Source organism: Paludisphaera rhizosphaerae (assembly GCF_011065895.1).
GTDB lineage: Bacteria > Planctomycetota > Planctomycetia > Isosphaerales > Isosphaeraceae > Paludisphaera > Paludisphaera rhizosphaerae.
Genome location: NZ_JAALCR010000011.1, coordinates 173015 through 230685, shown reverse-complemented (window position 1 = coordinate 230685; position 57671 = coordinate 173015). Strand labels below are relative to the sequence as shown.

The 57671-nt window shown below is 66.2% G+C and carries 43 protein-coding genes and 2 tRNA genes (2 of these 45 running past the window's edge); 32 read left to right on the top strand and 13 right to left on the bottom strand.

The window, feature by feature from the left end; genetic code table 11:
* The 14 genes from G5C50_RS16495 to G5C50_RS16430 form a co-directional block, all read left to right on the top strand.
* Nucleotides 1-7531 carry the 3' portion of a type I polyketide synthase gene (locus G5C50_RS16495; protein WP_165071126.1) on the top strand. 1136 nt of this gene lie to the left of the window's left edge, so only the last 7531 of its 8667 coding nucleotides appear in the window; the start codon falls outside the window, past its left edge; it ends in the stop codon at nucleotides 7529-7531.
* A gap of 161 nt (nucleotides 7532-7692) precedes the next feature.
* Entirely contained in the window at nucleotides 7693-12774 is a 5082-nt protein-coding gene (locus tag G5C50_RS16490) for a type I polyketide synthase (RefSeq protein ID WP_165071125.1), read from the top strand.
* Between the two features lie 28 nt (nucleotides 12775-12802).
* Entirely contained in the window at nucleotides 12803-13105 is a 303-nt protein-coding gene (locus G5C50_RS16485; protein WP_165071123.1) for an acyl carrier protein, read from the top strand.
* Nucleotides 13102-14712, top strand: coding sequence for an alkaline phosphatase family protein (locus G5C50_RS16480; protein WP_165071122.1), 1611 nt, complete (start codon nucleotides 13102-13104; stop codon nucleotides 14710-14712). Before G5C50_RS16485 ends, G5C50_RS16480 begins: the two co-directional genes overlap by 4 nt.
* 18 nt (nucleotides 14713-14730) lie before the next feature.
* Nucleotides 14731-15609, top strand: coding sequence for an alpha/beta fold hydrolase (locus G5C50_RS16475; protein WP_165071120.1), 879 nt, complete (start codon nucleotides 14731-14733; stop codon nucleotides 15607-15609).
* An 11-nt stretch (nucleotides 15610-15620) separates the two neighbouring features.
* Nucleotides 15621-16571 carry an SDR family oxidoreductase gene (locus G5C50_RS16470; protein WP_206107732.1) on the top strand — a complete coding sequence of 317 codons (951 nt, stop codon included), beginning with the start codon at nucleotides 15621-15623 and terminating at the stop codon, nucleotides 16569-16571.
* A gap of 9 nt (nucleotides 16572-16580) precedes the next feature.
* Nucleotides 16581-17909, top strand: a complete 1329-nt coding sequence (locus G5C50_RS16465) for a glycosyltransferase (protein WP_165071118.1) — start codon at nucleotides 16581-16583, stop codon at nucleotides 17907-17909.
* A 73-nt stretch (nucleotides 17910-17982) separates the two neighbouring features.
* Nucleotides 17983-18861 carry an FkbM family methyltransferase gene (locus G5C50_RS16460; protein ID WP_165071116.1) on the top strand — a complete coding sequence of 293 codons (879 nt, stop codon included), beginning with the start codon at nucleotides 17983-17985 and terminating at the stop codon, nucleotides 18859-18861.
* Between the two features lie 349 nt (nucleotides 18862-19210).
* The gene (locus G5C50_RS16455) at nucleotides 19211-21523 is read left to right on the top strand and encodes a fibronectin type III domain-containing protein (protein WP_165071115.1); all 2313 of its coding nucleotides are present in this window, start codon (nucleotides 19211-19213) and stop codon (nucleotides 21521-21523) included.
* A gap of 80 nt (nucleotides 21524-21603) precedes the next feature.
* Entirely contained in the window at nucleotides 21604-22584 is a 981-nt protein-coding gene (locus G5C50_RS16450) for a hypothetical protein (RefSeq protein ID WP_240907117.1), read from the top strand.
* A gap of 29 nt (nucleotides 22585-22613) precedes the next feature.
* Nucleotides 22614-23897: an efflux RND transporter periplasmic adaptor subunit gene (locus G5C50_RS16445; RefSeq protein WP_165071113.1), complete on the top strand. Its 1284-nt coding sequence runs from the start codon at nucleotides 22614-22616 to the stop codon at nucleotides 23895-23897.
* Nucleotides 23894-24634 carry an ABC transporter ATP-binding protein gene (locus G5C50_RS16440; RefSeq protein ID WP_165071112.1) on the top strand — a complete coding sequence of 247 codons (741 nt, stop codon included), beginning with the start codon at nucleotides 23894-23896 and terminating at the stop codon, nucleotides 24632-24634. Before G5C50_RS16445 ends, G5C50_RS16440 begins: the two co-directional genes overlap by 4 nt.
* 18 nt (nucleotides 24635-24652) lie before the next feature.
* Complete coding sequence (locus G5C50_RS16435; protein ID WP_165071111.1) at nucleotides 24653-25867, top strand: ABC transporter permease; 1215 nt, start codon at nucleotides 24653-24655, stop codon at nucleotides 25865-25867.
* Between the two features lie 55 nt (nucleotides 25868-25922).
* Complete coding sequence (locus G5C50_RS16430) at nucleotides 25923-26831, top strand: FkbM family methyltransferase (protein WP_165071109.1); 909 nt, start codon at nucleotides 25923-25925, stop codon at nucleotides 26829-26831.
* A gap of 67 nt (nucleotides 26832-26898) precedes the next feature.
* Here the strand turns inward: G5C50_RS16430 and G5C50_RS16425 are convergent.
* From G5C50_RS16425 to G5C50_RS16400, 6 genes are all read right to left on the bottom strand, one after another.
* A tRNA-Leu gene (locus G5C50_RS16425) sits at nucleotides 26899-26983 on the bottom strand.
* 44 nt (nucleotides 26984-27027) lie between these two features.
* Nucleotides 27028-27114, bottom strand: a tRNA-Ser gene (locus tag G5C50_RS16420).
* An 18-nt stretch (nucleotides 27115-27132) separates the two neighbouring features.
* Nucleotides 27133-27516 carry a bifunctional nuclease family protein gene (locus G5C50_RS16415; protein ID WP_165071155.1) on the bottom strand — a complete coding sequence of 128 codons (384 nt, stop codon included), beginning with the start codon at nucleotides 27514-27516 and terminating at the stop codon, nucleotides 27133-27135.
* Between the two features lie 151 nt (nucleotides 27517-27667).
* Nucleotides 27668-30571: a valine--tRNA ligase gene (locus G5C50_RS16410; RefSeq protein ID WP_165071108.1), complete on the bottom strand. Its 2904-nt coding sequence runs from the start codon at nucleotides 30569-30571 to the stop codon at nucleotides 27668-27670.
* Nucleotides 30572-30675: 104 nt separating this feature from the next.
* Nucleotides 30676-32277 carry a citramalate synthase gene (cimA, locus tag G5C50_RS16405; protein ID WP_165071106.1) on the bottom strand — a complete coding sequence of 534 codons (1602 nt, stop codon included), beginning with the start codon at nucleotides 32275-32277 and terminating at the stop codon, nucleotides 30676-30678.
* Nucleotides 32278-32428: 151 nt separating this feature from the next.
* Nucleotides 32429-33193: an SDR family oxidoreductase gene (locus tag G5C50_RS16400; RefSeq protein ID WP_165071105.1), complete on the bottom strand. Its 765-nt coding sequence runs from the start codon at nucleotides 33191-33193 to the stop codon at nucleotides 32429-32431.
* Nucleotides 33194-33300: 107 nt separating this feature from the next.
* On the opposite strand from G5C50_RS16400, the gene G5C50_RS16395 reads away from it, so the two are divergent.
* The 10 genes from G5C50_RS16395 (at nucleotide 33301) to G5C50_RS16350 (ending at nucleotide 40443) form a co-directional block, all read left to right on the top strand.
* The gene (locus G5C50_RS16395) at nucleotides 33301-34242 is read left to right on the top strand and encodes a 2-hydroxyacid dehydrogenase (protein ID WP_165071104.1); all 942 of its coding nucleotides are present in this window, start codon (nucleotides 33301-33303) and stop codon (nucleotides 34240-34242) included.
* A gap of 15 nt (nucleotides 34243-34257) precedes the next feature.
* The gene (locus G5C50_RS16390; protein ID WP_165071102.1) at nucleotides 34258-34746 is read left to right on the top strand and encodes a gluconokinase; all 489 of its coding nucleotides are present in this window, start codon (nucleotides 34258-34260) and stop codon (nucleotides 34744-34746) included.
* Nucleotides 34747-34842: 96 nt separating this feature from the next.
* Complete coding sequence (locus G5C50_RS16385) at nucleotides 34843-35190, top strand: hypothetical protein (RefSeq protein WP_165071101.1); 348 nt, start codon at nucleotides 34843-34845, stop codon at nucleotides 35188-35190.
* Nucleotides 35191-35214: 24 nt separating this feature from the next.
* Complete coding sequence (locus G5C50_RS16380; RefSeq protein ID WP_165071100.1) at nucleotides 35215-35880, top strand: uracil-DNA glycosylase family protein; 666 nt, start codon at nucleotides 35215-35217, stop codon at nucleotides 35878-35880.
* A 145-nt stretch (nucleotides 35881-36025) separates the two neighbouring features.
* The gene (locus tag G5C50_RS16375; protein WP_240907115.1) at nucleotides 36026-36454 is read left to right on the top strand and encodes a BlaI/MecI/CopY family transcriptional regulator; all 429 of its coding nucleotides are present in this window, start codon (nucleotides 36026-36028) and stop codon (nucleotides 36452-36454) included.
* 213 nt (nucleotides 36455-36667) lie between these two features.
* Nucleotides 36668-38167 carry a M56 family metallopeptidase gene (locus G5C50_RS16370; protein ID WP_165071098.1) on the top strand — a complete coding sequence of 500 codons (1500 nt, stop codon included), beginning with the start codon at nucleotides 36668-36670 and terminating at the stop codon, nucleotides 38165-38167.
* 382 nt (nucleotides 38168-38549) lie between these two features.
* Nucleotides 38550-38894 (top strand): Hsp20/alpha crystallin family protein, encoded by a 345-nt coding sequence (locus G5C50_RS16365; protein WP_240907114.1) that lies wholly within the window; start codon nucleotides 38550-38552, stop codon nucleotides 38892-38894.
* Nucleotides 38891-39310, top strand: a complete 420-nt coding sequence (locus G5C50_RS16360) for an Hsp20/alpha crystallin family protein (protein ID WP_165071096.1) — start codon at nucleotides 38891-38893, stop codon at nucleotides 39308-39310. The genes G5C50_RS16365 and G5C50_RS16360 overlap by 4 nt, the downstream gene beginning before the upstream one ends.
* 30 nt (nucleotides 39311-39340) lie before the next feature.
* On the top strand, nucleotides 39341-39793 hold the full coding sequence (locus G5C50_RS16355; RefSeq protein ID WP_165071094.1) for an Hsp20/alpha crystallin family protein: 453 nt from the start codon (nucleotides 39341-39343) through the stop codon (nucleotides 39791-39793).
* Between the two features lie 467 nt (nucleotides 39794-40260).
* Entirely contained in the window at nucleotides 40261-40443 is a 183-nt protein-coding gene (locus G5C50_RS16350; protein WP_165071092.1) for a hypothetical protein, read from the top strand.
* A 38-nt stretch (nucleotides 40444-40481) separates the two neighbouring features.
* Here the strand turns inward: G5C50_RS16350 and cobA are convergent, their stop codons facing one another.
* Together cobA and G5C50_RS16340 are read right to left on the bottom strand one after the other, a co-directional pair.
* The gene (gene cobA, locus G5C50_RS16345; protein ID WP_165071090.1) at nucleotides 40482-42038 is read right to left on the bottom strand and encodes a uroporphyrinogen-III C-methyltransferase; all 1557 of its coding nucleotides are present in this window, start codon (nucleotides 42036-42038) and stop codon (nucleotides 40482-40484) included.
* A gap of 223 nt (nucleotides 42039-42261) precedes the next feature.
* Nucleotides 42262-44811 carry a U32 family peptidase gene (locus G5C50_RS16340; RefSeq protein WP_240907113.1) on the bottom strand — a complete coding sequence of 850 codons (2550 nt, stop codon included), beginning with the start codon at nucleotides 44809-44811 and terminating at the stop codon, nucleotides 42262-42264.
* 417 nt (nucleotides 44812-45228) lie between these two features.
* Between G5C50_RS16340 and G5C50_RS16335 the strand changes: the two genes are divergently transcribed.
* The 3 genes from G5C50_RS16335 (at nucleotide 45229) to G5C50_RS16325 (ending at nucleotide 48460) form a co-directional block, all read left to right on the top strand.
* The gene (locus tag G5C50_RS16335) at nucleotides 45229-46716 is read left to right on the top strand and encodes an efflux RND transporter periplasmic adaptor subunit (RefSeq protein WP_165071089.1); all 1488 of its coding nucleotides are present in this window, start codon (nucleotides 45229-45231) and stop codon (nucleotides 46714-46716) included.
* A 73-nt stretch (nucleotides 46717-46789) separates the two neighbouring features.
* Nucleotides 46790-47422: a hypothetical protein gene (locus G5C50_RS16330; protein WP_240907112.1), complete on the top strand. Its 633-nt coding sequence runs from the start codon at nucleotides 46790-46792 to the stop codon at nucleotides 47420-47422.
* A 153-nt stretch (nucleotides 47423-47575) separates the two neighbouring features.
* The gene (locus tag G5C50_RS16325) at nucleotides 47576-48460 is read left to right on the top strand and encodes a DUF4190 domain-containing protein (RefSeq protein WP_165071087.1); all 885 of its coding nucleotides are present in this window, start codon (nucleotides 47576-47578) and stop codon (nucleotides 48458-48460) included.
* 33 nt (nucleotides 48461-48493) lie between these two features.
* Here G5C50_RS16325 and G5C50_RS16320 read toward each other — a convergent pair whose 3' ends face one another.
* Nucleotides 48494-48907: a 6-pyruvoyl trahydropterin synthase family protein gene (locus tag G5C50_RS16320; RefSeq protein WP_165071085.1), complete on the bottom strand. Its 414-nt coding sequence runs from the start codon at nucleotides 48905-48907 to the stop codon at nucleotides 48494-48496.
* An 89-nt stretch (nucleotides 48908-48996) separates the two neighbouring features.
* Here G5C50_RS16320 and G5C50_RS16315 point away from each other — a divergent pair, with 89 nt between their 5' ends.
* The 3 genes from G5C50_RS16315 (at nucleotide 48997) to G5C50_RS16305 (ending at nucleotide 51352) form a co-directional block, all read left to right on the top strand.
* Nucleotides 48997-50181: a family 43 glycosylhydrolase gene (locus G5C50_RS16315; protein WP_206107731.1), complete on the top strand. Its 1185-nt coding sequence runs from the start codon at nucleotides 48997-48999 to the stop codon at nucleotides 50179-50181.
* Between the two features lie 74 nt (nucleotides 50182-50255).
* Entirely contained in the window at nucleotides 50256-50957 is a 702-nt protein-coding gene (locus G5C50_RS16310; RefSeq protein ID WP_165071084.1) for a hypothetical protein, read from the top strand.
* Between the two features lie 47 nt (nucleotides 50958-51004).
* Nucleotides 51005-51352, top strand: coding sequence for a gamma-glutamylcyclotransferase family protein (locus G5C50_RS16305; RefSeq protein ID WP_165071082.1), 348 nt, complete (start codon nucleotides 51005-51007; stop codon nucleotides 51350-51352).
* Nucleotides 51353-51448: 96 nt separating this feature from the next.
* Here G5C50_RS16305 and G5C50_RS16300 read toward each other — a convergent pair whose 3' ends face one another.
* Genes G5C50_RS16300 through rsmD form a run of 3 tightly spaced genes read right to left on the bottom strand, consistent with a single transcriptional unit; the run spans nucleotide 51449 to nucleotide 54535 of the window.
* Nucleotides 51449-52525 carry a leucine-rich repeat domain-containing protein gene (locus tag G5C50_RS16300; RefSeq protein WP_206107730.1) on the bottom strand — a complete coding sequence of 359 codons (1077 nt, stop codon included), beginning with the start codon at nucleotides 52523-52525 and terminating at the stop codon, nucleotides 51449-51451.
* Nucleotides 52526-52566: 41 nt separating this feature from the next.
* The gene (locus tag G5C50_RS16295; protein WP_165071078.1) at nucleotides 52567-53907 is read right to left on the bottom strand and encodes a CCA tRNA nucleotidyltransferase; all 1341 of its coding nucleotides are present in this window, start codon (nucleotides 53905-53907) and stop codon (nucleotides 52567-52569) included.
* The gene (gene rsmD, locus G5C50_RS16290) at nucleotides 53900-54535 is read right to left on the bottom strand and encodes a 16S rRNA (guanine(966)-N(2))-methyltransferase RsmD (RefSeq protein WP_165071076.1); all 636 of its coding nucleotides are present in this window, start codon (nucleotides 54533-54535) and stop codon (nucleotides 53900-53902) included. The genes G5C50_RS16295 and rsmD overlap by 8 nt, the downstream gene beginning before the upstream one ends.
* Before the next feature lie 130 nt (nucleotides 54536-54665).
* Here rsmD and G5C50_RS16285 point away from each other — a divergent pair, with 130 nt between their 5' ends.
* On the top strand, nucleotides 54666-55442 hold the full coding sequence (locus G5C50_RS16285; protein WP_165071074.1) for a hypothetical protein: 777 nt from the start codon (nucleotides 54666-54668) through the stop codon (nucleotides 55440-55442).
* A gap of 72 nt (nucleotides 55443-55514) precedes the next feature.
* Nucleotides 55515-56258 (top strand): hypothetical protein, encoded by a 744-nt coding sequence (locus tag G5C50_RS16280; RefSeq protein WP_165071072.1) that lies wholly within the window; start codon nucleotides 55515-55517, stop codon nucleotides 56256-56258.
* On the opposite strand, the gene G5C50_RS16275 is transcribed toward G5C50_RS16280, so the two are convergent.
* Nucleotides 56255-57671: the 3' end of a PVC-type heme-binding CxxCH protein gene (locus G5C50_RS16275; RefSeq protein ID WP_165071071.1), read on the bottom strand. Its footprint extends 1670 nt past the window's final position; only the last 1417 of its 3087 coding nucleotides appear in the window; its start codon lies off the right edge, out of view; the stop codon is at nucleotides 56255-56257. The genes G5C50_RS16280 and G5C50_RS16275 overlap by 4 nt on opposite strands.

The window sequence follows — 57671 nt, the reverse complement described above, 5'->3', positions numbered from 1 at the left end:
GACGCGCCGACTGCTCGGCGATCGACCGTGGGGCGTGGGAGTCCTCGGGTTCGTCCCGCAGGAGCTTCGGGTCGAGCAGCTCGAAGTCGTTCGGGCGTACAAGCCGCCGTTCGCCTTGATCGCCGGGGGTCGTCCCGACCAGTCGAAGATCCTGGAGCAGGAAGGGATCTCGACCTACCTTCACGTGCCGTCTCCTGGGTTGCTCCGGATGTTTCTCAAAGAGGGGGCTCGCCGCTTCGTCTTCGAGGGCCGGGAGTGCGGGGGACACGTCGGGCCAAGGACCAGCTTCGTCCTGTGGGAGAGCATGATCGAGGTCCTGTGCGAGCAGATTCCGACCGACGTCGACCCGGCCGAATATCACATCCTCTTCGCCGGCGGCGTGCACGACGGTCTCTCGGCCGCGATGGTGGCCGCTCTCGCGACGCCCTTGACCCGACGTGGGATCCGGGTCGGCGTACTCATCGGCACGGCCTATCTCTTCACACGAGAGGCCGTGTCAACCGGCGCGATCGTTGATGGCTTCCAGCGGGCGGCTCTGGAATGTGATCGCACGGTTCTCCTGGAGAGCGGACCTGGGCACGCCACTCGTTGCGTGCAGACGCCGTTCGTCGCGGACTTCGCCGGCGAGAAGAGGCGGATGATCCGGGAAGGTCTGGCGGCCGAGGAGCTTCGCCACAGTTTGGAGGCGCTCAACATCGGTCGCCTCCGAGTCGCCTCGAAGGGGCTCGACCACAATCCTCAGTATGGGCGGGATCCAGCGGCCCCCAAGCTCGCGACGCTCGGACGAGAGGAGCAGTGGGCGCGGGGGATGTACATGATCGGCCAGGTGGCCGGCCTTCGCGACGAGCTTTGCACGTTGGCGGAACTCCACAAAGAGATCTCAACCGGCGTCGAGCGGAGGCTGTCGGCGACGAGCATCGTCGCCTCGGACGCGGACGGCCACACTCCCGCACCTGCCGCGGTCGCGATCGTGGGGATGGCCTGCATCGTTCCAGGAGCCCCCGACCTGGCGACGTTCTGGTCGAACATCCTGAACAAGGTGGACGCGATCACCGAAGTTCCCGCCGACCGGTGGGATTGGCGGCAGTACTTCGACCCGTCTCGATCGGCGCGCGACAAAATCTATTCGCGCTGGGGCGGCTTCATCGGCGACGTCCCGTTCGATCCGATGACGTTCGGAATGCCGCCCAGTTCGCTCCGCTCGATCGAGCCGTTCCAGCTTCTCGCGCTGGCCGTGGTGCGATCGGCCCTTGAGGACGCGGGCTATCTGAATCGTCCATTCCCCCGCGAGCGAACCTCGGTGGTGCTTGGGGCCGGGGGCGGCGGCGCCGATCTGACCGCCGGCTACATGGTTCGTTCCACGCTTCCGTCCTTGATCAACGGCGATGCGACCGCACTGGTAGAGCGCCTCGGCGACCGCCTTCCCGAGTGGACGGAGGACTCGTTCCCGGGCGTCCTGATGAACGTCGCCGCGGGGCGGGTCGCGAATCGGTTCGATCTCGGTGGGGTGAACTATACCGTCGACGCCGCGTGCGCCTCGTCGCTGGCGGCGATGTACCTGGCGGTTCGGGATCTTGAGGCCCGGACGAGCGATGTGGCGATCGTCGGCGGCGTCGACGCCATCCAGAATCCGTTCGCCTTCATGTGTTTCAGCAAAACTCAGGCGCTCTCGCCGAACGGCCGTTGTCGGACGTTCGACGCTGAGGGGGATGGCATCGCCATCAGCGAGGGCTTCGCGGCGGTCATCCTGAAGCGGTTGGATGACGCGGAGCGGGACGGCGACCGAATTTACGCGGTCATCCGGGGAGCAGGAGGTTCGAGCGACGGCCGCGACCGGAGCATGACGGCCCCTCGCCCCGAGGGACAGGTTCGGGCGCTCCGCCGGGCCTACGCGCAGGCCGGGTACTCGCCGGCGACGGTGGGGCTGGTCGAGGCCCACGGCACGGGAACGGCGGCCGGCGACCAGGCCGAGATCAAGGCCCTCGCCACATTCTTCGGCGAGCAGGGCGCGCCGAAGCAGGGATGTGCGGTGGGCTCGATCAAATCGATGATCGGCCACACCAAGGCCACCGCGGGCGTCGCCGGCCTGATCAAGGCCGCGCTCGCCTTGAAGCATCGCGTGCTCCCCCCGACCTTGAACGTCAGCCGCCCGCACCCGAAGGCCAACTTCCCCGAGAGTCCGTTCTACGTCAACTCGGAGCCGCGCCCCTGGATCCACGGGGAATCCAAGGAGCCGCGTCGCGCCGGCGTCAGCGCGTTCGGCTTCGGCGGCACGAACTTCCACATCGCCCTCGAGGAGTACACGGGGAGCTTTCTGTCTGATCAGCCTGCAACCCGCGACCCGTGGCCGGCCGAGTTGTTCCTGTGGCGGAGCCGCTCACGGGAGGCACTCCTCGAAGGGATCGGTCGGCTCGTCGCGGCCCTTCAATCGAACTCTCCTCCCCGGCCGGCCGACCTGGCTTGCGCGCTGGCCCGCGCGGCGGAGGGGGCGCCTCCCAACGGACCGAGCCTGGCCATCGTCGCGACCACGATCGAAGACCTCGTCCAGAAGTTGGGGCTGGCTGAGGCGGTGATTCGATCCGGGGTCGAGCGAAAGCACGATTCGCGGGGAGTTCACTACGCGGAGCGGCCGCTGGCGGCCGAGGGGCGGATCGCCTTCCTTTTCCCCGGCCAGGGATCGCAGTACATCAATATGACAAGGGATCTCGCGGTGGCTTTCCCGGAGGTGCGGGAATGCTACGAGCGGGCCGACGCGGTTCTGACCGCCGAGTTGGGACGGCCGCTGAGCCGATGGATCTTCCCGCCTCCCACCTTCAGCGAAGACGAGGAGAAGCCGCTCCAGGCGGCGTTGACCGAGACCAATATCGCGCAGCCGGCGCTGGCGGCCGCTGACGTGGGGGTTCTTCGGCTTCTCGACCGGATGGGGATCAAGCCCGAGATGGCGGCGGGGCACAGCTTCGGCGAGTTCGTGGCGCTCCACGCCGCGGGCTGCTTCGGCGAGCGCGAGCTGCTGGAGATCGCCGCGGCCCGGGGACGGTTCATTCGCGAGTGCACCACGGAAGAGAGCGGCGCGATGGCGGCGATCGTCGCCTCGCCGGACGAGTTGACGCCGCTTCTGGCAGAGGTGCCGGGGCTTACTCAGGCCAACGTTAACGCCCCGAAGCAGACCGTAATCGCCGGTTCTCGGGCCGCCGTCGAAAAGGCGATCGAGTGGTGCGGCGGCCGGGGGCTCCAAGCCCGCCGACTCCCCGTCGCCTGCGCGTTCCACTCGCCTCTGATCGCCCCGGCGCAGCAAAAATTGGCCGAGTCGATCCGTCGGATGCCGATCGCCTCCGCCTGCATCCCCGTTTACTCGAATACCACAGCAGCCCCTTATTCCAACGACCCGGCCGGGGTTGCCGCCCAACTGGCGGAGCACCTGGTCCGTCCTGTCGAATTCGTCCGCGAAGTCCAGGCGATGTACGACGCCGGGGCCCGGCTGTTCGTGGAGGTGGGGCCGCGCCAGGTCCTGTCCGGACTCGTCGGCCAGATCCTCGGCGACCGCCCTCACGTCTGTGCTTCGTTCGACCGACCCAGGGAGGACGGGCTGACGGCCTTCCTTCATGGTCTTGCGGTCCTCGCGGCTGAAGGAGCTACGGTGCGGGCCGAAGGCCTTTTCCAGGGTCGCTCGATCCGCCCCGTGGATCTCTCGCGACCGTCTGGGGGGAGCGAAATCGCTCATTCCCCAACGACCTGGCTCGTCAACGGCGGTCGGGCCCGTCCGATCCCCCGCAAAACGGTCGGGGGTGAGACGAAGTCGAAGGCCCCGAAGGCGGATGCGAGAGGCGGCGTCTCGCCGACACTCCCGCCTCGGAGCGACCGGAGCGTCCCGCAGCGGCCGTCCCCGCACTCTGCAGTGTCGGCGGGAAAGGTCGAACGACAGATCCATCAAACTCCGTCGACGGATTCACCTCCGGCGACGGTCCCATCGGCGCCAACAGCGCCGCGGGGAGATGTGCCGAACGGCGACGGTGCCACCCGGAGCGGATCGGGCGGCTACGCCTCCCGCCCGGTTTCACGAAGATCAGCAGACGAAGGAGGGCCGATGAATCGACCAACCGTCCAGAGTCCGCGCTTCAATGGAACGGCGTCGCCGCCCTATCCGGCGGCCGCTCAGTCCCTGGAGCCGCCGACTGCGTCCCCGCGGGTCTCGCCTACGCCGGACGGAAACGGCCCAATCGACATGGCGCGACAATTTCAGCAGGTCATGATGCGATTCCTGCAGACGCAAGAGAACGTGATGCACGATCTGCTCACGTGCCTCGGCTCTTCGGGGACGCTCCCGGCGGCCCCGGCCGGCGCTCCGGCGCCGTGGCCAGCACCGGATGCCAACGGTGAATCGTTCGCCGCTTATGAGCCGGCGAGCGAGCCGTTGTTCGTCCCAGTTCCGCAGCCGACCGTCGCCCCACAGCCGACCGTCGCACCGCCGTCTCCCGCGTCGTTCGCGCCGATAACGCCTTCCCTTTCAACGCCGATTCCGACGGCTCCGATCGCCACGGCTGTCCTGCGTACGGAGCCCGTGCATACGAACGGCGTCGACCACGCCGCGGCGCCGAAGCCGGCCGCAGCCAGCGTCGCCGAGTGCGCACCCGACCGCGGGCGAATCACCGAACAACTCCTGGCGATCGTCAGCGAACGGACCGGCTATCCCGAGGAGATGCTGGATCTGGAAGCGGACCTGGAAGCGGACCTGGGGATCGACTCGATCAAACGAGTCGAGATCGCCGGGACGCTCGTTCGAGCCCTGGACCTTCCCGAAGGCCGGACGCCCGACATCGAAAAACTCACAGGGAGCCGCTCGCTCCGACAGGTGATCGATCACCTCGAAGCGTTCATCGGCGAATCCGGCGGTCCAGGCGAAGCCAAGGAGGATCGACGCCCTTTTGAAGATGCGCGGACCGGACATGGCGTCGGCCGGTTCGCGCTCAGGATAATTCAGGCGCCCCCCATCTCGGCCAAGGCCGATCTGGCTCCCGACGGCCTCGTCGTCATCGTCGACGACGAGGCCGGAGTCGGGAGACGTCTGGCGCGACTCCTGAGCGATCAAGGCCGTCGCGTCGTACGCATCGTTTCCAGGGTCGAATCTCAGGCCGGGGAACCTGACGCCGTCGCAGCGGACCTGACGGATCCCGTAGCGGTTGCTCAACTGGTCGATGGGCTTCGCGACCGCATGGGACCGCCCGCCGCTCTGATCCACCTTCCCGCGTTGCGAGCTGTCTCCCTCGGCAATCGTCCCGATCACCTCAAGTCCCTCTACCTGTTGGCTCGGGCCCTGGCCCCGGATCTTGAGGGCGCCGCCTCGCGGGGGGGGGCCGCGATCCTGGCGGCGTCCAGGCTGGGAGGAGCCTTCGCCGTCGGCGGCCCGGCGCTGGACATTTCACCGGAGGACGGAAGTCTCGCCGGGTTCCTGAAATCGCTCGCCCACGAATGCCCCAAGATCCGCGTCAAGGCGGTCGACCTGCCCCCGACTGATGCGAATGCCGTCGCCGGATGGCTGCTCGACGAATTGTTTGCGGACGATCGCCTGGTCGAGGTCGGTTATCGCGAGGGGCGACGGACGACTCTCGAACTCGTCCCCACGACGCTACCAACCGGGAACGCCCCGGTGCCGTTGGATGTCGAGTCAGTCGTCCTGGCGACAGGAGGGGCTCGCGGGATCACGGCACTCGCCGTCCTGAGTCTGGCCGAGGCCGTTCCCTGTCGGTTCGTTCTGGTCGGTCGGACGCCGCCGCCGACCACTTCGGAACCCCCCGAAACCATGGGGATTGAGGATCCGAAGGCGCTCAAGCGAGCGATTCTGGGACGACTCCAGGCGGCCGGCGAGCCGGTCTCCGTGCCGATCGTCGAGGAGAGATGTCGCAGGCTCCTCCTCGAACGCGAGGTTCGTGCGAATCTTGATCGCATTCGACAGACGGGCGCCCGGGTCGACTACGTCGCGTGCGACGTCAGCGACCCGTCGGCGTTTGGAGCGGTGATCGACGATCTCTATCGCGTTCACGGCCGGATCGACGGCGTCATACACGGGGCGGGGGTCATCGAGGACCGGCTCGTCCGGGACAAAACTCCCGAATCGTTCGACCGTGTGGTCGAAGCCAAGGCCGGCAGCGCGATGGTTCTCGCCGAGAAACTGCGGCTGGACGCGCTGCGGTTCCTGGTCTTTTTCAGTTCCGTATCCGGCCGGTTCGGGAACCGCGGCCAGGCCGACTACGCGGCCGCCAGCGAGGTGCTCAACAAGCTCGCTCAACTCCTGGACCGACAGTGTCCCGGCCGGATCGTCTCGATCAACTGGGGCCCCTGGCTGGAGACCGGCATGGTCTCCCCAGAGGTCCAGCGTCAGTTCTCTGAGCGAGGGGTTGTGCTGATTCCTCCCGACGTCGGCTGCCGGATGATGGTCGACGAACTTCGCATCGGGCGCAAGGGAGATGTGGAAATCCTGATCGGCGGGTCACAAGGGTTCGCACCTCCCGTACATGAATCCAGCAAATCGAACACCCCCTCCGCGCCATCGGTTGAAGGCAAGAGCGAAGACGCGATCAGCCTTGCGAAGATCTCGCCGCTGATCGCGGTTGCCGGGACGCTCTCAAGGGGCGACGGTCAGGTCGAGCTGGTTCGGACGATCAACCCTGAGATCGATCGTTATCTCGAGGATCATTGCCTCGACGGCCGTCCCGTCTTCCCGTTCGCGATGGCCATGGAACTCATGGCCGAGGCGGCCCAGGCTGGATGGCCCGACCTCGACTTGCTCGAAATCTCCGAGATCAGGCTCCAGCGCGGAGTCGTCATCGACGACCGACACGAGGCCGTTCGGGTCATCGCCCGCGAGCGAGGCGACGCCGACGGGACTGCAGATCCCTCCGGAGTGGAGCGGACGCTCGACGTCTCCATCCAAGGGACGGGGACTCCTCAGCGCCTCCACTATCGCGCGACGGTCCGGCTCGGGTGCCGTGCGGCAGAGCGTCCGGCCTTCATTCCGGAGCCGGGGCTGCTCGTAGGACAGGGGATCAAGGCGCTCGGCGTCCAGGAGGCCTACCGCGACTGGCTCTTCCACGGGCCGATCTTCCAGGGAATCGTCTCGATCGAGGCGATCGGCCCCCAAGGCGCTCGGGCGATCCTGCGGCCGTCGTCCCCGCGCGACTGCCTTCGTGGTCGGCCCGATGGCGCCTGGCTGGTGGATCCGATCCTGGTCGACAGCGCCCTTCAGATGCAGGTCCTCTGGGCCAGGCTTCACTGGGACGTCACCCTGCTTCCCGCGAGGATCGGCGGTTGTCGGCTGTTCGGCCCTGGGATCGCGGCGCCCCCAAGGACGGCCAGCGGTCGGGACGCTCCTGGAATCTGCTACGAATTGCGGATCGGGGCCGAGAGCCGGGTCCCGACCTGCCACGCGGATCATTACTTCTCGAGCCCGGATGGACGCCTCTTGGGGATGCTGGCGGGAGTGGAAGGGACGGGAAGCAAGGCCTTGAATCGGCTCGCGGGAACCTCCGGTCGCTGAGGCGGTCCAGGCCGGGCGCAACGTTGCATGACGAACTGGAGAGTGACACCACCATGCGCGACCTAAGCTCGCAAGACTCCGACCCGACGGGGAGGACCCGGCTCCCACGCCGGTCCGGTTCGCCGCTCATCCAGGGCGATGCGAAAGGAGCGTCGGACGCGGTGGCCATCATTGGGATGTCGTGCCTCTTCCCTGGGGCCAACGGGCTGGATGCGTTCTGGCGAAACATCCTCGGCAAGGTCGACGCCGTGTCGGATCCTCCCCCGGAGGCACGCGAGACCGAGCAATACTTCGATCCCGACTCGCAGGACGGTGACCGCGTCTACTGCAAGCGGGGGGGGTATCTTGGGTCGCTGGCGGCCTTCGACCCGCTCTCTCACGGCATTCCGCCCATCGCCGTCGGCGGCGAGCCCGACCAGTGGTTGTCGCTTCAACTGGCCCGCGACGCCCTGGCCGACGCCGGCTGTCTCCAGATGGATGAAGCGGTCCGGCGCAAAACGGCCGTGATCCTCGGCAAGGGGACGTACCTCAACGGCGGCAACGCGATCGCAGTCCAGCACGGACTGGTCGTGAACCAGACGCTGGAGATCCTCAAGACGCTGCGACCCGAGTACACCGACGAGCAGTTGCAGGCCCTCCGCGTTGAGTTGAAGAGGGCGCTGCCGCCGTTCAACCCGGAAACGATGCCCGGCCTGGTCCCGAACATCATCGTCGGGCGGATCGCCAATCGACTCGACCTGATGGGCCCGAGCTATACCGTCGACGCCGCCTGCGCGTCGTCGCTGGTCGCGGTTCGGCATGCGATGCAATCCCTGACGAGCGGCGAGTGCGACGTCGCGTTGGCCGGGGGATCCCAGGTCTGGATCCCGATGCCCACGCTCAGCATCTTTTGCCAGCTCGGCGCTCTCTCTCGACGCCAGAGGATCAGCCCCTTCGGCGAAGAAGCCGACGGTACTCTGCTGGGCGAGGGGATCGGCATGGTCGTGCTGAAACGGCTCCGCGACGCGGAACGCGACGGCGATCGGATCTACGCGGTCGTCCGCTCGGTGGGAGTGGCCAGCGACGGACGGGGCCTCAGCGTGATGGCGCCTCGCGTCGAGGGAGAGGAACTCGCGCTACGTCGCGCGTATGATGCGGCCGGGATTTCACCCAGCACGGTCGGGCTAATCGAGGCCCACGGTACCGGCACGCCCGTAGGCGACGTGGTCGAGGTTCAGGCTCTCTCCCGAGTCTTCGGCGCCCGCGACGGGGATCTCGCCCGATGCGCCCTGGGGACGGTCAAGTCGATGATCAGCCACACCATCCCAGCGGCTGGGGTGGCCGGGATCATCAAGTCCGCTCTCTCGCTCTATCACAAGGTTCTCCCCCCGACGCTGCATTGCGAGAAGCCTAACCCGAAACTGGAACTCGAGAAGACTCCCTTCTACCTCAACTCCGAGGTGCGGCCCTGGATCCAGGGAGCGGCCGAGCCTCGGCGAGCGGGCGTGAACGCCTTCGGCTTCGGCGGCATCAATGCGCACGCCGTGCTGGAGGAATACGTCCAGGAGTCGGTGCCAGGCAAAGACCTCTCTCGTCACATCCCGCAATGGGAGGCTGAGGTCTGCATCCTGGGGGCAGACTCGCCCGCCGCCTTGATCGAGGTCGTCCGCCACCTGATGACCCGTCTGGGGACCGATGGCGACATCCCGGCGGAGTCCACGCGTATCGCCGACCTCGCCTTCTCGCTCAATACCGACCTGACGACCTCCGGAGAGCCCACGCCCAGCCGCCTGGCGATCGTGGCCTCCTCGGCAGTCGATCTGAAGGACAAACTCGGCCGAGCCGAGAAGAAGCTGTCAGCCCCCGGCGGCTGTCGTCAGATCCGTGACGGTTCGGGGATCTACTACAATTCCGAGCCGATGGCCCGCGAGGGGAAGCTTGCTTTCCTGTTCCCCGGCGAAGGGTCGCAGTACCCAAACATGCTGGCCGACCTCTGCCTCCATTTCCCCGAGGTCCGTGAGTGCTTCGACCAGATCGACCGAGTCTACTACGATCACCCTCGCGGCTACGTCCCAAGCGACCATATCTTCCCGAGGCCTGGGCACGCCCGCGGCGAAAGCCGGGTGGAGGAGCGTCTCTGGGAGATCGCGGGGGCCGTTGAAGCCGTCCTGACAGCCAACCAGGCCCAGTTGACGCTCATGAAGGGACTGGGGCTTCGGCCGGACGTGATCGTTGGTCACAGCACGGGCGAGTTCTCGGCCCTCCGCGCCGCAGGCATCTTCGACCCAGACAAGGAAGAGTTCTCCGAGCTGAGCTTAAAGCTCTACAAGAACTATGAGGAGGCCTCTCGCGCCGGCGTGCCCCGGGCCGTGCTCCTCGCGGTTGGAGCCGATCGAGAGCGGGTCGAGGCCATTGGCAAGGAGGCTGGGGGTGAGATCTACGTGGCCATGGACAACTGCCCTCATCAGGCCGTCCTGGTCGGGGGAGACGAGGTGTCCGAGCGGGCCCTGGCGATTGTGAAGCAGCAGGGTCTCATGTGCGAAGCGCTCAATTTCGACCGTGCCTACCACACGCCCCTGTTCGCCCCTTACGTCGACCACTTGAAGCAGATCTTCGACGAGGCGCAGATCCTCCCGGCCAAGGTCCCGATCTATTCATGCACCACGGCCGCTCATTATCCGGAGGATCCGGATGAGATCCGCAAGCTGATGGTCGACCACTGGCTGATGCCGGTCGAATTCCGCAAGACCGTCGAGACTCTCTATGAGGACGGGGTGCGGATCTTCGTCGAGGTCGGTCCTCGCGGGAATCTCAGTTCGTTCGTCGAGGACATTCTCCGCGGCCGTCGGTTTTGCGCTGTGCCCGCGAACGTCCCACGACGCTCAGGGATCCTTCAACTCAACCACCTCGTCGCGATCCTGAGCGCGCAGGGCGTGGACCTTGACCTGGGTTTCCTCTACAAGCGTCGGGACGTCAAGCGAGTCGAGGAGTCGAAGCGATCGGTTCCGAGCCGGTCTCCGCGGGCCGCGATGAAGCTCGTCACGGGATTTCCGGCCATGCGGGTCTCCTCCGAGTTCGCTGGTCGGCTTCGGGCTGAATCGCCCGAGTCCACACGCCCGCCTGTTCCCCCGCACCATCTCCCCGACGCCGTAGCCGCAGTCGTGTCAGCCGGGGGAGAAGCAGCGCCGGCCGAAAAGTCCGAGGCCGCCGAGCCGTCGGCGAATGTCGTGCAAGACATACCGTCGACGAACGCCGCTCCGTACGCGAACGCGACGACCGATGCGTCGTCGAGGCGACCCGTCGGCCGGGCTCGAGAGGCCCTCGTCGGCCAGCAGTCGTCTTCGATGGTCGAGGACTTCCTCCAGACCATGAACGAGTTTCTCGACGTCCGTGAGCCTCAGGACGACGGCAGTCGAGCTCCCGCCAGGTCCGAGTCGTCCAGGCCGATGGAGCAGCCTCGACCCCGCGGCAAGACGGCCTTTCCGCTGCTCGGTTCAGTCCTCGCCGGAACTCCGGGCGAGGAGATCGTCGCCCGCCGCGTCTTCGATCCGGCGACAGATCTATTCCTTCGCGACCACACGCTGGGACGCGACGTCTCGATAGCCGATCCAGACCTGCTGGGCCTGCCCGTGATGCCATTGACCATGAGCATGGAAGTCATGGCCGAGGCTGCGGCTTTCGTGGCCCCGGGGCAGAAGGTCGTCGGATTCCGGAACCTGCGAGCGTTCCGCTGGATCGCGTTCGACGAGGGGCCGCAGGAATTGCAGGTGACGGCGCGCCGGCAGCCGGGAACGGAGGACCGGGTCGTCGTCCAGCTTCGCAACCTCTCGGAGGACCGACGCTCCGACGCCCCCGCACTCAGCCCTTCGATCGAGGCGACAGTGATCCTGGCTGGAGCGTATCCGTCGCCGTCCCCTCGGGACGCGACGACATCGATCGGCGGCCGAGCTTCGCGGCTGCGGACGGAGAGTCTCTACTCCGACGTCATGTTCCACGGACCGGCCTGGCGAGGAGTGGCGTCCGTCGACCGCGTCGCCGATGGTGGATCGGCGGCGACGCTTCGAGTCCTTCCCTTCGATGGCATGATCGCCGGTCGTCCTGAGCCGGATTTCGCCCTGGACCCGATCCTGCTCGATGCGGCCGGTCAGGTCATCGGGTTCTGGACGGCTGAGCGACTGACCTCCGGAAAGGTGATCTTTCCATCGGGCCTGGAATCGCTCGAGCTCTTCGGACCTTCGCCCCAGGCGGGAGACCTTCTCCCCTGTGAGGCGACGATCAAGCTGGAGGGGGAGCGGCGCGTTCGATCGGACATCGACGTCGCCGCGGCCGACGGCCGGCCGCTGGTTCGGATTCGAGGCTGGGAAGACTGGCGGTTCGATCTCCCCGATACGTTCCAGGCGCTCATCCTGCCGGCGCGGAGAGACATCTCCGAGCCCTGGCCCGAGCCGGTCGAGTCGTTTCCAAGCGCGCGGTCGTTCGCCTGCCGAAGGCTCGGCTCGGTCCTTCCTCCCGATCTCGGGCTCTGGCGTCGGGTCTGGGCTCATCAGGTCCTTTGTCGGGCGGAGCGCGAGGAGTTTCGGCGGCTTGTCGGCCCTGAAAGGCGGCAGGTCGAGTGGCTCGCCGGACGCACCGCCGCGAAGGAAGCGGCCCGCGACCTGCTTCGGACGCATCTCGGGCTGGAGCCGCCGCTGGCCGACATCGAAATCCGCGTCGACGATCGCGGCCGGCTTGGCGTCGGCGGCCCTTGGGAAGGAGAACTGGACGGGGAACTGGTGGTGTCGATCTCGCTCGACACGCATCTGACGGTCGCCCTGGCTGGAATCCTCCCAGCGCCGGGGAGGTCCGTGGATAACGCCGGCTCCTTCCTTGGAATCCACGCTGAATCGCTGAGACCTCGCCGCGACGAGGCCCTCGAACCGAACCTGACAGCCGAGGAGCTTCACTTGCTCCTCGACGGACCGCTCGATCGCCTGGACGAATGGCGATTCCGATGCCGGTGCGCCAAGAAGGCCGTCGCAAAGGCCCTTGGGAAAGAGGCGACCGACGAGTCCCGATCGGTCTCGGTCGCCGGCGTGGCCGAGGAAGCTGAGGCGGTGCTCGTCCGGCTGGGCGACCGACTGGCCGGGGACCACCCTCGGCTTGCGGAGGAGCCGTTGGTGGTCTTCACGGCCCGCCACGGCCGATCGGTGGTCGCGACGACTCTTTGCCAGGGAATCGGCTCGGCGGAAATGCAGACGGCGGGACCCGACCCGGAGATGCGATGACGGCCCGAACACCAGAGGAGCGATCCTGATGTCGATACACCAGCGGATTCTGGACGAAGTGCTCACCCTGATGACTGAGCTGTCGGCCGACTGGGAATACTCGGGCGAAATCACCGCCGAAACGCGCCTCCTCGGCGACCTGGCGATGGACTCGCTCGACCTGGTGATCCTCGGGTCGGAACTCCAGGAGCGATATGGCCAGCTTCCGTTTTCCGAGTTCCTCGCGGAACTGGGCAAACAGGACGCCGATCAGCGCGACGTCACCATCGGCGAGTTGGTGGACCTGATCTGCCGGCAACAGAAGGCCGCGGCGCCTGGAGGCGTGGCGTGAAGCCGAAGACGATTCTCATTGGGCTCGACGGGGCGACCTTCAAGGTGCTCGATCGGCTGATGGCCGACGGGGTGACGCCCTTCCTTCGCGATCTCGCCGCCGATGGCGTGCGGGCGACCCTGCGCTCGGTCGTCCCTCCCCTCACGCCGCCGGCCTGGACGTCGTTGATGACCGGCAAGCGCCCGGGCGAGCACGGCGTTTTCGACTTCTTTCAGAAGGAGACTCCGGACAGTCGGTATTTCCGCTTCTCCTCCTCGCACGACGTCCAGGCGGCGACGATCTGGTCGATGGCCGGCGACCACGGACTGCGGAGCAACGTCCTGAACTTCCCCCTCATGTTCCCCCCGCCGGCGTTCGAGGGCTGCCTCGTTCCCGGCGGGTGGATGCCCTGGCGACAGTTGCGACTGGGTTGCCGACCGACGGGGCTCTTCGATCGACTGAAAGCCCTTCCTTCCTTCAATCCACGCGAACTCTCCCACGACATGGCCTTGGAAGAGAAGGTCCTCGAAGGCTGCGCCGCCGAGGAATACCTCGACTGGATCTCGCTGCACACTCGGCGGGAGCGGAGATGGACCGAGATCCTCCTGTTCCTCATGAAGGAGGAACCCGCGGACTTCAGCGCGATCCTCTTCGACGGCGTGGACAAGCTCCAGCATCTCTGCTGGCGGTTCCTCGACCCGGCGCTCTTCCCGGCGAGTCCGACGCCCTGGGAGGCAGACGTCCGCGCGGCCTGCCTGAACTACTTCCGCGAGTTGGACGGCCTGATCGCGGAGATCGTCGGGGCCGCTGGGTCCGACGCGACGGTCCTTTTCGCATCCGACCACGGATTCGGCCCGACCTCGGACATCTTCAACGTCAACACCTGGCTTGAACGGCAGGGGCACCTGGCCTGGGTCGGCGACCGGGGAGCCCGGCCCGATGCGAACCACCAGGTCGGGATCAACCAGATCGCCCGTCACGTCTACGAGATGGACTGGGAGAAGACGCGGGCCTACTGCGCGACTCCCAGCAGCCAGGGGATTCACATCGTCCGACGCTCGGCCGACGCGCCTGGCGGCGTCCCCGACGAGGACTATCATCGATTCCGATCCGAACTCGTCTCCGAACTCAAGTCGCTCCGGCATCCGGAGACCGGTCGTCCCGTCGTCGCCGAGGTCTGGGAGCGGGACGACGTCTTCGCCGGTCCGTTCGAGCCCTGGGGACCCGACCTGACCATCTGGCTGGAAGACGTCGCCGTGGTTTCGATCCTCAGGGCGGACTCCGTCATGGGGAGGAGGCCGGAGCCCGCGGGGACTCACTACCCCGAGGGGATCTTCATGGCGAAGGGGCCGGGCGTTCGTCGCGGCGAGTCGGTCGCGGAAATGTCGCTCCTGGACGTCGCCCCGTTCGTGTTGAACAGCCTTGGGCTGCCGATCCCCGACGACTTCTCCGGGCGTCTCCCCCTCCAGACGCTCGAGCAAGGATGGTCGCCGGGTCGTCAGGCTGCGGCCAGGGTCCGACCCTCGGTCGCCGCCGTTCTTGAACCCGTCGGCGCCGACGCCGACCTCGACGAGCAAGAAGAGCAACTGATCCTGAAGCGGCTCTCGGCCCTCGGGTATCTCGAGTAACCGGTTTCGGAGGATGGAATGCCGAAAGCGACCCTACCCAGCGGTTTGAAGATCCACTACCAGTGCGCCGGCCAAGGGCCCGACCTGGTGATGATCCATGGGCTCACCGGCAACCTCGCCGTGTGGCATCTGAAGATCGTCCCCATGCTTTCGGACCACTATCGGATCACGACCTACGACCTTCGGGGGCACGGCTACAGCGACATGCCTCCCGACGGCTATTCGGCGACCGACATGGCCGGCGACCTCAAAGGCCTGATGGACCATCTGGAGATCGAGCGGGCCGATTTCGTGGGGCATAGCTACGGCGCCGACATCGCGCTGTACTACGCCTTCCGAAACCCCGACCGCGTCCGACAGATCGGGGCCGTGGAGGCGGCGCTGCCGGCTTTGATCCACCTTCGAACTCGTGAGGACTGGATCGGCTGGGACTACTGGGCTCAAGTGCTCGAACGCTCGGGCGTTGAGGTCCCGCCGGAACATCGCTGCGACCTGGAGTACATGGTCCGGAAGAGCATGGACATCCCCAAGAAGTGGGGGCCGCTGAAGGGCTTGCCGCGCAACCCTGAGAGGTTTCTGCGCGTGCTGAACACCACTCCGCTGGTCAGCGACTATGAGAAGGTCGGCGACCTGACGCTGGAGAACATCCCCAAGATTCAGGCCCTGGTTCACCTGATCTACGCCGAAGAGTCGGCGTTTCTCGGAAGCCACGATTACTTGCTCGAGCACCTCCCCAACGCCCGGTCGGTCATGCTCCCCTCGACCGAATGGGGCCACTTCGGACCGCTGGAGCAACCGGAAGCGGTCGTGGCGCATCTGATCGAATCCCTGGCCCCCACGCACGCCGAGGAGAACGGTCATGTCGTCGTTCCCCGCCCGGCGCAGGCGACGGTATGAGGAGCCCGCACATGGACACCGTCCTGGTCACCGGCAGCTCGACGGGCTTGGGGCTGGAAACGTCCCTTTACCTCGCCGAGCGCGGCTTCAGAGTCTTCGCAGGCGTGCGCGATCTCCTTCATCGCGGAGAGGTGCTGCAGGCGGCGGAGGACCGAGGTGTTGCGGTCGACGTCGTCCAACTGGACGTGACCGACGAGCGGAGCGTCGAACAGGCCGTCGAAGAGGTCGCCGACGCTAACGGCGGGATTTTCGGACTGATCAACAATGCTGGGATTGGCTTGAGGGGGTGCTTCGAGGATCTCCGGATGGACGAGATCCGAGCCGTCTACGAGGCGAACGTGTTCGGCACCATGGCGGTGACCCAACGCGTGCTCCCCTATATGCGCGCCGCCGGCCGAGGGCGGGTGATCACGATCTCCTCCGTGGGGGGGAAGATCGCGACGTTCGGCCTGAGCGCCTACTGCTCGACCAAGTTCGCCCAGGAGGGGTTCGCCGAGGCCCTGGCGCTGGAGATTCAGCCCTTCGGCCTTCGCTCAATCCTCATCGAGCCAGGGATCATCAAGACCTCGCGATGGTCGGTCAACCGCGGCAATGCGGCCGGCGCGCTCGACCCGAAAAGCCCCTACCACGAGATGTTCGTCAACCACGAGGCGTTGGCGGACCAGTTCGTGGAGACCCGCAAGACCCGACCGGTGCATGTCGCGCAGGCCGTGCACAAGGCGTTGACCACCCGACGTCCCAAGATGCGGTACGTGGTCGGAAGGCCCGCCGCGGCTGCGATCGCCCTTCGTGGGTTGCTGCCGGCCAGGGTCTTCGACGGCCTCTATTTCGGCGCTCTGCTTCGCCGCGTGAAGAACGGCCCGAAGGGGGTGCGGCCTGCACCCGTACCGACCGCCCCGAAGGGGCGCGGGACGAACGGGGCGGTGGTCGAAACGGCCCGCGAGGCTGCCCAAGCGGAATAGGAGGGGGAGATGGCTCGCTACCTGTTCACAGTCTGGCCGTTCGTGGGTCATATCAACCCGTTCATGAGCGTCGCCAAGGCGCTCAAAGCACGCGGTCACGAGGTTGCCTTCTACACGAGCGAGAGCACGCGCTCCGTGGTCGAGCCTCAGGGCGTTATCCTCTTCCCGTACCATCACCTTCAGGAGGAACCGATCTGGAGGGCCGTCCAGGCGGCCGAAACCAAGGCCAGACTGGGCTGGCATTCGCCTCGCTTGCTGCTTCGAGCCTTCCGCGATTGGCTGGCGGGCACGCTCGATGAACAGGTCGCCGACGTCCAGGAGATCGTCGACGAATGGAAGCCCGACGTCATCGTCACCGAGACCGGGATGTGGGGGCCGATCGTCGTCCTGAACGAGACCCAGAAGGTCCCCGTGGCGATCCTCACGACGCTGATGGGGTGCCTCATCCCTGGGCCGGAGGCCCCACCGGGAGGCCCTGGGCTCCCGTCGCCGCGGAATTTCCGCACGCGGATGTTGGCAAAGGCTTTCACGAAGCTCGGCGACGTGCTCGCCGTCGGCGTGCGCACGCACGTCAACCAGGTCCGCGCCTCGCACGGACTGCGGCCGATGGACAGCTCGGTCAACGCCCACATGGCCAAGGTTCCGCTCTATCTGGTCCCCAGCGTCCGCGAGGTCGACTACGGGCGTCAGGATCTGCCGCCCAGCGTCCGCTACGTCGGCCCTTGCGTCTGGAACAAGGCCGAGGACGCTCCGCCCCCACCCTGGCTCGATGAACTCCCGACCGACGTCCCCTGGGTTCACGTCACGGAAGGGACGGCTCACTATCAGGACCCGGTCGTCCTGCGTGCGGCCGTCAAGGGCCTGGCAGGTCTGCCGATGCAGGTGATCCTGACGACGGGATCTCAGCGCGATCCTGAGGAACTGGGACTCGGACCCATCGCCTCGAACATCCGCGTCGAGCGGTTCGTCAGCCACAGCGACCTGCTCCCTCGTTGCGCGGGACTCGTCACGACAGGGGGGGCCGGAACCGTGCTCACGGCGCTGCAGCTCGGCGTCCCGCAGATCATCGTACCGACCCATTGGGACAAGCCGGACAACGCTCGCCGCGTGATGGAAGCCGGCGCGGGGCTGAAGCTTACGCCTCGTCGCTGCACTCCCGAGGGCCTTCGGGCCGCCGTCGAGCACCTGCTGGCCGAGCCGAGCTTCCGGCAGAACGCCCGACGCATCGCACGAGTCATGGCAGAGCATCCAGGACCGGCCGGGGCCGCCGAGCTTCTGGAAGAGCTGGCGCTCCGATCGCCTAACGCCCGCCGGAGCCCAGAGCCTCTGGTCACTTGAGTCACGACCCCGGGGAACTTGCGAAAGCCGGCCAGTTCTGGCCGGGGACCGAAGCGACGATGAGGAGATCGTGATGCGGATCCGAATGGCCAACGGGATGGTGATTCAGGGACACAGCCGGGGAGAAGCTCGTCTGCTCTATGACGAGATCTTCAACAAGCAGGTCTATCTGAAGAACGGCATCGAACTGCACGAGGGGGACGTCGTCCTGGACGTCGGCGCCAACATCGGGCTCTTCTCCTTGTTCGTGGGCCAGACGCTGCGCGACGTAACGATCCACGCCTTCGAGCCAATCCCCGACATCTTCCAGGCGCTGCGACGGAATACCGCAAGCCTGGGCCGAAAAATCGTCCTGAAGAACGTCGGCCTCTCCAATCAGGAGGGTGACGTGGTCTTCACCTACTATCCGCGCCTTCCCTGCTTTTCTACGTCGTGTCCTGACCGTCTGGAACGGCGATGGGCGGACTTGAAGGACATTCTAATCGGCATGTCCGAGACGGCGGGAGGAGAGCGGCGGGGGCCGTTGCAGGGGCTTCGCGATCGGCTCCGCTCCTGGGGCGTCGGGGGGCTCCTCTATTACGCATCGCGGAAGAAGGAACGCCTCTGTCGGCTGATGCGAGTCTCTCGGATCCTCGCGGACGAGAAGATCGACCGAGTCGACCTCCTCAAGATCGACGTCGAAGGAGCCGAGTGGGACGTGCTGCGAGGAGTCGACGAAGCGGACTGGCCGAAGATTCAGCAGCTCGTCGTGGAGGTTCACGACGTGGAGGACGGGGCGGACGGGATCTCCGAGTGGCTCGAGGAGCGAGGGTACGACGTCGCCATCGACCGCACGAACGAGGACCGGCGTTCCCCGATCTCCCTGCTCTACGCCCGCCGATGGCGTCAGGACGATTCATCGGGTCGACAGTCCCGCGCGAATGCCAAACCCGAGGATTCCATGACGGTCTGACCTGAAGACCAGTCGCCATGGCCTGACCGCGGGAGGGAGTCGAACGATGCGACGCCACGCAGCAGAATCCACGCAGTCGAACAGCCTCGCAACAAGCGGCGATTCCATACTTGGAGACTTGCCGGCCTGGGGATGGCCGGCTGGAAGTCGTCGACGTCGACGACGGTTGATCTGTTCCCCCGGGATCCACCAGCCTAGGCCGGTGGGCCCTGTAGAACCCGTCGGGGCGATGGAGGTCCCGGCCCGTGAATCGAGCTCCACGTTGGAGCGCGAGCCATTCGTTGGTCGATCGAGCCGAGCGACCCAACCGCAGGAGGCGGCCCTTCCCAGGCGGCTCGAGGAGGTCGCAATGCCATTCGCAGCAAGTCCCGCCCTCGTACGACGATCATTCCCAAGCCGTCTCGTCTGGTGTCTCGCCGCCCTTGCGTTTCTCACGGTGACTCGCGCGAGTCCCGCCCAACTCACGCAGGCCGGTTTCACGCGGATCAGCCAGCCTGGATTCGGCGACCGACACAACAGCTATCCCTGGTCCATGAGGTGGTTCAAAGGGAATCTGTACGTCGGCACCAATCGTGACTTCCAGTGCGTCGAGAACGCGACGATCGCCTTCTATTATCCCATCGTGATTCCGCTCCAGGCCATCTTCGCCCAACCAGACGTTCCGTGTCCGCTGAATCCCGCGGATCTGGACCTGCGGGCGCAAATCTGGCGGTACTCGCCGTCCAACGGCCAGTGGACGATGATCTATCAGTCGGACTACATCCCCGGGACGACGCTCGCCCACGACATCGGCTATCGCGACATGGCCGTGTTCACGGAGCCCGACGGCACGGAGGCTCTGTACGCCGTCGGCTGCACCGCGAGGGAATTCAACCCTGGGACCCCGCCGCCGCGGATCCTCCGCATCACGGTCCAGAACGATCCGATGTCGGGCCAGCCTTCCGAGGTCATCGAGCCGATCCCGATGGGGGATCTGAACGCCGTCACTTTCCGCGCGACCGCAGTCTACAAGAACAAATTCTACGTGACGGCCAGTACGGGACTGACCGGCAATGGTTTCGTGCTGGAGTCAGCAAACCCGCGTGCGGGATACACTAGCTTCCGCCAGATCACTCCGCCCGCGCTTCAGGTCTATGAGATGTCGGTCTTCAACGACTACCTCTACCTGGGGGCCGGCGATCAGTCGACGGGCTATCTGGTCGTCAAAACGAACGCGAGCGGGGACCTCCCGTATACCTTAACGCCCGTGGTGACGGGAGGGGCCGGGCGAGGTCCGGTCATGACGTCGGTCGTCAGCATGTGTCCCTACCAGGGGCGGCTGTATGTGGGAAGTGCAGGGTGGTATTCGACGCTGCTTCCTTCGTCGGAACTGATTCGAATCAACCCCAACGACTCGTGGGAACTGATCGCCGGCAACCCTCGGTTGGCGGGCACTCGGCTTCTCTTCCCGCTGAGCGGGCTGACGGACGGCTTCGGCAATCCCTTCAACGCCCACATCTGGCGCATGGAAGAGCACGAAGGGATGCTCTACGCGGGGACCAACGACGACAGTTGGTCGCTGAGGACGACGCCCCTCGCGGCGTTCTTCCGTCCCGAGTTCGGCTTCGACATCTTCACGAGCCGAGACGGCGTCGCCTTCTCGCCGCTGACCCGGAACGGATTCGGCAACCTGTACAACTTCGGCCTTCGAACTTTCGAGTCGACGCCGGTAGGACTCTTCGCCGGGACGGTGAATTACTCTCAGGGGACGGAAATCTGGTTGGCCGGAACGGCAGGACAGACCGCGAGTACGTCGGGGATCGCGTTGGCGGCCTCGCCGACGGCGCGGTCGGGCGGCGGGCTGAAACCGCCGGCCGGCGACGTCTCGACGACGCCTGCCGGCGTGGGATCGAATTCCCCTCCCGCGGACGCCCAACCCGAGGAGGACGCTGAGGACGCGTCCTCGCCCCCGCCACTCCCCGCGAACGTCGAGGCTGAGAGCCACGGCGGCGATGTCTTCGTTTCCTGGGCTCCCCAGGAGGATGCGGCCGAGTATCACGTGTATCGGTCGACCTATCGCAAGACCGACCTTGGCTTCTTGCTGGGTCTTGGACCCGTCCAGGAAGGCGACGAGGATCCGATGCGTCCGGGGGAGAAACCCGGCGTCTTCGCGGTTCCCGGCGGCTTCGTCGAGATCGGGACCACCACGACGCCGAGCTTCAAGGACCGCAATATAAAGCCGAAGGGGACTTACGCCTACTATGTGCGGGCCAAGAACCGGAAGGGGAAGCTCTCTCCCCCCTCCAATATCAAGATGATCCCGGATCTCGGCCCTCCCGCATCGTTCGAGTCCGTCCGAAAGGAACTGCTGGACTTCGTCGCCGATGACTGGGCCCATTCCAAGGAGACGGCGCCTCTTCCTGGGATCCTGGAGCAGGGGCGAAGCGCGGCGGTCGCCAAGGATGCGGCTGCGGCGAAGGCCAGGCTGCTGGAGATCCAGGAGCAACTGGCCCAACTCCGAGCGAAAACCCCCTCGACGCCCCCGGCCTCTCCCCTGGACGTCTTGCTGTCGAGGCTTGTGCGGAGGGTCGACCTGGTTGTCTCGGGCGTCCTCCCAGCCGAGGTCTTGACGAGTGATGAAGGCAAGAGTCGGGGACGTGCTGCGTCTGCACGGGGACGGTAATCTCTACGGCCCGCGCCCGAGAGGGCGCGGGCCGAGTCGGGTCGGCTCGTGACAACTCGCCGAACATCGGAGATCAAGCCGTGGCATCGACTGGAGATCGACGCAAGGCCGTGGTCGAGCGCTCAGTCGGGGGGGACCCACACCCGACCTCGGCGGCCGATGCGCCGGGACGAGATCGCCCTCGGCTGGTCGTCCCCGAACTCTCGGCGGCGTCGACGACGCCGGCTCGGAGCGAGGGAACTGCTCACGTCGTTCCGGACGTCTCCCCGGCTGAGCCCTCCAGAGGGACCAGCGAGACCGACGCCTGGGATTTCCCAGGTCCGGGGAGGGATCGTCAGGTTGAAGGAGGCGGCAAGCCTGTCCGCCGTCGCCGCCCCGGCAAGAGGGCTGCACCGCTGCTGCTGATCTGGGCTGTTCTCATCCTGGATTTGCAGGCGGTGCTCTGGCTCTCTGGGGTGAAATCGCTGGGACTGTGGCAGGCGGTGGAGCAGGGGGCGGCCCGTGCGGAGTCTCGCAACGTGGGTGAGACGGCCGACAGCCAAATTCAGAAGGCGATTCGCGACCAGCGTTCGACATTGAGTTTCTGGAAAACCCTGGCGGTCATCGACGACTTCGTGATCGAGCCCGCAGCGCCGGCGATCCGAGCCGTGCTCGCGGCCGTTCTCCTCAGCGCGATCGCCGCGTTGACCGGACGGCCGATCGGCTTTGCGGCGGCCCTGGACGACTGCGCTGCCGCCCAGGTCTTTTGGGTGATCGGCCTGTCGGTGCAGGCGGCGCTGGTGTTCGCGCTGCGGACGCCGGAAGTCGACGTCTCGGCCGCGCTTTTCCTGCCGCCGGGCACGTATCGGGCGACGACCTGGCTCGCGCTCCGCCAGGTCGAGGTGTTCGCGGTCCTTGGGTGGTTAGCCATGGCCCTCGGCGGATGGCGACGCGGCCAGGCGAATCTGGCGACGTCGGCCTTGGCCTGCGGCTCGCTCGCGGCGGTCGAGACGTCCGTTCGTTTCGGGACGGCTCTGCTCCTGGGAGGGGCGATGCGTCTGGTGCTGACAGCCGGTCGTTAACAGAGCGATCCGACGCTCGGGGGGAGGGTATGCTTCGATTCATCGCGTGGCTTAGCCTGGCCGGTTCGCTCGCCGCCGCCGTGACCGTCGCCAACATTCAACGAAGTCCCGGTTCGATCATGGTCGACTGGCAGGTCGTCAAGGAACCGCCGATGGAGGTCGGCGTTGAGAAGCCCAGCCGTGGGCGGATCGTGCGCAAGGTGACCGCCCCGGGCGTCGTGGAGCCGGTGGACGAGGTGAATATCGGCTCGCAGATCCTCGGCAGAGTCGTCGCCGTTGAGGTCAAGGAGGGGGACGTTGTGAAGGCGGACGACCTTCTTGTGAAGCTCGACGACACCGACGCCAATTCCCGGCTGATCTCCGCGCAGGCCCGCACGGACCGGATCCGGGCCTCGATCACGCAGGCCGAGGACGATCTGGCGAAGGCCACGAGAGACGAGGCCCAGCACGATCGACTCGCCGGCCGGGGATATTCCACACCCACCGAGCTGGCCGACGCGCGGACGCTCGTTCACAAATGCGAAGCCGCGCTGCAGATGTGTCGGCGCGAGTTGCTGGAGAGCGACGCCCTCCGAAGGATCAGCCTGGAAGAATTAAAGCGCACCGAGATCCGGGCCCCGATCGGCGGGGCCGTGACCGGGTTGTCAGTTCGTGTCGGCGAGGTGGTCATCGCGGGAACCGTCAACCTCCCTGGGACCGTGCTGATGTCGATCACCGACCCGACTCGCATGCGCGTCGATGCGGACGTCGAGGAATCCGACGTCCCCCAGGTGCGGGCGGGTCAGGTCGCGCACGTCTATCTGCAGTCGGACGCGCGCACGGCAATCGAGGGAGTCGTCGAGAAGATCACGGCGAAGGGGAAGAAATCCGGGGAATCGATCGGCTTCGAGACCCGGATTCGGGTCGACAACCCACCTCCTTCACTCCTGGCCGGCATGTCGGCCACGGTCGAGATCGAGGTGGGCAAGGCCGCCGACGCACTGGGCGTCCCATCTCATGCGGTGGTGCATCGCCGTCGGAAAGACCTTCCGAATACTCCGGCCATCCGCGCGTGGGCCGAGCGCAACGCCCGTTCGCTCGGGGACCGGCCGAGGGATTCGGAATCGCGATACGTCAAGGTGGCCTTCGTGGTGGAGGGAGGAATCGCTCGCGTCCGGCCGGTCGATCTGGGCCTGACCGACGAGCATCGCGTTGAGATCCTCTCCGGCGTGTCGGCCGACGAACGGGTCGTCGTCTCCCCCTTCCGAGCCCTGGATATGCTCATGGACGGCCAGGAAGTCCGGGTCGTCGACGACAGCAGGGAGTCGCCATGACGAGAACCGCCGAGCCGGTCATCCGCTTGGAGGGGATCACCAAGGAGTATCGGGTGGGCGAAGAGACCGTCCGCGCCCTCCGAGGACTCGACCTGCGCATCGAGCAAAACGAGCTGCTCGCGATCATGGGCCCTTCGGGCTCGGGCAAGTCGACCCTGATGAACATCCTGGGTTGCCTGGATGCGCCGAGTTCCGGTCGCTACTGGCTCGAGGGGCGGGACGTCGCCGGCCTGACTCAGTCGCAACTCTCACGTGTACGGGGCGAGCGGATCGGCTTCGTGTTCCAGACCTTCGAACTGCTCCCCCGGCAGACGGCCCTTCGGAACGTCGAACTGCCGCTGGTTTACTCCGGCGCGCGGGACCGTCGCGCGAGGGCCGCCGAGGCGTTGACGCGCGTGGGGCTCAGCGAGCGGATGGAGCACCGCCCTTCTCAACTCTCCGGCGGACAGCGACAGCGGGTGGCGATCGCTCGGGCGCTCGTTCACCGTCCCTCGATCCTGCTCGCCGACGAGCCGACCGGGAACCTCGACACTCAGACGGGCGACGAGATTCTCCGCCTGTTCGCCTCGCTGCACGACCAGGGCCAGACGATCATCATCGTGACCCACGAGCCCGAGGTCGCCGAGCGCTGCCGGCGGGTCGTCCGCGTCCGCGACGGTCGGGTCGAGTCGGACACGACCAACTCCGTCACACCCCCCGATCGTCGCCGGGCTGCGGCTCTCCACGCCCCTATCTAGAACTCGAGGCCGAGCACCATGTCGATCGCGAGTAATTTCCCCATCGCGATGGAACAACTCCGGGCCAGCCGGTCCCGGTCGCTGCTGACGATGGTGGGGATGATCATCGCCGTCGCGTCCACGATCACCGTGGTGAGCGTCGTCGTCGGCTTCTCACGCTACGTGTCCGAATATCTGAAAGGGTGGGGTACGAACGCGATCTGGGTCGCTCCCGAGCGTCCCGCCGGCGACGCCGGACGCACGCTCGGCCGGGCGGAAATCGACGTCCGCGACCTGGAGAGCGTCATGGAGGAGTGCGAGGCCCTCCGGCTGGTTTCTCCGGACCCGCGACAGGCGGCGATTTCCGTTCGTTACGGCCGCGATGAGGTGGAGGTTCCGCTGGAGGGGATCTCGGTCGAATACCACGCGATCCGGAAGTTCGAGGTCGACGTCGGCCGCCCGCTCGCCGTGGCGGACATCGAGCACGCACATCAGGTTTGCCTCGTCGGTCGTGAAACCCTCCGCAAGCTGGCCGTCGATGAGGAACTCGTCGGCCAGTCGCTCCTGCTTGATGGCCGTCGCTTCGAGGTCGTCGGCATTCTCAAGGAGAAGGGGTCGCTCATCGGCGTCAGCCAGGACGATGTGGTCCTGGTCCCCTACACGATGGCCATGAAGATGTATCCGTCCCAGCGGAGGAAGCTCGCTTTCGTGGCGATGGCGACCTCCGAGGAGCAGGTGCCTGAGGCTCGCGCGCAGATTACCAATCTCCTGAGGCGCAGGCATGGGCTTGAGGCGCATCAGCCCAACGACTTCAGCATCCGAACCCAGGACGAGATTCTCGATGCGTTCAACGCCATCAGCCTGGCCGCTACCGCGATGCTGGCCGGCATCGTCGGCATCTCGCTGCTGGTCAGCGGCATCGGGATCATGAACATGATGCTCGTCAGCGTGACCGAGCGCACTCGCGAGATCGGTCTGCGTAAGGCCATCGGCGCGGGGCGGCGGGACATCCTGGCCCAGTTCCTCGCTGAGGCCGTGACCTTGAGCATTCTGGGAGGAGGGATTGGAGTCGCCCTTGGCTACGGCCTCTGCGCGCTGGCGAGTCAGCATCCCAAGATGGTGGACGTCGTCGTGCCGTGGTGGGCGGTGGCTCTCGGCTTTGGGATCTCCGCCGGTACGGGGACTGTCTTCGGCCTGCTGCCCGCCGTTAAGGCGGCTCTGCTTAATCCCATCGACGCTCTGCGGCATGAGTAAGCGTCGATGGACCAACCCATTCGGCGGACGGGCGCTTGAGGAGGATCGCATCCGCATGAAAGTTCGACTGCCCAACGGCCTGACGATCCACGCGGCGAATCGGATTGACGCTAGGTTCATCTACCACGAGATTTTCGTCCAGGAGTGCTACCTCAAGCACGGAATTGAGTTGCTTGAGGGAGCCCGGGTTTTCGACGTGGGGGCGAATATCGGGATGTTCGCCCTGTTCGTCTCTCGCTCTCTGCGAGACTTCGAACTTTACGCGTTCGAGCCCATACCCGAGACCTTCGAACTCTTGCGACGGAACGCTGAGCCCCTGGCCGACAAGGTCAAGGTTTTCAACATGGGCCTCTCCGATCATTCCGGCACGGCGACCTTCACCCGGTTCCCACGAGCGTCCGCGCTGGCCACCTGCTCGCCGAGCCATATCCCGCAGCTTCGGGCCGCGCGCAACGAGTTCATCGCGAGGGGTGTGCGAGGACGCTCGTCGAACTTCCTGGGTCGAGTACTTGAGCAACCCAGGAGAGTGCTCGCCCGGGCGCTTGACTTCTACTTCTTCTCCGGCGAGCAGACGATTCAGTGTCCGCTGAAGACGCTCTCCGAGATCATCTCCACCCACGTCGTCGAGTCGATCGACCTGCTCAAGATCGACGTAGAGAACAGCGAGTGGGAAGTTCTGGCGGGCCTGGAAGACGCAGATTGGGCTCGAGTTCGGCAGGTGGTCCTGGAAGTTCACGATATCGATGGCCGACTCAGGCGGGTCCTCGACAGACTCGAGAGAGTCGGTTTCGACGCCGTCGCCGACCAGGACGAGTGGGGCGGCGAGTTCGCCGTTTTCAACGTTTACGCCCGACGACGTGTCGTCCCACTTCTCGCCTGCCGCAACATTGGGGAAGGCGAGGTTGGTAGGACTGGACGCCGGTCTTCGATGCCCTCGCAGGATCCGCAACGACGGATCCCCTGACGAACGCCGGGCCTTGAGAAGTGTCACGCGCTCGCGGTAGGTCCGCCGTGTGTCGATGCAAGTGAAATGCCGGCGGTGGGAGTCGAACCCACACGGGCGTTGCCGCCCCGAGGATTTTAAGTCCACTGCGTCTGCCGTTTCGCCACGCCGGCTGCATCGAGGCGGGATGAGACTGGACGTTGTACGGAATCGGAAGCGGAGGGGGTGGGATTCGAACCCACGGACGTTTTAAGGCGTCAGCGGTTTTCAAGACCGCCCCAATCGACCACTCTGGCACCCCTCCGGGAGTCGTTCGGTTCGCTTACTGGCTGGCCTCGTCGATGATGTCCTCGGCGACGTAAATGGGGACGTCCACGGCCACGGCCAGCGCTATCGCGTCGCTGGGGCGGGAGTCCACTTCGATCAGGTCTCCGTCGTGGCGGATCCGGAGCTTGGCGAAGTACGTATGGTCGCGCAGCTCGTTGATGTAGATGTCCTGGAGTTCGCCGCCCAGCGCTTCGATGGTGCTGGCCAGGAGGTCGTGGGTCAACGGGCGAACGCTCGTCTGGTTCTTGACTCGGCGGTCGATGCTGGTGGCCTCGAAGATGCCGATCACAATCGGGAACATGCGGTCGCCGTCGACTTCCTTAAGGAAGATGATATGCTGATCGCTGTTCTCATTGATGATGATCCGGATTAGATCCATCTGGACCGGCACGGCACCCACCCCTTCTTCTCGCCCCGCCGGACGCGACGTCTCGTCTCGGCCCCGCCGCCGGATGCGACGCCTCCGCGGCGGGCTGCTCTGATCGTATCGGGCCCGCCGCAAGCCGTCAACTTGCGGCGGGTCGGCGTTTTCAAGCGGATTCCAGCAGGCCGGCGACCGAGGCCCGCTGGGCCTCCAGTTCGGCCAACTTCGCCCGCGATGCGGTCACGACGTCGGCCGGAGCCCGCGAGACGAAGCCTTCGTTGGAGAGCTTCCCCTTCAGCGGGGCGATCTGCTTGTCGAGATCCGCCAGCGACTTCTTCAACTTGGCCCGCTCGGCCTCCTTGTCGATCAGCCCCTCCAACGGCAGGACGACCTTGGCATCAGTAAGGACCGTCACAGCAGAGTCGCTCTGAGGAGGATTGTACGTGCCAGTGGCGGATAAACTGATGTTTCCAAGCGCGAGATCGGAGCCACCCTTCCTCTCCTCATCATGAGTCGGAGGATCGGTTGGAAGAGGGGACGCGGCGATGCCCTGGATAACTAGCGCGACTGAACCCGTTAGCGATTTGATGATCTCTTCGCCTTGGCGAAGCCGTGCAGCAACTGCATTTTCGGCGATGATCTGCGGAGAAATTTTTGCATCCTTAGGGACGTTGCGCTCAGCTCTTAAGTTGCGAATGACTTGGATTTTTTCTCTCCACTGCTGCACTGTCTCGAGAGCCTCGCTGTCTTGCAATCCTTTGACAACTGGCCAGGCGGCCACGCAGACGTGCGTATCGGCGGGCGCTGGCGTGGGGACGCCTCGGATCGGAGCCAGTTCGCCGAGCGGGGCCCAGATCTGCTCGGTGAGGAACGGCATGATCGGGTGCAAGAGCCGGCAAAGCGAGTCGAGCACCGCCGCCGCCACGCGCTGGGCGACCGGGCGGGATTCGGGATCGCGCAGACGGTTCTTGACGAACTCGACGTACCAGTCGCAGAACTCGCCCCAGCAGAAGTCGCGCAGACCCTTGGCGGCCTCGGCGAACCGGAAGGCGTCGAGGTGCTCGGTCGTCGCGGCGACGGTCGCGTCCAGCTCGGCGAGGATCCAGCGATCCTCGACGGGGAGGCTCGCCACGTCCACCGGGGCAGGCTGATAGCCTTCCAGGTTCATCATCACCAGGCGGGCGACGTTCCAGACCTTGTTGCCGAAGTTGCGGCCCTGCTCGAAGCGGTCCGAGGTGTTGATCTCGCGGCCGTCGGGGAGCTTGAGCTTCTCGACGGGCATGCGGAGATCCTGGGTTTCGGTTGCGCCGGCGGCCAGGGTGTAGCGCAGAGCGTCGGCCCCGTAGGCCTCGATGATGTCGACGGGGTCCACGCCGTTGCCGGCCGACTTCGACATCCGCTTGCCGTTGCCGTCCTGGATCACGGGGTGGATGTAGACGTCGCGGAACGGGACCTCGTGGACGTTGAACTGGCCGAAGATCACCATGCGGGCGACCCACAGGGTGATAATGTCGCGAGCCGTCGAGAGGACGCTCGTCGGGTAATACTTGCGCAACTCGGGCGTGTCGTCGGGCCAGCCCAACGTCGAGTGCGGCCAGAGGGCCGAGCTGAACCAGGTATCCAGGACGTCGGGATCCTGCGTCAGGGTGTGGCCGGGGACGGCGTCGGCCTTCAGGTCATGCTCGGCGCAGATGAGCCAGCCGCCGGCTTCGGCCTCGGTCCAGAAGACGTCGGACCGGCCGCCAAAGGCCAACTCGAGGTCGTCGGCCGAACAGGTCGAGCAGTACCAGATGGGGATGCGATGTCCCCACCAGAGCTGTCGACTGATGCACCAGTCGCGCTTCTCGCCGAGCCAGTCGGCGTAGCTCTTGGCGTAGCGCTCGGGGGTGATCCTCACCTTGCCGGAAGACACGGCGTCGATGGCCTGCTGGGCGAAGCCGGGGGAGCCATCGGCGTCGTCGGCCATCCGAACGAACCACTGGTCGGACAGATAGGGCTCGATCGGGGTCTTGCTGCGGTCGGAGTAGTTGAGCCGCACGTTGTACGGCTCTTCCTTCTCGAGGAGGCCGGTGGCTTCCAGGTCGGCGAGCACCCGCTTGCGCACGACCACGCGGTCGAGTCCGGCGTACTTCGGGCCGGCGTTCGCGTTGAACGTACCGTCGGGGTTGAGCAGGTTGATCATCTCCAGCCCGTGCCGCTGGCCCGTCTGGTAGTCGTTCGGGTCATGCGCAGGGGTGACTTTCACGCAGCCGGTGCCGAACTTCGGATCCACAAGGATGGCATCGCCGATCACGGGGATCTTGCGGTCGGTCAGCGGCAGGTCGAGGGTCTTGCCGATCAGGTGCTTGTAGCGAGGGTCATCCGGGTGGACGGCCACGGCGGTGTCGCCGAGCATCGTCTCGGGACGCGTGGTGGCGACGTGCAGGGACTCCTCGGAGCCGGAGACCGGATACTTGATCGTCCAGAGCTTGCCCGGCTTGTCCTCGTAGTAGATCTCGTCGTCGGCGACGGCCGTGCGGAGCTGGACGTCCCAGTTCACCAGCCGCTTGCCGCGGAAGATCTTGCCGGCCTTGAACAGGTTGAAGAACGTCCGCCGGACGGCCTGAGAGCAGACCTCGTCAAGCGTGAACCGGGTGCGTTCCCAGTCGCACGAGCAGCCCATCAGCCGAAGCTGGCCGAGGATCCGCTTCTCGTACTCGTCCTTCCAGGCCCAGATCTTCTCGACGAGCGCCTCGCGGCCGACGTCGTGGCGGGTGAGCTTCTGCTCCTCCAACAGCCGGCGTTCGACGACGGCCTGGGTGGCGATGCCGGCGTGGTCGGTTCCGGGCATCCAGAGGCAGTCCCAGCCCTGCATCCGACGCCAACGGATGAGCACGTCCTGGAGCGTGTTGTTCAGCGCGTGGCCCAGGTGCAGGGCCCCCGTGACGTTCGGCGGCGGGATGACGATGCAGTAAGGCGGCTTGTCGCAGGACGGATCGGCGTGGAAGTACCCTCGCTCCATCCAGACCGGATACCAGCGGTCCTGAGCGTCTTTCGGGTCGTACTGCTTGGGGATTTCGTTGATGTTCATGCCGGCGGATTTTGGGGTTTCGAGGGTTCTTCGATTGGGTGAGATAGGTCCTTGGCGTCGATCTGCCTCGCATCACAGCCGTCGATCACGCCAACACCTCTCATTTAGGGGGCGGCGGCGGCCTCGACGCGGGCGGGGCGGGGTTTGCGGGCGTCCTTGGATAGCTTGTATTCAAAAGCGTCCAGCAGGGCTAGCCAACTGGCCTCGATGACGTTCTCGGAGACGCCGATAGTTCCCCAGACGGCGTCCTGGTCGGAGCTTTCGATCACGACGCGGACCTTGGCCGCGGTGCCGGCCCGGGCGTTAATGACGCGGACCTTGTAATCGACCAGGTGCATCGTCCGCAGGCCGGGGAAATGGTGCTCCAGCGCCTTGCGGAGGGCGTTGTCCAGAGCGTCGACCGGGCCGTCTCCCTCGCCGACGGTGTGCTCGACGGTCTCGCCGACGCGGAGCTTCACCGTCGCCTCGGTGAGGGCGTCGCTCTCGCCGTCGCCGGCCACGCTGACGCGGAAACCGCGGCTCTCGAACGCCTCGTGGTGCCGGCCGGCGAGCTTCTCCACCAGCAGTACGAACGACGCCTCGGCCGCCTCGAACTGATACCCCTCGTTCTCAAGATCCTGCACGCGGTCGAGGACTTTCGTCAGCAGCGCCTGATCCTGGTCCAGGTCGTGCTCGGCGAGCTTCTCGGCGATGTTCGACTTGCCGGATAGCTCGCTGACGAGAATCCGGCGTTCGTTGCCGACGGTCGTCGGGTCGATGTGCTCGTAGCTGGAGGCGATCTTTCGAACGCCGTGGACGTGCATTCCCCCCTTGTGGGCGAAGGCGCTCGACCCCACGAACGCCTGGCCGGGGCGGAAGTTCATGTTGGCCGTCTCGTAGACGTACCGCGAGGCTTCGGTCAGTCTCGCCAGCTTGCCGGGCGCCAGGACTTCCATCCCGGGATACTTCAGCGACAGGTTGCCGATCACGCTGCAAAGGTCGGCGTTGCCGCATCGCTCGCCCAGGCCGTTGATCGTCCCCTGGACCTGCCGCGCACCCTGTCGGACAGCGGCCAGCGAGTTGGCCACGGCCAACTCGCCGTCGTTGTGGGTGTGAATCCCCAAAGAGACGGACACCGCGCGACCGACCGCTTCGACGGCCTCGGCGACCTGCTCCGGCAGTGTCCCGCCATTGGTATCGCAAAGGACGATCCACGACGCGCCCGATTCGGCGGCCTTGCGGATCGTTTCCAGGGCGTATTCGGGGTTGCGGCGGAAGCCGTCGAAGAAGTGCTCGGCGTCGTAGACGACCTCGGCCACGTTGGCGGCGAGGAAGGCCACCGAGTCGCCGATCATCCGGAGGTTCTCCTCCAGGGAGACCCCCAGCACTTCACGGGCGTGCAGATCCCACGTCTTGCCGACGACCGTTACGACGGACGTCCCGGCCGCGACCAGGGCCTTCATCCCCGTGTCGTCCTCGGCGGCGATGTCGCGGCGGCGGGTCATGCCGAACGCGGCGACCTTCGCATGCTCCAGGTCCAGGTCCCGGACCGCACGGAAGTAGGCGGCGTCCTTGGGGTTGGAGAGAGGATAGCCCCCCTCGACGTAATCGACGCCCAACTCGTCGAGCTTCGCCGTGATCAGGAGCTTGTCCTGGAGCGAGAAGTTGACCCCCTCGCCCTGACTGCCGTCGCGCAAGGTGGTGTCGTAGATCGCAATTCGCGTCATCGCCGGCCGCTCGTTCGTTCCCAAGGTATGGCGGGGAGTGGACGCCGCCTTCGGAAAATCCAGAACCCAAGCATGGCATCTTAACACGCCTTCGGGCCTTCTGGACATATCGGACGGCGCTCGTGGAGCTCGGGTTCGGGCCGTTCCAGCATCAGAGCACCGTGGTCATGCCGCCGTCCACGTAGAGGATCTGGCCGTTTACGAAGTCGGAGGCCGCCGAACTGAAGAAGGCGGAGGCGCCGACGAGGTCGCTCGGTTCCCCCCAGCGTCGGGCGGGGGTGCGGTTGACGACCCAGGCGTTGAACTCGGGGTTCTCGATCAGCGGTTGGGTCATCTCGGTGGCGAAGTAACCCGGTCCGATCGCGTTGATCTGGAGGCCGAGCGGCCCCCAATCGGCGCACATGGCGCGGGTCAGCATCTTGAGGCCTCCCTTCGCGGCCGTGTACGCTCCGGTGGTCGTCCGGCCGAGATCGCTCATCACCGAGCAGATGTTGACGATCTTCCCCCGCTGCCGGGTGATCATCCCCCGCGCGACCTGCCGCCCCATCAGCATCGCGCTGGTCAGGTTCGTCCGCAGGACTTCCTCCCAGACCTCCAGGGTGATCTCGTCCAGCCGTACCCGGCGCTGGATGCCGGCGTTGTTGATCAGGACGTCGATCGGGGCCTCGGCTTCCAGGCCGTCGATCGCAGAGGCGACTTCGGCCTCGGAGGTCACGTCGAATCGGGCTGCGGCGACGTCCAGGCCGGTGGAGCGGAGGCCGTCGACCGCCGCGTTCAGCTTGGCCTCGTCGCGGCCGTTGAGAATGACCGACGCCCCCAGCCGTCCCAGACCGCCGGCGATCGCCAGGCCGAGTCCCCCGTTAGACCCGGTGATCAGGATGCGTTTTCCGGTCAGGTTGAACAGTCGATCGCTCATCATCGAACCTTCCCCTGGGCACTCGGCGACTGCAAGCTCTCGCCTCGTCCTCTATGATAACCCTGGCCAGGCCGGGACGACCCGGGCCAACCCCCAGGAGGAGCAGGATGAAGCCCGACGTGCTGATGATCCGAGCCTCGACCCCCGCCGTGACCGAGGCTCTCGAAAGGCGGTTCGCCGTCCACAAGCTCTGGGAAGCAAAGGACCGCGACGCCTTCCTGAAGGAGGTCGGCCCGGCGATTCGCGGCATCGCGACGGACGGCGGAGCCGGAGCTTCGGCCGAGTTGATGCGGGCTCTCCCAAAGCTGGAGATCGTGGCGGTGAACGGGGTCGGCGTCGACGCCGTCGATCTCGCCTACGCCAGGGAGCGAGGGATCGTCGTCGCCAACACGCCCGACGTGCTGACCGAGGACGTGGCCGACCTGGCGCTCGTCCTGTTGCTGGCCGCGGGCCGCGAAATCGTCGCCGGCGACGCCCACGTCCGCACGGGCGCGTGGGAACGCGAAGGGAATCGGCCGTTGGCGAGGCGGGTCAACGGCAAGCGGGCGGGGATCATCGGCCTGGGCCGGATCGGCCGCGCGGTCGCCCGTCGGTTGGAGGCGATGAACATGCCGATCGCCTACCACAACCGACGGCCGATCGAGTCCCCCTACGTCTACTATTCCGACCCCATCGCTCTGGCGAAGGACGTCGACTGCCTGATCGTCACGGCCGCCGGCGGCGACGCCAGCCGAGGATTGGTGAGTCGCGAGGTGATCGAGGCTCTGGGGCCGGACGGCATCCTGGTGAACGTCGCCCGCGGCTCGGTCGTCGATCAGGACGCTCTGACCGACGCCCTCCGCGACGGTCGGCTGGGCGCTGCGGGCCTCGACGTCTTCGTGGACGAGCCTCGGGTGCCGGAGGCGCTGAGGTCGCTCCCGAACGCCGTTTTTCAGCCCCACCAGGGGAGCGCGACCTTCGAGACTCGCGCAGCGATGGGCGATCTGGTCGTCCGCAATCTGGAGGCCCACTTCGCCGGCCGGCTCCTGCCGACTCCGGTGCGGCTCTGACGGGGGTTTGTCGGAATGATCGTGCTGGTCATGGGAGTGTCCGGATCGGGCAAGACGACGATCGGCCGCCTGCTGGCGAGGGACCTCGGCTGGACGTTTCTCGACGCCGACGACTTCCACCCGGCGGCCAACGTCGCCAAGATGCACGCCGGGATCCCGCTCACGGACGAGGACCGCCGCCCCTGGCTGGAGGCTCTCCGAGCGAGAATGGCCGAGGCCCACGATCGAGGGGAAGACGTCGTCCTGGCCTGCTCGGCCCTGAAGCACAGCTATCAGCGTTTCCTGGAGGAAGCCGACCCGGGGGATGTCCGCTGTGTCTTCCTGGAAGGGTCGAGGATGTTGATCCGGAGTCGGCTGGAAGCGCGAACCGGCCACTTCATGAGCCCGACGCTCCTGGACAGTCAATTCGCCGCTCTCGAGCCGCCCGACGACGCCGTTCGGGTGGACGTCTCCGGAAGCCCCGAGGAGATCGTCGCCGTGGCCAGGGCCGGGCTGGGGGTCTGATTCGACGGCCTCAATAATCGCGGGCTGGCGGCGAAGCACCGCCAGGGCCGAACCGTCGCCGGCCCTCATCCCGGGACGTCCTGGAGGTCCGCCGTCATGTCTTACGCCGTCGATCCCGACTTCGTCGTGGACGTGAAGGAACCCGCTCGGCCGCCGGTTCGGATCGGGCTCGGCTTCAACCTCGCGCTGTTCGCCTTCGTCAGCCTGCTGGGTTTCTTGCGGTTTGTAAGCGCCTCCTCGCTGGCGGCGAGGACGCCGTGGGCTGGACTCGTTTTGACCTCCCTGATCGACATGGCGCGGGTGCTCGTGGTACTTCTGATCACCGCGGCGTTCCTTCAGAGGTTCTGGGGGCGTTTGGTCGCGACGATCTGGCCGGTCCGCGTGATCGACTTCGCCGAGGCGTTCGCCGTGGTGATGATGCTCAGCCTCCTGTTCGGGACCTGAGCCGACCGGCTCAGGGACCCGACCGTGACGCACGCCAGGACGATCGAGCGACTGATTGACGATGCCGAGGCCGAGGCTCGCCGCGAACCTTTCCCCGTCGACCTGCCGGTCTACGAGAAGGCGGAGCGCGACCCGCTGCGGCCGATCCTCTTCGCCGGCTCGCTCGACGCCCCCGTGGCGGTGCTGGCTCGCGACCTGGGGAAGGACGAAGTCGCGGCTGGCCAGCCGCTGATCGGAGCGGGGGGGAAGTTGGTCCGCGCGGGGATCGTCGCGGCCCACGGCGGAGGCAAGAACGAGGAGGCCCTCAAGTACGCGCTCCTGACCAACACGGTCCCGTTCAAGCCCCCCGGGAACAAGGCATACGCCGAGTCCGTCCGGGCGCGGTTCCGGCCGTTCGTGGCTGCGTTGCTCGGCGAACATTGGAAGGGCTCCCAGGTGCTGACCCTTGGCACGGAGGCTTTTCGCTGGTTCGAGCCCTACTACGCGGAGGGGGAGGCGTTCCCAGGCTCGGCTGCAACCGACGCCCGCTTCGAGACCGTCTATCCCTGCCGCTTGCCTTGCGGCGACGGCCGATTTAAGACGGTCGACGTTCGCCCGTTGCCCCATCCCTCGCCTCTGAACCGGAAATGGTATTCCAGATTTCCGGAGATGTTGGCGACTCGACTCGCTGAAGCGGAGGGGCGAAAATGAGGACCCTCGACCTCCTTGATTCTGGGGCGGCTGCTTGCAGGCATGTCGATTCCGATTTGTTTAAGCTTGCGTAGGGCGATATCGCGAGGTACGTTGCGAGAACGATCATTTTCGTTTATCCTCAATTATCTTGAGGGAGGATCTCGTGCGTAAGACCCAGATGGTGACGGACCGCGAGCTCGAGATCATGAAGATCCTGTGGGCTCGGGGCCAGGCGAGCGTTCGCGACGTTCAGGAAGATCTGAACCGCGACTCGGGGCCCGTTGCGTACAGCACCGTGCAAACCCTGCTGAACATCATGGAAGACAAGAAGGGGCTGGTGCGCCACGTCGTCGAGGGGCGGACGTTCATCTACTACCCGAAGAAGTCGTCCGAGCGGACGATCCGCGAACTGACCCGCAAGTTCGTGGACCGCGTTTTCGACGGCGCGCTCGACCGGGTGATGGTCGCCCTGTTCGATTCCAACCCTCCCACACCGGAGGAGTTGGATCGCCTGCGGGTCATGATCGACGACGCCAGCCGACTGGCGGCGACGTCCACTCCCGCAGTGGAGACCTCCGAAGAGATCGCGTGAACCCGCCCGGCCCGTTGCTGCGGGCCGGAGTTCGACGTCGATCGGTTGGGACCGTATCATAGAGCCAGGGGGCCCGTCGCCGGCGGATCCCTCCTGGCTCTTTCCATGTGCAAAAAGGGCCGACGGGCGCCGCCGCGTCGCCTCTTCCTTTTGGATCGTCGCAACGGTCTCCCCACCCTCCTCATCCCCCGGCCCCCGAGGCGCTCGGACCGCATGTGGCTTGTGCTGGATCAGTTCAGCCGCACGTTGATCGACGCGGCGGTCGCCAACGCGATCCTGCTGAGCGTCGTCGTGGTCCTGGTGGTTTTCACCCGGCAGCCGGCCCGTCGAATCGTTCTGGCCCAGACAGGGGTCTACGCGGCGCTCCTGATGATCCCGCTGGTCGTGTTCGACGCTCTTCCGCGGTCGTACCCCATCGACTGGATGTTGCGGACTGGTCTGGTCCCGCCCCCCCTGACTCCCGAGTTGAGTCCGCTCGACGTCGACCTGGCTGGAAAGCCCTCCCCGAGAGGTCGATCCGACTCTTCTTCTCAGGCGGAATGGCCGGCCGGAGAGCGGTTGGTGCGGGTGGCGACCCTGATCTACCTCGTCGGGGCGGCGGCCGGTCTGTCCTGGTTCGGCCTGGGTGTGTGGGGCTTTCAGAGGTTGCTCGACCGTTCCGTCGAGGTGAGTCCTGCGACACAACGCGTCTTCGACGAGTTGATCGTCGACCTGGAGCGATCGCCGCCGCATCCTGCGCTCCGGGCGTCGGACTGGCTCCGCAGCCCGGTCCTGGGAGGAGTGATCAGACCGACGATCGTCATCCCCGGCCGGCTTGACCGTGACGAGGCCGACCCGGATGCGCTTCGCTTGATCCTGCTCCACGAGCTGGCCCACGCCGACCGAGGCGACGCCTGGTTCAACGCCCTGGCCGCGCTCGCTCAGATCCTTTGGTTCTTCCTGCCGCATCTCTGGTGGCTGCGGACCCAGCTTCGGATCGACCAGGAATTCCTGGCGGACCGCCGAGCCGCCGGACCGTTGGGAGAGACCACCCACTACGCCCGATGGCTCGTCGGCCTCTCCAGCGGTCGTCCAGCCGCCGTGAAAACCGACGGCCGGGAAGTCGAGTCGCCTCGATTCTGGCGAGGCCGACCTTTTGACACGCCCTTGCTCCAGCGGGTGGCGATGCTCCTCTACTGTCCGTTCGCCGTCGAGGGCCGTCCCCCCCGGTGGTTCTCTGTGGGCGTGCCGGCTGCGTTCATGCTTCTCGCCGTGGCTCTTTCCATGTCCCGCATCCTGGCGCCCGTCGACCCCTCGGCGCTGGTCCCCTCGCCGAAAGCGGGCGACGCCATCTTCCGTGACCTGGGACTCTCCGAGTTCGAGGTCGCCGCCACGGAGGACAATCGGTCCGTCGTGGTATTCCCTCCGAAACTGGCCATTCCTCCTGCCTTCCGGCTCAAGGTCGAGGTCAAGGCCAGCCCAAGAACCCTGGCGCAGCTCCGGATCGCCGGTTGCCCCCTGGTTCCGCACACCGTTCCAAATGTCGAAGACCTTCCCGATGAGCCCTTGCGCTGGCATCACGTCGAAATCCGTCGCCAATTCGGTGTTTTCACTGTCAAAATCGACGACGACGAATTCGAGCCCGACCCAAAGACCGTCGCCGACGCCCGTTGGCTGACCTTCTCCCCAGGGGATCAGCCCGCCACCGTCCGGAATCTGCAGATCACCTGGTGATCGAGGACCGTTCTGCCATTTTGGCGTGCGTCGGTCCCGCATACCTATCGCACCCGTGCCGTCTGCCATAATGGCGAGGCGCGTCGGCCTCAGCACGCGGCCACCCTCGCTGATAAGGCATTTCGCGGAGAGGCGCAATTGTCTGCAGGGGCAGAGGTTAGGGATGTGTTTTCGCGAGGCCCCGGTTTTTTCGGCCATTTTGGCACACGCTCTGCACTAGTGACGGGAGGTGGCAACCGAGAATCTCTGGGGGTGAATCATGGCGGGGTCGGATTGGCGGGGGGGATGGGATCCATTCCACGAAATCCAGCGGGAGATGGGGCGGCTGTTTCAGTCGTTCGATCCATTCCCTTCGTTGCGCCATTTCCGGACGTTTCCGCCGGTGAACCTGTATTCGACGGGCGACGAGTTCATCCTCTCAGCGCAGTTGCCAGGGATGGACCCGGGCGACGTTGAACTCACGGCGACGTCCGACACCGTCACCCTTCGGGGCGAACGCAAACGGCCCGAAGGGGTTCAGGATGAATCGTACCGTCGCCAGGAGCGATTCATGGGGCGGTGGTCGCGGACGATCACGCTGCCGGATCGCGTCGACGAGTCCAGGGTCTCAGCGCGGTTCGTCGACGGCGTCCTGACCGTCCATCTTCCCCGCGCTGGGGGGGCCAAACCTCGACATATCGCCGTCACGTCGCAGACCGCCGCCGAGCCGCGGGAGCCCCGATCATGAGCCAAGAGCACACCCCGATCCGCGTCTCGGTTGGGACGTCTTCCTCGTCGTCGCGCCCCGCGCAGCCGCCGGCTGGCCAGGTTCCTCGAGCGACGATCACCCCGCCGATCGACATCCACGACGGACCCGACGGCCTGACCCTGGAAGCCGACCTCCCAGGGGCGACCGAGTCGAGTCTCATCATTCAGTTGGAGCACAACGTCCTGAGCCTGGACGCTCGGATCGACGCCCCGGCTCCTGAGGGGGCTCGACCGATCCACCAGGAATACGCCGTGGGGGACTACCATCGTTCGTTCATCCTCAGCGACGACGTCGACCGCGAACGGATCGCGGCCGAGCTGAAGGACGGCGTGTTGACGATCCATCTCCCCAAGGCCGACCGGGCCCGCGCCCGACGGATTGAGATCAAGTCCTGACCCCGGTCTGTGGACGCGAGGATTACTTTGATGAGCCGACTGTTCCCAGACGCTTCGCCATTTCAGACGCTGGAGCGCGAGTTCTTCCGTTTCTTGAAGGACGCCTTTCAGGCCGGTCCATCCGTCGGCGACGAACCGCCGGCGACCGTTGAGCCGTACTCCCCGCCGGTTGACGTCTACGAGACGCCGGAGGAAACCATCGTGGTCGTTGAGTTGCCGGGGGTGGACCCCGCGACGGTGGAAGTGACCGCCGACGGCGACGTCCTGACGATCCAGGGGACTCGGCTCGACGAGGCTCCCGCCGTCGACTCCCTGCGCCGACCTCGCGAGGGCCGAATCGGCCCGTTCCTCCGCCACGTCCATCTGACTCGCGAGGTCGACCTCGACGCCGCCCGCGCCGATGGACGCCACGGCGTGCTGACGATCCGCCTACCTCGTCCCCCCGCCCAGAAGCCCCGCTCGATCCCCATCCGCACCGACTGATTCGCGGTGGGTTCGTTTGCGCCTGGATCACCGAACCCAATTTGACTCAAGTCGAGTAACGAGAGCGACTTGTCGTCGAGAACCGGCTCGCGGAATTGGGTTCGGTCGGTCAATTTCACGAGATTCATGACGGGTTTCCCTGTCGTTTCCGAAGCCGTCTTGCCAAGGATTCGCGCGTCGAGGCCACGTCCTCGGCGATCGGCGTGAGATCGACCGGGGCCGCTTTATGCACACGCAGGCGGTCGGTCGGATCGTCGCCGATTCGGCTTTGCGCGTGACGCGTCGTCTATAAGAACTGTGGACGATGAAGTCCCAGGTTGAGCAGCAAATCGGGAGTGTTGGGGATGGCTTTCGGCGTAATCCTCAGCGGAATCGCGGTGAACGGCCACGGCCCCTCGCTCCGCGCGGGAATTGTGGTAAGTTGTAATCGTTGAGGGCCGTCACCCACCTGAGCGGAGCGTCGCGTCATGGAGACCGAGAAGGTCATTACTTACTCAGCGATCGGAGTCGCTGCGATCGTCGTCCTGATCTTTGCGCTGGATTTGGCGGCCGGGATTTTCGGGCGTTATATCGCCATGGACATCCTTTTCATCCTTGGCGGCGCGTTCCTGCTGTGGCAGGGGGTCGAGACGATCCTGGAACTGAGATGACGGCGTGACGCAGGAAGGTAGAGGGGGGCGGGCCGCTTTCACGTTCCAGGAACGGCCCGCGAGACGTGGGCGGCCAGAGCCTCGATCAGCCCGTCCCAGGAGTGGACGGGGGCCTCGACGGCGACGTTCCAGCCGAGTTCCCTGACGGTCGATGACGTGACCGGGCTGATCGTCGCCAGATTGATCTCGCGGCCGATCCGGCGACGGGCCTCCGGCGAGACGATCGCGTGCAGCCGCGCGGCGATCGCCGGGCTGGTCAGGGTAATCCAGTCAACCGTCCCCGCCTCGATGCGATTCAGAACGGCCGAAGGGAAGCTCTCCGCATCCAGGTTGCGGTAGACGGCCACCTGGTCGACTTCCGCCACCGCCGAGAGTTCGTCCTTGAGGATCGCCCTCCCGCGATCAGCCCTCGCCAGCAGGATCCGCGAACCGGCTGCGACTTTCCCCAGGGCTTCCGCCAGCGACTCCGATCGGAACGACGGCGGAATCAGGTCGGCGCGGAGATGATAAGCAGCCAGCGCCTGCGCCGTGGTTGGGCCGATCGCCGCCAGCCGAAGCCGTCCCAGGGCCCGCAGGTCGCGTCCCAACTCAAGCAGCCGGTCGAGGAACCGTCGCACGCCGTTGGAAGACGTGAAGACCAGCCAGTCGTAGTCGTCGAGGCGGTCGATGGCGGCGTCGAGCGGTCCGTGATCCTCGATCGCGCGGATCTCCACCGTCGGCGCGATCAGGGCCTCGGCACCCATCGCTTCCAGGGTCGCGGCCGAACGCAGGGCTTCCTCGCGAGGCCTTGTGACGACGATCCGGAGCCCGAACAACGGGCGGGATTCGAACCAGGCGAGCGCCTCGCGCTGGGCGACGACCTCGCCGACGACGAGCAGGGCGGGGGGGCGGACGCCGGCGGCCTGCACTCGTTCGGCGATCGTCGCCAGGTCGGCGACGACCACGTTCTGCACGGGGGTCGAGCCGGATGCGACGACCGCCGCGGGCGTGGCGGGCGATTTCCCCTCCTGGATCAGGGTGCGGGCGATCGTCGGCAGGTGGGTCACGCCCATGTAGAAGACGAGCGTGCCGGGGAACTTCGCGAGGGCTGACCAGTCCAGGCGCGAGGGGGAGTCGGCCTTCCTCGGCACGTCCGGGGCCTGGTGGCCCGTCACGAAGGCCACGGCTGAGGCGACGCCCCGGCTGGTTACAGGGATCCCCGCAAAGGCCGTCGCCCCCACGCCGGCCGTCACGCCGGGGACGATCTCGAAGGGAATCCCACGCTCGCGAAGGTAGGCCGCCTCCTCCGAACCTCGGCCGAAGACCAGAGGGTCGCCCCCCTTGAGGCGGACGACCGAGCGCCCGGCGGCGGCGTGCTCGGCCAGAGCGGCGTTGATCTGGTCCTGCGTCATCGTGCAGTGGCCGACCGACTTCCCCGCGCAGATGCGAAGAGCCGTCTCAGGAGCCAGGTCCAGCAGTCGCTCGTTCGCCAGATGGTCGTAGACGACCACCTCGGCGCGGGCGAGGGCTTCGGCTCCTCGAACGGTGATGAGCCCCGGATCGCCGGGACCGGCTCCGACGAGGACGACGGTTTTGGGGAGGAGCGCGGCGGTCATAGGGATTTCTCCCCTGAGACCAGCGTCAAAGAGGATGACGGGCTTCCCCCCTCGCGGAGGAAGACAGATCGCGAAGCGATCAGTTGAGGGGGACGACTGCCGTCGGACGCGCAACCGATGGGCGGTTTTTTCACCCGGCGCCGATCCCCCCTCATCCGGCCGCTTCGCGGCCACCTTCCCCCGCGAGGGGGGAAGGCCGTTGCGGTTAAGCGTCGTGGCTCAATCATGACAAAACGGCCAGCGGGCCGCGGGTGACGCCGTACTGGTTGGACGCCTTCAACTCGCGCCAGAGGGTTCGGCCGTCGCGGAGGCCGGCGGCCGTTTCGCGGTAGAGGGTCAGGGTCCGCGATACGGTCTCGGGGGAGTCGTCGAGGAACTCCACGCGGAGGTTCCGGACGCCCCGGGCGATCAGGCGGGGGAGGAACTCGGCGGCCGTCTGAGGGACGGCGTTGAACAGGGTGTTGCGGCAGCCGACGTCCGCCTTCAGCGGGTGCTCCTTGCCCACTCGGTCGCGGAGCTTGACGTCGTGGTGGTCGCAGGGGCGGCCGCAGTTGGTGTGGTCGGTCCCCGGCGAGAGGAACGCGCAGAAGACGCAGTGCTCCATGTGGAACATCGGGATTTGCTGATGAATCACGACCTCCAGCCAGTCGGTCGGGGTCGCCTCGATCAGGTCGAAGAGCTGGCCGGCGTCGAGGTCGTACGAGGCCGCCACGCGCTCGGCCCCGCGCTCGCGGAAGAGGGCGACAGTCAGCGGATTGGACGCGTTGAGCGAGAAATCGGCGACGAACGGGACGCCCGTCTCGGCGCAGAAGGCCAGCCCGCCCGCGTTGCGGACGAGGAGGCCGTCGGCCCCGGACTTCACCAGCGCCTTGAACAGGTTCCGCTCGGCCGGCTTCTCGATTCGAGGGCTGGCGACGTGGATCGGCAGCCCGACGCGGCGGGCCTCGGCGACGGCGTCCTTGTATTCCTTGATGTCCTGGTAGTCGGCGTAGATCGCCGATGCCCCAGCGGCCGCGGCGGCGGCGATCTGGTCGGTCCGCCGGCAGAGGGCGACAAGACGCGGCGGTTGGTCCGCGAGACGCTCCTGAAGCTGGCGATCGGCCTCGGCCCGGATGGGCGCCAGCAGCCCGGGGAGGACCGGCTCGGCGGCCATCGGCCGGGGAGGGGGGGCGTCGGCGAGGGCGTCCAGGCGGGCGGTCAGGTCGCGGCGAATCTGGTTGAGGAGACTCTTGGGGACCATCGGGGCCCCCTCGATCTCGGCTTCGAGGTCATCCAGCCGATACGCGGTCCCTCCGAGGCGGCCGAGTTGTTCGCGGAGCAGGGCGTCGTCCGCCGGGCGCGATTGGGCGGCGGCGAGCGGGGCGTCGCCGAGGGCCTCCGCGACCAGTCCCGTCGCCGTGCGGGCCTCGACGCGGATCGGCTCGCCGACCGCCGCGCGAACCTTCATGGCGAGCCCCACCTGCCGGGGCGAAGGGCCCTCGAACGTCTTCCGCAGACGGGCGGTCAACTCGGGGTCGTCCGTCTTCCAGGCCCGCTGGCCCGGGTGCAGGCGGGAAAAATCCATGTCGCCTCGGCCGAAGCGAAGCTCGACGAGGTCCGGTCGGCCGGCGATCGGGACGACCTCATAGACGCGGCCCCCTTGCTCGGGGACGCCCATCGCCTCGTCGCCGTCAAAGACCAGGCCGTCCCCGGGCTTGATCCCGGTGACGGCTTTCAGGTGGACCCCCGCGCGGGCGAGGCCGTGGATCTCGCCGAGAAGAACCCCACGCTTCTTGGCGTAATCCCCGCGCACCAGGATCTTGTGGTCGACTCCGTCGAGGAAACCGTGGCTGAAGCCTCGGGAGAAGGACATTTCCATGTCCTCGACCTCGCGAGGCGTGAAGGCGACGGTGCGGCCCTCCCAGGCCTCGTCGATCGCCCTTCGATAGTGGCGGGTGATGTTGGCCACGTACTCGGGCGATTTGAGCCGGCCCTCGATCTTCAGGCTGGCGACCCCCGCTCCGATCAGATCCGGGACCAGATCGTAGGCGGCGAGGTCCTGCGGACTGAGGAGGTACTGGGTCTTCCCGAGATCGACGTCCTCGCCGTCGCAGACGATCTGGTAGGGCATTCGGCAGGCCTGGGCGCACTCGCCGCGATTCGCGGAACGACCGCCGAGGGCCTCGCTGGTCAGGCATTGACCCGAGTAGGCGACGCAGAGGGCCCCGTGGACGAAGACCTCTACCGGAATCGTCGATTCCGCGCGGACCCGGCGGACCTCGTCCAGCGACAGCTCTCGCGCCAGGATCACCCGCGAGCATCCCAGCTCGGCGGCCAGGCGGACGCCCTCCTCGCTGGTGATGGACATCTGGGTTGAGCCGTGGATTTCCAGATTGGGAGCGACCGCGCGGATCAGCCGGGTCAGGCCGAGGTCCTGAACGATCACAGCGTCGACGCCGGCGTCGTTCAACTCGCGGAGGGTCGCCTCCACGTCCGCCAGCTCCTTGGGAAAGATCAGGGTGTTGAGCGTGACGTAGCCCCGGACGCCGTGGCGTCGCAGGAAGGCCATCGTTTCCGAGAGGTCCAGCCCGTCGAAGTTGGAGGCTCGGATTCGGGCGTTGTGCCGCTTCAGTCCGAAGTAGATCGCGTCGGCCCCGTTGGCCACGGCCGCGCGGACGCATTCGCGGTCGCCGGCCGGCGCCAGCAGCTCGGGCTTCACCCGCGCGAGCGCCCCCGCAACGGTTCCCGTCCCGACCGCCACGCCCGCTTCGATGCCCGTCGCCGCTGCGCTCAAGTTGCCGACCCCGGTTGGATATCACTCCCGGCTCGCCGACGGCGCGCCGTATTCCTTCCATTATGGCCCTGGAGGTCAATCCCTCAAGGGAACCCGCTGCAATCGGCGCGAGCGTACTGGTCGTTGCGTTGGGCTTGCGTCTGTAAGATTTTTGTTTTACAATCGTGGGTAAGATGAAGATAGTCAAACGACGTGAAGGATCGCCGAACGTCTTGAGGAGCGAACTCTTGGTAAGGCGGTCGGGATCCGATACATTCTGAAGTCGATGGTGGATTCCGAAGCCGGAATCCCCTCGACCGCTTCCCCCCGGACGAGGGCCCTTAAGCCGTCGTCCTCGACCCCCGCCGACTGAAGCGCGTCGCCCCGCCCCCCTTTGCGACGTGCGGCCTGAACATGCGATGGAAGAGGAGTCACCCGATGCCCGCCTCAAAGAGAGTCTCCACGTCTCTCGGCCTGATCGCGGCGACCGTCGCGGCCGGTTCGATCTGGGCGTACGCTGCGGGATATCGCCTGCCGGGCGCTGGTCGCCCGCGAGACCTCACGGTGAAGTATCAGTTCGCGCCGGTGAGCCGAACCGTTCTGGAGGGGTCGTTGACGACTCCCGGCCGGTTGGAAAGCTCCAAGCGGACGGTCGTCGAATGCGAACTTGAGAGTATCAGCATCGGCGTGATGGGCCGCGCCCTCTCCGCCGGCGGAGCGTCGACGCTGCTGACCGTCGTCCCCGACGGCAGCCGGGTGAAGAAGGGGGACGTCCTGGCGACTCTCGATTCCTCGAGCTACGAGGAACTCCTTCGCCAGCAACGGATGACCGTCGAACGCTCTCGGGCCGATCACCACCAGGGCGAGCTTGAGCTGGATGTGGCCAGGTTGGCCATCAACGAATACCGCAACGGCCTGATGGCCGAGACGGTCAAGGATCATCAGCGTCTGATCGCCCTGGCTGAGTCCGAGTTGAGCCGCAGCAAGGACCGGCTCGACTGGGCGACCAAGATGAACGCCAAGGGCTACGTCGCCGCCAGCGTCCTGAAGACGGAAACCCAGACGAACGCCAAGGCCCAGGTGGCGCTCGACAGGGCCAAGGGCGCTCTCACCCTCTTCGAACGCTTCACGGCGTCCAAGGTCATCAAGCAGCTTGAGGGGGCGATGCTGGCCAAGGAGGCCAACCTTCGCTATCAGGACACGCGGCTGGCCCGGAACCTCGACCGTCTTGCGAAGCTGGAAAAGCAGGTTGAGCTTTGCACCATTCGGGCCCCGCACGACGGCTACCTGATCTACGCTAGCGACGCCCGCCGCGGGATCGTGATCGAGCCGGGGATGTCAGTGCACCAGAAGCAGGACCTCTTCTATTTGCCCGATCTCTCGCAGATGGAGGTCGTGGCGATGCTGCACGAGTCGGTGGTCGATCGGGTGAAGCGAGGGATGAGGGCCCGGATCGCCTTCGAGGGGGCCCCGGACGTATCGGTCACCGGCCGCGTGACCTCGGTCTCGCCCCTTCCCGTTTTCGACGACCGCTCCGACGTTCGCTATTTCGAGAGCATTGTGAGGCTCGACCAGGGAGCCGGCCGCGAGTTGATGCCGGGAATGACTGCGCGAGTCGACCTGACCATGCCTCCCAAGAGCAACGTCCTGGCCGTTCCCGTCGAGGCGGTGGCGACCGAGCAGGACGGCGATTACTGCTACGTCGTTCGCGGTGACGGTGGGAGCCTGGAGAAACGTCGGGTGGCCGTCGGCCAGGCGACCCTTGACCTCCTGGAGGTCTCCCAGGGGCTTGAAGAAGGGGAGCAGGTCGTGCTCAACCCCCGTCCTGACGAGCTGGCCGACGACCTGGCCGAGCCCGTCCCCGTTCCGGCCGCCGAACCGACCTCGGCCGCTCAACCGGACGGCCCGATCGCCGCTTTGCACTGATCGCGACGGAGGCGCCGACGAGGGCGTCGAAACCGCTCGTCGGGTCGTCGATCGAGCTCACGAGCCTCGGGCGTTGAGGCCGAAAAAGGATGAAGTCGAGGTTCGTCGCTTCCGGCTCGGCCGTCGTCGCGAGCCCGACCCTCGATTCCATCCCCGAGAAGACTCCCTCGACGCCCTCATGCCTCCAAAACGCAACAACGGCGGTTCTCCATCGGGTGCCGGCGCGCATCCCCTCGTCACCGCGCTCCTCGTCGTCGGAGCCCTGGGATGGGCGCTCGCGATGCTCGTCCATCGAGGGATGCTGGCCTGGCCGCCCGTCCGGCTGCTCTCCTCACTGGCGACGGTCGCCGGCTGTCTGGCGCTGGTCGGCCCGGTCATCCTGGCCCGTTCCGGCAAGGCGGCGGGGAGCCTGGGGGAGCTGATCTGGATGACGGGCGGGCTCCTGATCTGGATTTTCAACCTGGAGTGCGTCGTCCGGGGGGATTTCCGGTCGATCGACTGGGCGACGCCTCTTGGCCCTCGTGCGATGGGCCTGATCATTCTGGCGGTGCTTCTCGCAGGGCTTCGCTCCGGACTGGCGGGGCGCGACTGGTCGTGGACGAATGTGACCGGTTGGGCTCTGGGGCTGTTCTGGGTCGGGCTCGCCTTTGCGACCTGGGCCCTGGCGTCGGGGAGTGGGCCCCTGGCCGGTCTGGCGCTGCGGTGATCCTTGACGCTCGGCACCGCAGCGATTAGCCTCGATGGCACGACGCACGCCCATAACCCGGACATCCTGCGCGCCGGCTTTTCGCTTCCGTTTTCGACATCGTCGCATCGACTCATCGTCGTCCGGGTCGGGCGCTCCAGGAGCTTCCTCAAAGTGGCCATCGAGCACGAGTCTACCCGACCCGACGAATCCGACCTCAAGATGCTTCGCAGGTCGGCCATCGAGAACGAGATCCCGACCTACCGGGCCGTCAGCAGCCTTGCCGTTGTTGCGGTCCTCTTCGGCCTTCTGGGCGCTCTGAGTTTCACCCACTGGGCCTTCTACCTCTGCGCCGCGGTCGCCGTCGTGCTGGGTTTCCTGGCGGACCGGTCGATCCAAAAACGGTCGGACGTCCTCACAGGGCAGGGGCTCGCCCGCGCGGCGATGGCGATGGGGCTGATCTTCGGGTTGTCGATCTTCACGATCTCGGCCGTACAGCATTTCCTGGCGAAGCGCCAGGCCGCCGCCTTTGCCGTCGAGTACGGCGAACGGCTGAAATCCGGCTCGCTGGCCGAGCTCTACTGGATCGGTCTGCTTCCGCAACAGCGCGCCAACGTCACGCCCGAGGATAACCTCAAGCAGATGCAGTCCCAGGCCTCGGAAGCGCCGATGATGGACATGAAGTACGGCGCTCTCCGCAAGTTGTCTCAGGATCTGCACGGCTCGCCGGAGAGCACCATCAAGTTCAACTCGATCGAGAAGCTCGAGCGTGAGGACCTGACCCTCGTCGCCCTCGCCCTCTTCGACGTGCACGTCGGCGAGATCAAGGACGAGCACAAGGAGGGCGAAGCGGCCAAGGAGGGGGAGGCCGAGCACAAGCACGAGCACCAGGAGCCCCACGACGACTATGCTCTCGCCGTCATCAAGGGGATGGTGCCTGAGAACAAGAACGCGTACGAGTGGTGGATTGAGGACGTCCTCTATCCCTATAAGCCGAAGACGGCCGCTCTCCCCGAGAAGAAGGTCGACGACGGCCACGGCCATGCGGGCGGGCACTGAGGCAAGCTGGACGAAGCCGAACCGGGCGAGGGCTCAAACCTCGCCCGCGCCGGTGTAAGTGGCGAAGCAGTTGGGGGTTTCCCACAGCACGACCTCGACGATCGGCAGGCCGGCGGCCTTTCCCTGGTCGTAGATCAGCCGGGCGATGTTCTCCGCCGTGGGATTGACGTCCATCACGAAGACGCGTTCCCCGCGCTCCTGGAGCAGGGGGAGGATCGGGTCGTCGCGGCGGAGGATCATGTTGTGGTCCAGCTCCTCGTCGATCCAGCGCTGGAGCTTCCGTTTGATCTCGCCGAAGTCGACGAGCATCCCCTGAGCGTCGAGCTCCTTCCCCTCCAGCGTCACCACGGCGAGCCCGTTGTGGCCGTGGAGGTGCCGGCACTTGCCTGCGTATTCAAGCAGGCGGTGGCCGTAGCAGAATTCGATCTGGCGGGTCACTCGATACATGGCGGGCTCCCTGGGCTCGCGGTCGTGGTCCCTCCATCTTAGACTTCGCCCGAGCGGCGGCAAGCGGACCCAACCTCGGAGGACGGCTCGTGTTCAGGCCCGTTCGATTCGTTCTTGGCTGTGCGTTCGTGATCGCGACGACCGTCTCCAGCCCCGCGCAGGTGGTCGAGACCAACCCTCAATTCCAGGTCGAGAAGACCGACCGCCGGCCGCAACCGGTGATGGACGCCGAGACGATCCGCGCCGGGTTGAAGAGCCGCGATCGGGCCCTCCACATCAAGGCCGGCTGGATCCGCGATCCTTACATCACGCTCGGCCCCGACGACTTCTATTACCTGACAGGCACCCAGCCGAACGAGGGCGATCCTCGCGAGGCGGCCGACCCCTACAACATCGGCCTTGGGAAGGCGAGCATCGTCGGCGATCAGGTACGCCTTTACCGCAGCCGCGACCTCATTCAGTGGGAGTCGCTGGGGACGCCCTACACGCTGGCGGATTCGTTCCACGTCCGCGAGGCCGGCAAGAAGCCGGTCGAGCCCTTCATCTGGGCGCCCGAGGTCCATTGGCTGGGCGACCGCTGGGCCCTCGTCCATTGCCCGGCCGCCCTGGCGAGCCTCGCACTCACGAACGGGCCCGAGCTAAAGGGGCCATGGACTCATCCGATGGGCCGAACCCTGGGCGAGCGCCACGACCCCTCGCTGTTCAAGGACGACGACGGCACCTGGTATTTGCTCTGGCTGAACACCCTCATTGCGCCGCTCAGCAAGGACTTCACGCACTACACGGCTGACCCCGTCCGGATCGACCCCGCCGGCAGCCGCCCTGGCCCCCAGGGAACGCCGATCAGCCGGATCGGCCACGAGGGGGCGACGATGATCAAGGTCGGCCCGAAGTACGTCCACCTCGGCACGGCCTGGTCGACAGATCGCGGCCGCAGAGGCTCGTACAACCTCTACTACTGCACGGCCGACAAGATCACCGGCCCCTACGGCCCCCGGAAGTTCGCCGGCCGCTTCCTGGGCCACGGCACCCCCTTCCGGGACCGCGACGGCCATTGGTGGTGTACGGCCTTCTTCAACGGCAACGTCCCGCCGCTCCCCCGCGAGGGCATCGAAACCCGCGACCTCCGCGACAACGCCCAGACCATCAACGAACAGGGCGTGACGATCGTCCCCCTGGACGTGAAACTCCTCCCCGACGACGAAGTCTCCATCCGCGCCCTCGACCCGGCTTACGCGACTCCGGGGCCGGACGAGGTGCAGCGATTCCAGTGAGGGCGTGCGATTGCTAGGATTGCAACAGGCTGAAGCGGAGGGGGGCGTCTGGGTTATGAGATGGGAGTCCGACCATGAGGGCCGAGAGGGTCGGAATGCGGGCGGCTTTCACGACAGCTCTGATCGTCGCGAGTCTCATGGTCGTGGATCGTTCCGTGGCGCAGGATGCGTATTTCCCCCCGTTGATCTTCGCGCCCAAAGTCGAGGGTCTCAACAATTTGATTGATGAATTGACGACGATCAATCTTCGAGCGTTGAAGGAGCCGTCGCTCTGGAAACTGTCGCGGGAGAACCGGACGGTGGTCAGTTACAGGTTCTTGTGGATCGCGGCGAACGAGCATCCGATGAGCCTTCGCCTCACCCGTTCCGGGGATGACGTCGTTTTGAACGTCAAGAGTCATGACAAGCCGCCGCAGGCGACCGAGGCGCGGTTGCGACTCGACAAGGAATTGAAGCTGAAGTTCGACGAGGGGAGGCGAATCGTCGATTCACTTGAGAAGACGAAGTTCTGGAAGGCTCCCGTGTCGGTCAAGGAAGGCCGAGGGATCGGGGACGGCGATGTGATCGTGATCGAAGGCGTGAGGAACGGCGAATACCATGTCATCGATCGGGCGGGATGCACGACGGGGGAGTCGTATAAGGCGTTCTGTCGAGCCATCCTGAATGCGGCCGGCGAACCGAATGCGCTGAAGACCTGGGAGCGAATACGTCAGGCCGAACGCAAGTCGCCGGATTACGTCGCCGAACCCTCCGAGACCGAGGATCTGGGCGACTGAACTTGAGTGGACTGAGGAAGAGCGTTCCAATCCGACCTGAAGGTAGCATGACCCATCGACTTTTTGTCTACGGCACCCTGGCCCCCGGCAGGCCCAACGAACACATCCTCGCGCCGATTCCCGGCGAATGGGAGCCGGCGACGGTTCGAGGCAGGCTGTATCCGGAGGGCTGGGGGGCAGCGGCCGGTTATCCTGGAATCGTCCTGGAGCCGGAGGGCGAGGAGGTCTCGGGCCTTCGCTTCGCCTCCGAGAGCCTTCCGCAGCATTGGGGCCGTCTCGATGAGTTCGAGGGGCCGGGGTACGAGCGCGTCCTGACGTCGGCCAGACGCCAGGACGGCACGATTGTCGACGCCTACGTCTATCAGCTCAGCAGCGCTCCGATCGATGGCGACTGACGATCCCAGGGTCTACCTCCGACACCTTGGGCGCCGACAGGAAGAATCCGTCGGCGTTCTCTGATCCGAAGACTTCGGGCGGCGAGGCACATGAGGTCAATGAAGCTGAAGGAAGACGTTCGAGCCTGTTCGGCGGAAGGCCCCAGCGGCTTCGTGCGTGTATTTGTGACGATCGGCTCCGTCGCACTCGGGGGCGTTCCAGATCTGGACTCTCTTCAGGGAGGGACATCTCTGAAGAGTCTCCAACCCGGCGTTGGAGATCTGGCTGCAATTTAGAGTGAGGACCTCAAGCCTCGACAGGTCGCACAGATAGGGCAGGCCCGTGTCGGTGACCCTCGTACCAGCAAGATGCAGGTAGACGAGATTCCGCAGGTTTTTGAGATGGATCAACCCTCTATCTGAGACGTGCGTGTCTTGCAAGCTGAGAGTCGTGAGACTCGAAAGGGGACGCAGATGGACGAGGCCCGCATCCGTGATCCGGGTGTTGTCCAAATAGAGACCCGATAACTTTGACAGGGGACGCAGGTGGACGAGTCCCGCATCCGTGATTTTGGTTTCACCGAGACCGAGAGATCGGAGTTCGCTCAGACGCGAAAGATGGCGGAGCCCTTCGTCGGTAACCAAGGTTCCGAACAGGCTCAGTCCCTGGAGGCTTTTCAATCCCGAGAGCCGAACAAGCCCCTGATCACCGATCCTGGCGTAACGCAGCTCTAGGTCGAGCAGTACATCCAAGTTCGCCAGAGGTGCCAGTCCCTCGTCCGACACCGATGGTTCGCTCAACCGAATCGATTGGAGACGGTCGAGGTCGCCGGCGGCGGCCGTCTCCCGATCGCCGAAGTTGGAATCCCACGCTTCCAGATAGGTCGGATGTCCCACATAGTCCGGGTCGAGCTGGTCGAGCAGCCAGGCAGGGAGACTCAGTTCCTGCGCATCGGGGTCTGGTGGTCGTCCGTGATACTCGATGTCGTACCCGACGGTTCCACCGGCTGTCTCGATGACATGTACGGCGTTGCGCTGAATGTGGGCGCTGTTGACGACCCAGCCCAGGACGCTGGCCGTAAGTGCGACGAAAACGAGCAGACCCCGGACGCTCCATCGCCTTACGAGGCGATTCACCCAGCGACATCGAACATGGTTCGCGTCCATATCCAGGAGACTCCGATCGCGGGCCATGGACGACCGACAGGCGTCTCGTGAGGGGCGGGGATCACTCTTTACATCGTGGTCAGTTCCCGGTCGACGAGTTCCAGGGCCTCGCGTTTGTTGTGGATGCGCGATTCGAGTTGAGCTTCTCGGACGGCTTCGAGGATCGTGGCGAAGTGTTCGCCGGGCTTGAGGCCGTGGCGGACGAGGTCGTGGCCGGTGAGGAGCGGGGGGGGGTTGATCGGGCCGGCGGGCTGGTGTTCGAGGTAGTATTCGCAATAGTCGACGTGGCGGGCGTTGCCGACCGTCGCCAGGGCGTCGGCGCGGTGGAGCGCCAGCAGTTCGTCGACGCCGGGGCTGGCGAGCATCCGCTTGAGCTTGGACTCGCGCAGGCGTTCGGCCTCGCCGAGGTACTGGTGGAACGTCACCAGCCATGCGAGGCGTTCGCGCTCGGCGTTGGAGAGCTTCAGCCGACGCGCCATGTCGTCCGCGATCCGACCGCCGACGGACTCGTGATTGTGATAGCTGACCCGCCCTCCCTCCTGGACCTGCTTCGAGAACGGCTTGCCGACGTCGTGCAGCAGGCCGGCCAATGCGAGGGGGAAGCTCGCGTCGTGGGGGAGCAGCGAGAGCGTCAGCAGGAGGTGGTCCCAAAGGTCCCCCTCGGGCTGCATCGGCTTGCCCTGGAAGAGCCCCTTCGCCCGGACGAGCGGCGGCAGCACCGCAGCCATCAGGCCGCAGTCCATCAGCATGTCCATGGCCCGCGCACGGCTCGGGTGGGTGAGCATCCGGCGCATCTCCTGGGCGATCCGCTCGGGAGAGACGATGTTCACCTCGGCGGCCATCGCGCTGACCGCCGCCAGCGTCGTCGGCTCGATGTGCAGGTCGAACCGCGAGGCGAACCGCACGGCGCGAAGCAGCCGCAGCTTGTCCTCGGCGAACCGCGCGGAGGGGTCGCCGATGGCCCGCAGCCGCCTGCCTTCAAGGTCGGCGCGGCCTCCGACGTAGTCGACGACCTCGCCGCCGATCGGGTCCATGAACATGCCGTTGATCGTGAAGTCCCGACGCTCGGCGTCCTCGCGAGGCGAGCTGAAGACGACGCCGCTCGGTCGACGGCCGTCGATGTACGCCAGGTCGCTGCGGAACGTGGCGATCTCGACCTCGTTCCCCTTCATCCGGGGATGTCGCACTTTCACGACGCCGAACGACGCCCCGATCGTCAGCGAGCGGAAGGGGAGAGCGGCCGTGGCCTGTTCCGGCGTGGCGTCGGTGGCGACGTCGTAGTCGGCCGGCGTCAGCCCCAGCAGGATGTCGCGCACGCAACCGCCGGCCCACAGAGCCTGATAGCCGGCGCGGCGGAGACGGACGACGATCTCCTCGGCGAACTCGCGGCGGGCGCGGGGATCAGCCATCGCCGACCTCCTCGCCGGCCCCCTCCTCGGCGACCTCTTCGGCTTCCGACCCCTCGTCGACCTCGACGCCGTCGCGGGTCCAGAACGCGATCTGGGTGTCGCCGTAGCGGCGGATGTCCCAGCGGTCGAAGTCGGGGAGGATCGAATCGTCCAGGACCCGGCCGGCCTCCAGCGCGATGATCGAGCCTTCGGGGAGATGCTCGACGAGATGGTCGAGCGTGGCGCGGATGCGTTTCACGCCGGTTTCGTAATCGCGATAGGGCGGGTCGAGGAAGACGGCGAGCGGCCGACCGATCTCCGCGGCGTGGACCCGGGCCCATCGGTAGGCGTCGGCCAGGCGGATCTGGCTTCGGTCCTGATACCGGAGCTTGTTCACGTTGGTGTGGATCAGGGCGACGGCCTCGCGATCCTTCTCGACGAACACGGCCCCCTCGGCGCCCCGGCTGAGGGCTTCCAGGCCGATCGCTCCCGTCCCCGCGAACAGGTCGACGGCCGTCCTCCCCGGCATCATCGCGCCGACGATGTTGAACAGCGACTCGCGCACCAGGTCGCTTGTCGGCCGCATGTTCGCCGTCGCGCGCGGGCCCTCGATCTTGTGCCCGCGCTTCTGCCCCGCGATGATCCGCATGTCAAACCAAGCTCCAAGCCACGACCCGCCCCTCGCCGGCGGGGCGAGGGCTGACCTCCAATCATAAGTCCCGGCCGACGATTGGAGCAATCCGAGGGGCGGGAAGTTCGCGGACGGAAGGGGCGGATCGATGAACGGCTCGACGCTGGACGAACTCGCTGCGCGATCCCACCGACTTGAAATCATCGTGGCGGTCCTCGGCGTCGCCTGCGTGCTCTTGGCGGCGGCGACGATCCTGGCCTTGGTGCAAGTGATCCGACGATTACGGTTCAAGGGTGGAGTGGTCTTCAGGGATCGTCTGGGAAAGGCCCGGATTTCGATGGACCTGAACGAGAACTCGAGCATGCTGAACTTTCGGGATCAGGGGGAGCGGGTGCGGATGGCTCTTGGTGTTCACCGAGATCGTCCGACGCTGGCCTTCATGGACGCTGAGTCTCGGCCCCGCCTCGTTGTAGGGATCGATACCGACGGCAGCGCGGCTCTTTGGATGAATGACGATAAGGGGGAGCCGAGACTTTCGGCGTTCATGCGCGAGGGCGTCGGGCCGGTTTTGCAGGCGACTGACGAAACGGGAGCCGTCCGGGTGAGGTTGGGAATCACTCTCCAGGGCGATTCCAGCTTCGAGTTGCTCGATCCATCCGGCGACGTCCAACTCGTCGCAGCCGTGGCCAACGACGCAGGGCCTTCGTTCTACCTGCTGGATGGGTCATGCAAGACATGCGTGGCGATGGACACCCGGGCTTCGGGAGAGCCGACGCTACGCATGACGAATCGTAGCGGCGACTGTCACATGTGGGTCGGATTCAATGAGAAGGGCGAGCCGATCTGGGGACCGTTTGGAGGAGGTGAGGAGAATGACTCTCCGAGCCCTCCAGACGAGACACCAGCCGGAGACGAATCAGCGTAGTCTCAAACCTTCATCGGAACGCTTCGGCGCACTCGGTGGAGCCGAGCCGTTGGGTCAATCGGGGAGGTTGACTTGGAAGAACTCGCGAGTCGCATCCATCGACTTGAGATCATCGCCAGCGTCCTTGGGGGGACTCTTGGTCTGCTCGTGGTGTCGGCGACCATCCTGTTCGTGTTCGCGAACCGTCGTCTACGCTTCTCGACTGGGGCCGTTTTCAGGGATGAGGAGGGCCGGGATCGGATTTCGATCGACCACGATGTGATCAGGCTCTCGTTCGGTGATTGCGAAGAACATGGGTGGGCGACTCTCGGCTTGATCGACGACGACAATCCTGGGCTGGTGCTTATGGATGAGAACTCTCGGATTCGCCTTGGGGCGGGTGTCGGTTCTGATGATCAGACGTCTTTCTGGATGACCGATAGCAAGGGGGAGTCTCGGCTCTCGGCCACCTTGCTCAAAGGGACTGGACCGGTCCTAATGGCCACGGACGCCACGTCAGCGACCCGGTTGAGGTTGGGGATTGTCGAGGGGGAGTGCTTCCTGGAACTCTGTGATCAAACGGGGAACACCTGGCTCGTCGCGGGCATTGGGAGCGATGGCAAGCCGAGCCTCCGGATGGGTGACGAATCGAGCAAGATGCGAGTTGTCATGGACACCTGGCCCTCGGGCGAGCCGAGAATGTTCCTGACGAATCGTAGCGGCGAACACGAGATGTGGGTCGGATTCAACGAGAACGGGGAACCCATCTGGGGGGCGTCGGGCAAGGATGAACAGGGGCTGACTCCGGAGTCATCGGGCGAACCTCGGACGGATTAAGGCGCGGCGGGCAGGGCCGTCTGGGATTTGCCCATGAGGTATCCGAAGAGGTCGCGGATCTGGTCGGGGGTGAGGTTGTCCAGGAGGCCGTCGGGCATGAGGGAGGCGGGGGTCTGGCGGATCTCCTCGATCTCGTCGCGGCGGAGGACGACGGGGTCGTTCTGGGAGACGAGGGTGATGGTCTTGTCGGTCGGCGAGCGGACGAGGCCGTTGAGGGTGCGGCCGTCGGTCGTCGCGACGACGGCGACGCGGAACTCGGCGTTCACGACGGCGCCGGGGTCGACGATGTTGTCGAGCAGGTAGTCGATGTTGTCTCGCCCCGCGCCGGTGAGGTCGGGGCCGACCTTCCCTCCCTGGCCGTACAGGGTGTGGCACGCGGCGCAGGTCTTGTCGAACAGGGCGCGGCCGCGGGAGCGGTCGGCGTGTGCGAGGTTCTCCGGGGTCTGCTCGGCCTTGATCCTGGCGACGGCCGCTCGTTTGTCGTCCGGCGTGTCGCGGATCTCGCCCCAGGCTTCGGCCAGCTTGCGCGAGAGGTCGGCGTCGTTCAGCGTGCGGATCTGCCGGGCCTGGTAGCTGGAGAGGTCCCCGCGGGGGATCGCTCCTGCGGCGATGCCGTCGAGCAGGGCCTTCGCCAGGGCCGGCCGCGCGACGAGGGCGTCGATCAGGGCGGGTCGCTCAGAGGGGTGGAACGACTTGTAGCTGCGGACGAGCGTCGGGCCGATGGCCGGGTCGTCGAACAGGGTCAGGCCTCGGCTCGCGGTCGAGTTGAGGAAGCGGACGCCCAGGAGCTTCTCGCAGATCGAGCGGAGGTCGGCCGGACGGTCGGCGATCAGGGTCTGGAGCGCCGAGCGGCGGACGTCGAGGGGGGCCTTGCCGTCGAGGGCGAGGCGGCGGATCTCGTCGAGCGCCCGGCCGTCGCCGAAGAGAACTCCCAGGTCGCGGACCCTGGCACGCGTCGCATCATCGGTCGCGGCGGCGAGCTTCGCCGAGGCCGCCTCCCAGCCCGCCGGCCTGGGGGCCTTCCGCCAGCCTCGGAGGCCGTCGAGCAGGCCCTGGAGGATGTCGGCGCGGAAGGCCGGGTCGGACGAATCGGCCGCGGCCGTGATCAGGGCGTCGACCGGGGCGGGCTGCTTGTCCAGACTCTCCGCCAGCCGTCGGGCGATCAAGGTCCGGGTCGTCGGCCAGGTGCAGCCGATGGCGATCTTCGCGAGCGCCGAGGGATCGGCGTCGGCCACGGGGATCAGACCGTACCAGACCATGAGCGGCAGATCGTGGTCGTTGGCGTCCTCGGCCCGCGAGACCAGCGCCGCGGCGAGCGCCGGACGATGCTCCACCGGAAGCCGCTGGAGCGTCGAAGCGAGGGTCAGGCGGACCAGGCCCGAGCGGTCCTCGCGGGCCATGCGAATGAACTCG

What these genes read in the sequence shown, in the direction of transcription:
- G5C50_RS16485 (WP_165071123.1), top strand. Translation starts at nt 12,803, where the DNA reads ATGTCGATACACCAGCGGATTCTGGACGAAGTGCTCACCCTGATGACT.
- G5C50_RS16475 (WP_165071120.1), top strand. Translation starts at nt 14,731, where the DNA reads ATGCCGAAAGCGACCCTACCCAGCGGTTTGAAGATCCACTACCAGTGC.
- G5C50_RS16470 (WP_206107732.1), top strand. Translation starts at nt 15,621, where the DNA reads ATGGACACCGTCCTGGTCACCGGCAGCTCGACGGGCTTGGGGCTGGAA.
- G5C50_RS16465 (WP_165071118.1), top strand. Translation starts at nt 16,581, where the DNA reads ATGGCTCGCTACCTGTTCACAGTCTGGCCGTTCGTGGGTCATATCAAC.
- G5C50_RS16460 (WP_165071116.1), top strand. Translation starts at nt 17,983, where the DNA reads ATGCGGATCCGAATGGCCAACGGGATGGTGATTCAGGGACACAGCCGG.
- G5C50_RS16455 (WP_165071115.1), top strand. Translation starts at nt 19,211, where the DNA reads ATGCCATTCGCAGCAAGTCCCGCCCTCGTACGACGATCATTCCCAAGC.
- G5C50_RS16445 (WP_165071113.1), top strand. Translation starts at nt 22,614, where the DNA reads ATGCTTCGATTCATCGCGTGGCTTAGCCTGGCCGGTTCGCTCGCCGCC.
- G5C50_RS16440 (WP_165071112.1), top strand. Translation starts at nt 23,894, where the DNA reads ATGACGAGAACCGCCGAGCCGGTCATCCGCTTGGAGGGGATCACCAAG.
- G5C50_RS16435 (WP_165071111.1), top strand. Translation starts at nt 24,653, where the DNA reads ATGTCGATCGCGAGTAATTTCCCCATCGCGATGGAACAACTCCGGGCC.
- G5C50_RS16430 (WP_165071109.1), top strand. Translation starts at nt 25,923, where the DNA reads ATGAAAGTTCGACTGCCCAACGGCCTGACGATCCACGCGGCGAATCGG.
- G5C50_RS16415 (WP_165071155.1), bottom strand. Translation starts at nt 27,516, where the DNA reads ATGGATCTAATCCGGATCATCATCAATGAGAACAGCGATCAGCATATC.
- G5C50_RS16410 (WP_165071108.1), bottom strand. Translation starts at nt 30,571, where the DNA reads ATGAACATCAACGAAATCCCCAAGCAGTACGACCCGAAAGACGCTCAG.
- cimA (WP_165071106.1), bottom strand. Translation starts at nt 32,277, where the DNA reads ATGACGCGAATTGCGATCTACGACACCACCTTGCGCGACGGCAGTCAG.
- G5C50_RS16400 (WP_165071105.1), bottom strand. Translation starts at nt 33,193, where the DNA reads ATGAGCGATCGACTGTTCAACCTGACCGGAAAACGCATCCTGATCACC.
- G5C50_RS16395 (WP_165071104.1), top strand. Translation starts at nt 33,301, where the DNA reads ATGAAGCCCGACGTGCTGATGATCCGAGCCTCGACCCCCGCCGTGACC.
- G5C50_RS16390 (WP_165071102.1), top strand. Translation starts at nt 34,258, where the DNA reads ATGATCGTGCTGGTCATGGGAGTGTCCGGATCGGGCAAGACGACGATC.
- G5C50_RS16385 (WP_165071101.1), top strand. Translation starts at nt 34,843, where the DNA reads ATGTCTTACGCCGTCGATCCCGACTTCGTCGTGGACGTGAAGGAACCC.
- G5C50_RS16370 (WP_165071098.1), top strand. Translation starts at nt 36,668, where the DNA reads ATGTGGCTTGTGCTGGATCAGTTCAGCCGCACGTTGATCGACGCGGCG.
- G5C50_RS16360 (WP_165071096.1), top strand. Translation starts at nt 38,891, where the DNA reads ATGAGCCAAGAGCACACCCCGATCCGCGTCTCGGTTGGGACGTCTTCC.
- G5C50_RS16355 (WP_165071094.1), top strand. Translation starts at nt 39,341, where the DNA reads ATGAGCCGACTGTTCCCAGACGCTTCGCCATTTCAGACGCTGGAGCGC.
- G5C50_RS16350 (WP_165071092.1), top strand. Translation starts at nt 40,261, where the DNA reads ATGGAGACCGAGAAGGTCATTACTTACTCAGCGATCGGAGTCGCTGCG.
- cobA (WP_165071090.1), bottom strand. Translation starts at nt 42,038, where the DNA reads ATGACCGCCGCGCTCCTCCCCAAAACCGTCGTCCTCGTCGGAGCCGGT.
- G5C50_RS16335 (WP_165071089.1), top strand. Translation starts at nt 45,229, where the DNA reads ATGCCCGCCTCAAAGAGAGTCTCCACGTCTCTCGGCCTGATCGCGGCG.
- G5C50_RS16320 (WP_165071085.1), bottom strand. Translation starts at nt 48,907, where the DNA reads ATGTATCGAGTGACCCGCCAGATCGAATTCTGCTACGGCCACCGCCTG.
- G5C50_RS16310 (WP_165071084.1), top strand. Translation starts at nt 50,256, where the DNA reads ATGAGGGCCGAGAGGGTCGGAATGCGGGCGGCTTTCACGACAGCTCTG.
- G5C50_RS16305 (WP_165071082.1), top strand. Translation starts at nt 51,005, where the DNA reads ATGACCCATCGACTTTTTGTCTACGGCACCCTGGCCCCCGGCAGGCCC.
- G5C50_RS16300 (WP_206107730.1), bottom strand. Translation starts at nt 52,525, where the DNA reads ATGGCCCGCGATCGGAGTCTCCTGGATATGGACGCGAACCATGTTCGA.
- G5C50_RS16295 (WP_165071078.1), bottom strand. Translation starts at nt 53,907, where the DNA reads ATGGCTGATCCCCGCGCCCGCCGCGAGTTCGCCGAGGAGATCGTCGTC.
- rsmD (WP_165071076.1), bottom strand. Translation starts at nt 54,535, where the DNA reads ATGCGGATCATCGCGGGGCAGAAGCGCGGGCACAAGATCGAGGGCCCG.
- G5C50_RS16285 (WP_165071074.1), top strand. Translation starts at nt 54,666, where the DNA reads ATGAACGGCTCGACGCTGGACGAACTCGCTGCGCGATCCCACCGACTT.